The 57,671-nt window shown below is 43.1% G+C and carries 51 protein-coding genes, 1 pseudogene and 1 riboswitch (1 of these 53 running past the window's edge); of the genes and pseudogenes, 19 read left to right on the plus strand and 33 right to left on the minus strand.

Translation table 11 applies throughout. The features are described from left to right. A partial coding sequence (locus tag AACW75_RS15045) for an integrase core domain-containing protein (protein WP_237297456.1) occupies nucleotides 1-356 on the plus strand: 356 nt, incomplete at its 5' end. Between the two features lie 130 nt (nucleotides 357-486). Here AACW75_RS15045 and AACW75_RS15050 read toward each other — a convergent pair. Beyond that, a complete protein-coding gene (locus AACW75_RS15050; RefSeq protein WP_145569500.1) occupies nucleotides 487-2,049 on the minus strand; it encodes a methyl-accepting chemotaxis protein in 1,563 nt (520 codons plus the stop codon). Nucleotides 2,050-2,216: 167 nt separating this feature from the next. Then, the gene (locus AACW75_RS15055) at nucleotides 2,217-2,681 is read right to left on the minus strand and encodes an Lrp/AsnC family transcriptional regulator (protein ID WP_145569498.1); all 465 of its coding nucleotides are present in this window, start codon (nucleotides 2,679-2,681) and stop codon (nucleotides 2,217-2,219) included. A 153-nt stretch (nucleotides 2,682-2,834) separates the two neighbouring features. On the opposite strand from AACW75_RS15055, the gene AACW75_RS15060 reads away from it, so the two are divergent. From AACW75_RS15060 to AACW75_RS15070, 3 genes are all read left to right on the plus strand, one after another. Continuing rightward, nucleotides 2,835-3,800 (plus strand): hypothetical protein, encoded by a 966-nt coding sequence (locus AACW75_RS15060; RefSeq protein ID WP_145569496.1) that lies wholly within the window; start codon nucleotides 2,835-2,837, stop codon nucleotides 3,798-3,800. Between the two features lie 499 nt (nucleotides 3,801-4,299). Beyond that, entirely contained in the window at nucleotides 4,300-4,626 is a 327-nt protein-coding gene (locus AACW75_RS15065) for a hypothetical protein (protein WP_017074910.1), read from the plus strand. A 47-nt stretch (nucleotides 4,627-4,673) separates the two neighbouring features. Beyond that, entirely contained in the window at nucleotides 4,674-7,430 is a 2,757-nt protein-coding gene (locus tag AACW75_RS15070) for an immune inhibitor A domain-containing protein (RefSeq protein ID WP_145569495.1), read from the plus strand. A 277-nt stretch (nucleotides 7,431-7,707) separates the two neighbouring features. On the opposite strand, the gene AACW75_RS15075 is transcribed toward AACW75_RS15070, so the two are convergent. Next, nucleotides 7,708-8,883, minus strand: coding sequence for an MFS transporter (locus AACW75_RS15075; protein WP_145569493.1), 1,176 nt, complete (start codon nucleotides 8,881-8,883; stop codon nucleotides 7,708-7,710). 251 nt (nucleotides 8,884-9,134) lie between these two features. Between AACW75_RS15075 and AACW75_RS15080 the strand changes: the two genes are divergently transcribed. Continuing rightward, entirely contained in the window at nucleotides 9,135-10,025 is an 891-nt protein-coding gene (locus AACW75_RS15080; protein ID WP_145569518.1) for a LysR family transcriptional regulator, read from the plus strand. Between the two features lie 198 nt (nucleotides 10,026-10,223). Here AACW75_RS15080 and AACW75_RS15085 read toward each other — a convergent pair whose 3' ends face one another. From AACW75_RS15085 to AACW75_RS15100, 4 genes are all read right to left on the minus strand, one after another. Beyond that, nucleotides 10,224-15,167: an ATP-binding protein gene (locus AACW75_RS15085; protein WP_145569492.1), complete on the minus strand. Its 4,944-nt coding sequence runs from the start codon at nucleotides 15,165-15,167 to the stop codon at nucleotides 10,224-10,226. Then, nucleotides 15,160-16,185 (minus strand): HD-GYP domain-containing protein, encoded by a 1,026-nt coding sequence (locus tag AACW75_RS15090; RefSeq protein WP_004731591.1) that lies wholly within the window; start codon nucleotides 16,183-16,185, stop codon nucleotides 15,160-15,162. The genes AACW75_RS15085 and AACW75_RS15090 overlap by 8 nt, the downstream gene beginning before the upstream one ends. 224 nt (nucleotides 16,186-16,409) lie before the next feature. Beyond that, nucleotides 16,410-17,384, minus strand: coding sequence for a DHH family phosphoesterase (locus AACW75_RS15095; protein WP_145569490.1), 975 nt, complete (start codon nucleotides 17,382-17,384; stop codon nucleotides 16,410-16,412). 7 nt (nucleotides 17,385-17,391) lie between these two features. After that, the gene (locus tag AACW75_RS15100; protein ID WP_261378895.1) at nucleotides 17,392-17,526 is read right to left on the minus strand and encodes a hypothetical protein; all 135 of its coding nucleotides are present in this window, start codon (nucleotides 17,524-17,526) and stop codon (nucleotides 17,392-17,394) included. 249 nt (nucleotides 17,527-17,775) lie between these two features. Between AACW75_RS15100 and AACW75_RS15105 the strand changes: the two genes are divergently transcribed. The 6 genes from AACW75_RS15105 (at nucleotide 17,776) to AACW75_RS15130 (ending at nucleotide 23,823) form a co-directional block, all read left to right on the plus strand. After that, nucleotides 17,776-19,584 carry a caspase family protein gene (locus AACW75_RS15105; RefSeq protein ID WP_237297457.1) on the plus strand — a complete coding sequence of 603 codons (1,809 nt, stop codon included), beginning with the start codon at nucleotides 17,776-17,778 and terminating at the stop codon, nucleotides 19,582-19,584. Between the two features lie 67 nt (nucleotides 19,585-19,651). Continuing rightward, a complete protein-coding gene (locus AACW75_RS15110; protein ID WP_145569488.1) occupies nucleotides 19,652-20,314 on the plus strand; it encodes a hypothetical protein in 663 nt (220 codons plus the stop codon). Then, nucleotides 20,314-21,288 carry an LPP20 family lipoprotein gene (locus tag AACW75_RS15115; RefSeq protein WP_145569486.1) on the plus strand — a complete coding sequence of 325 codons (975 nt, stop codon included), beginning with the start codon at nucleotides 20,314-20,316 and terminating at the stop codon, nucleotides 21,286-21,288. The genes AACW75_RS15110 and AACW75_RS15115 overlap by 1 nt, the downstream gene beginning before the upstream one ends. A 21-nt stretch (nucleotides 21,289-21,309) precedes the next feature. Further along, nucleotides 21,310-22,533, plus strand: coding sequence for a murein transglycosylase domain-containing protein (locus AACW75_RS15120; protein WP_145569484.1), 1,224 nt, complete (start codon nucleotides 21,310-21,312; stop codon nucleotides 22,531-22,533). 9 nt (nucleotides 22,534-22,542) lie between these two features. Further along, the gene (locus AACW75_RS15125; protein WP_017102532.1) at nucleotides 22,543-22,995 is read left to right on the plus strand and encodes a hypothetical protein; all 453 of its coding nucleotides are present in this window, start codon (nucleotides 22,543-22,545) and stop codon (nucleotides 22,993-22,995) included. 9 nt (nucleotides 22,996-23,004) lie between these two features. Beyond that, nucleotides 23,005-23,823, plus strand: coding sequence for an ETEC_3214 domain-containing protein (locus AACW75_RS15130; RefSeq protein ID WP_170962357.1), 819 nt, complete (start codon nucleotides 23,005-23,007; stop codon nucleotides 23,821-23,823). A gap of 209 nt (nucleotides 23,824-24,032) precedes the next feature. On the opposite strand, the gene AACW75_RS15135 is transcribed toward AACW75_RS15130, so the two are convergent. The 4 genes from AACW75_RS15135 to AACW75_RS15150 form a co-directional block, all read right to left on the minus strand. Next, entirely contained in the window at nucleotides 24,033-24,797 is a 765-nt protein-coding gene (locus tag AACW75_RS15135) for an iron ABC transporter ATP-binding protein (RefSeq protein ID WP_145569481.1), read from the minus strand. 12 nt (nucleotides 24,798-24,809) lie between these two features. Continuing rightward, the gene (locus tag AACW75_RS15140; RefSeq protein WP_145569479.1) at nucleotides 24,810-25,760 is read right to left on the minus strand and encodes an iron chelate uptake ABC transporter family permease subunit; all 951 of its coding nucleotides are present in this window, start codon (nucleotides 25,758-25,760) and stop codon (nucleotides 24,810-24,812) included. Then, complete coding sequence (locus AACW75_RS15145; RefSeq protein ID WP_065681718.1) at nucleotides 25,753-26,706, minus strand: ABC transporter permease; 954 nt, start codon at nucleotides 26,704-26,706, stop codon at nucleotides 25,753-25,755. The genes AACW75_RS15140 and AACW75_RS15145 overlap by 8 nt, the downstream gene beginning before the upstream one ends. Nucleotides 26,707-26,805: 99 nt before the next feature. Next, a complete protein-coding gene (locus AACW75_RS15150) occupies nucleotides 26,806-27,738 on the minus strand; it encodes a siderophore ABC transporter substrate-binding protein (RefSeq protein ID WP_102567672.1) in 933 nt (310 codons plus the stop codon). Nucleotides 27,739-28,688: 950 nt separating this feature from the next. On the opposite strand from AACW75_RS15150, the gene AACW75_RS15155 reads away from it, so the two are divergent. Beyond that, nucleotides 28,689-28,898: a hypothetical protein gene (locus tag AACW75_RS15155; RefSeq protein ID WP_004731601.1), complete on the plus strand. Its 210-nt coding sequence runs from the start codon at nucleotides 28,689-28,691 to the stop codon at nucleotides 28,896-28,898. Between the two features lie 231 nt (nucleotides 28,899-29,129). Here the strand turns inward: AACW75_RS15155 and AACW75_RS15160 are convergent, their stop codons facing one another. Beyond that, nucleotides 29,130-29,723, minus strand: a complete 594-nt coding sequence (locus tag AACW75_RS15160; RefSeq protein WP_061021924.1) for a hypothetical protein — start codon at nucleotides 29,721-29,723, stop codon at nucleotides 29,130-29,132. Nucleotides 29,724-29,989: 266 nt separating this feature from the next. Between AACW75_RS15160 and AACW75_RS15165 the strand changes: the two genes are divergently transcribed. Beyond that, nucleotides 29,990-30,151 carry a hypothetical protein gene (locus AACW75_RS15165; protein ID WP_181257344.1) on the plus strand — a complete coding sequence of 54 codons (162 nt, stop codon included), beginning with the start codon at nucleotides 29,990-29,992 and terminating at the stop codon, nucleotides 30,149-30,151. 260 nt (nucleotides 30,152-30,411) lie between these two features. Then, nucleotides 30,412-30,951 (plus strand): DUF3332 domain-containing protein, encoded by a 540-nt coding sequence (locus AACW75_RS15170; protein ID WP_029222428.1) that lies wholly within the window; start codon nucleotides 30,412-30,414, stop codon nucleotides 30,949-30,951. A 145-nt stretch (nucleotides 30,952-31,096) separates the two neighbouring features. Here the strand turns inward: AACW75_RS15170 and AACW75_RS15175 are convergent, their stop codons facing one another. Genes AACW75_RS15175 through AACW75_RS15190 form a run of 4 tightly spaced genes read right to left on the minus strand, consistent with a single transcriptional unit; the run spans nucleotide 31,097 to nucleotide 35,010 of the window. Then, a complete protein-coding gene (locus AACW75_RS15175) occupies nucleotides 31,097-31,756 on the minus strand; it encodes a potassium channel family protein (RefSeq protein WP_004731606.1) in 660 nt (219 codons plus the stop codon). After that, complete coding sequence (locus AACW75_RS15180; RefSeq protein WP_145569477.1) at nucleotides 31,757-32,857, minus strand: AI-2E family transporter; 1,101 nt, start codon at nucleotides 32,855-32,857, stop codon at nucleotides 31,757-31,759. Between the two features lie 22 nt (nucleotides 32,858-32,879). Continuing rightward, nucleotides 32,880-33,899: a DUF2955 domain-containing protein gene (locus tag AACW75_RS15185; RefSeq protein ID WP_102451220.1), complete on the minus strand. Its 1,020-nt coding sequence runs from the start codon at nucleotides 33,897-33,899 to the stop codon at nucleotides 32,880-32,882. Continuing rightward, nucleotides 33,889-35,010, minus strand: a complete 1,122-nt coding sequence (locus AACW75_RS15190; RefSeq protein WP_108186261.1) for an HlyD family secretion protein — start codon at nucleotides 35,008-35,010, stop codon at nucleotides 33,889-33,891. Before AACW75_RS15190 ends, AACW75_RS15185 begins: the two co-directional genes overlap by 11 nt. A 159-nt stretch (nucleotides 35,011-35,169) precedes the next feature. On the opposite strand from AACW75_RS15190, the gene AACW75_RS15195 reads away from it, so the two are divergent. After that, a complete protein-coding gene (locus tag AACW75_RS15195; protein ID WP_017086385.1) occupies nucleotides 35,170-36,165 on the plus strand; it encodes an AraC family transcriptional regulator in 996 nt (331 codons plus the stop codon). Nucleotides 36,166-36,202: 37 nt separating this feature from the next. On the opposite strand, the gene AACW75_RS15200 is transcribed toward AACW75_RS15195, so the two are convergent. Both AACW75_RS15200 and AACW75_RS15205 read right to left on the minus strand, forming a co-directional pair. Further along, nucleotides 36,203-37,264: a sensor domain-containing diguanylate cyclase gene (locus AACW75_RS15200; RefSeq protein WP_145569476.1), complete on the minus strand. Its 1,062-nt coding sequence runs from the start codon at nucleotides 37,262-37,264 to the stop codon at nucleotides 36,203-36,205. A 181-nt stretch (nucleotides 37,265-37,445) separates the two neighbouring features. After that, nucleotides 37,446-38,450: pseudogene (locus AACW75_RS15205) on the minus strand (Solitary outer membrane autotransporter beta-barrel domain). Nucleotides 38,451-38,793: 343 nt separating this feature from the next. Here AACW75_RS15205 and AACW75_RS15210 point away from each other — a divergent pair. Next, nucleotides 38,794-39,261, plus strand: a complete 468-nt coding sequence (locus tag AACW75_RS15210; protein WP_065681710.1) for a hypothetical protein — start codon at nucleotides 38,794-38,796, stop codon at nucleotides 39,259-39,261. 96 nt (nucleotides 39,262-39,357) lie between these two features. Here the strand turns inward: AACW75_RS15210 and AACW75_RS15215 are convergent, their stop codons facing one another. From AACW75_RS15215 to AACW75_RS15235, 5 genes are all read right to left on the minus strand, one after another. Then, nucleotides 39,358-40,557, minus strand: a complete 1,200-nt coding sequence (locus tag AACW75_RS15215) for a carbohydrate porin (RefSeq protein ID WP_145569513.1) — start codon at nucleotides 40,555-40,557, stop codon at nucleotides 39,358-39,360. A 164-nt stretch (nucleotides 40,558-40,721) separates the two neighbouring features. Continuing rightward, nucleotides 40,722-41,387 (minus strand): DUF3299 domain-containing protein, encoded by a 666-nt coding sequence (locus AACW75_RS15220; protein WP_054542561.1) that lies wholly within the window; start codon nucleotides 41,385-41,387, stop codon nucleotides 40,722-40,724. Nucleotides 41,388-41,473: 86 nt separating this feature from the next. After that, nucleotides 41,474-42,850 carry a metal-dependent hydrolase family protein gene (locus AACW75_RS15225; RefSeq protein ID WP_004731623.1) on the minus strand — a complete coding sequence of 459 codons (1,377 nt, stop codon included), beginning with the start codon at nucleotides 42,848-42,850 and terminating at the stop codon, nucleotides 41,474-41,476. A gap of 357 nt (nucleotides 42,851-43,207) precedes the next feature. Beyond that, nucleotides 43,208-44,188: a helix-turn-helix domain-containing protein gene (locus AACW75_RS15230; RefSeq protein WP_102491580.1), complete on the minus strand. Its 981-nt coding sequence runs from the start codon at nucleotides 44,186-44,188 to the stop codon at nucleotides 43,208-43,210. Between the two features lie 180 nt (nucleotides 44,189-44,368). Continuing rightward, complete coding sequence (locus tag AACW75_RS15235) at nucleotides 44,369-44,797, minus strand: PACE efflux transporter (RefSeq protein WP_017077482.1); 429 nt, start codon at nucleotides 44,795-44,797, stop codon at nucleotides 44,369-44,371. A 138-nt stretch (nucleotides 44,798-44,935) separates the two neighbouring features. Between AACW75_RS15235 and AACW75_RS15240 the strand changes: the two genes are divergently transcribed. Beyond that, the gene (locus AACW75_RS15240) at nucleotides 44,936-45,838 is read left to right on the plus strand and encodes a LysR family transcriptional regulator (RefSeq protein ID WP_145569474.1); all 903 of its coding nucleotides are present in this window, start codon (nucleotides 44,936-44,938) and stop codon (nucleotides 45,836-45,838) included. Nucleotides 45,839-46,256: 418 nt separating this feature from the next. After that, nucleotides 46,257-46,601, plus strand: coding sequence for a thiamine-phosphate diphosphorylase (locus tag AACW75_RS15245; protein WP_108166466.1), 345 nt, complete (start codon nucleotides 46,257-46,259; stop codon nucleotides 46,599-46,601). Between the two features lie 128 nt (nucleotides 46,602-46,729). Here AACW75_RS15245 and thiE read toward each other — a convergent pair whose 3' ends face one another. Beyond that, nucleotides 46,730-47,347: a thiamine phosphate synthase gene (thiE, locus tag AACW75_RS15250; RefSeq protein ID WP_108112003.1), complete on the minus strand. Its 618-nt coding sequence runs from the start codon at nucleotides 47,345-47,347 to the stop codon at nucleotides 46,730-46,732. 262 nt (nucleotides 47,348-47,609) lie between these two features. On the opposite strand from thiE, the gene AACW75_RS15255 reads away from it, so the two are divergent. Further along, complete coding sequence (locus AACW75_RS15255) at nucleotides 47,610-49,553, plus strand: methyl-accepting chemotaxis protein (protein ID WP_102456570.1); 1,944 nt, start codon at nucleotides 47,610-47,612, stop codon at nucleotides 49,551-49,553. Between the two features lie 135 nt (nucleotides 49,554-49,688). Here the strand turns inward: AACW75_RS15255 and thiM are convergent, their stop codons facing one another. From thiM to AACW75_RS15300, 9 genes are all read right to left on the minus strand, one after another. Next, nucleotides 49,689-50,474, minus strand: a complete 786-nt coding sequence (gene thiM, locus AACW75_RS15260) for a hydroxyethylthiazole kinase (protein WP_102454479.1) — start codon at nucleotides 50,472-50,474, stop codon at nucleotides 49,689-49,691. Between the two features lie 29 nt (nucleotides 50,475-50,503). Then, nucleotides 50,504-51,184: a thiaminase II gene (gene tenA, locus AACW75_RS15265; protein ID WP_017109110.1), complete on the minus strand. Its 681-nt coding sequence runs from the start codon at nucleotides 51,182-51,184 to the stop codon at nucleotides 50,504-50,506. Nucleotides 51,185-51,192: 8 nt separating this feature from the next. Beyond that, on the minus strand, nucleotides 51,193-52,149 hold the full coding sequence (locus tag AACW75_RS15270; RefSeq protein WP_108086228.1) for an ABC transporter substrate-binding protein: 957 nt from the start codon (nucleotides 52,147-52,149) through the stop codon (nucleotides 51,193-51,195). A 46-nt stretch (nucleotides 52,150-52,195) separates the two neighbouring features. Then, entirely contained in the window at nucleotides 52,196-53,011 is an 816-nt protein-coding gene (locus tag AACW75_RS15275; RefSeq protein ID WP_145569473.1) for an ABC transporter permease, read from the minus strand. Continuing rightward, entirely contained in the window at nucleotides 53,004-53,783 is a 780-nt protein-coding gene (locus tag AACW75_RS15280) for an ABC transporter ATP-binding protein (protein WP_145569471.1), read from the minus strand. Before AACW75_RS15280 ends, AACW75_RS15275 begins: the two co-directional genes overlap by 8 nt. After that, on the minus strand, nucleotides 53,773-54,666 hold the full coding sequence (gene thiD, locus AACW75_RS15285; RefSeq protein WP_145569469.1) for a bifunctional hydroxymethylpyrimidine kinase/phosphomethylpyrimidine kinase: 894 nt from the start codon (nucleotides 54,664-54,666) through the stop codon (nucleotides 53,773-53,775). The genes AACW75_RS15280 and thiD overlap by 11 nt, the downstream gene beginning before the upstream one ends. A 96-nt stretch (nucleotides 54,667-54,762) precedes the next feature. Further along, nucleotides 54,763-54,874, minus strand: a riboswitch (TPP riboswitch). Between the two features lie 98 nt (nucleotides 54,875-54,972). Continuing rightward, nucleotides 54,973-55,890 (minus strand): DMT family transporter, encoded by a 918-nt coding sequence (locus AACW75_RS15290; protein WP_145569462.1) that lies wholly within the window; start codon nucleotides 55,888-55,890, stop codon nucleotides 54,973-54,975. Between the two features lie 85 nt (nucleotides 55,891-55,975). After that, the gene (locus AACW75_RS15295) at nucleotides 55,976-56,704 is read right to left on the minus strand and encodes a helix-turn-helix domain-containing protein (RefSeq protein WP_145569460.1); all 729 of its coding nucleotides are present in this window, start codon (nucleotides 56,702-56,704) and stop codon (nucleotides 55,976-55,978) included. A gap of 174 nt (nucleotides 56,705-56,878) precedes the next feature. Next, nucleotides 56,879-57,671 carry the 3' portion of a DUF4382 domain-containing protein gene (locus AACW75_RS15300; RefSeq protein ID WP_145569457.1) on the minus strand. 236 nt of this gene lie beyond the right edge of the window, so 793 of the gene's 1,029 nt are visible here — the last part of the coding sequence; the start codon falls outside the window, past its right edge; its stop codon occupies nucleotides 56,879-56,881.

Here is a 57,671-nt window from a genome sequence, read left to right on the forward strand (position 1 = left end):
AAGCGCTAGATATGGCTATTAAGGGACGTCAATATCATCGTTCGTGTATCCATCACTCTGATCGTGGTCTCCAGTATTGCTCAGGTGTTTATCAAGATAAGTTGAAAAGTAGCGGCATAAGCCCCTCCATGACAGACGGTTATGACTGCTATCAAAATGCATTAGCAGAGAGAGTAAATGGAATACTAAAACAAGAGTTCTTACTTGATAAGTGTAAAAACCTCGGAGAGCTTAAACAACTAGTAAAAGAGTCTATAAGTACCTATAACAACATGAGGCCGCACCTTAGTCTCAGAATGAAAACTCCAAATGAGGTGCATGAAAAAAGCCAACAGCTGACGCTGTTGACTTATTAGAAATACTGTCAACGTATTTTAGGACGAGACAGTCATTTGTCATTTGTCATTTGTCATTTGGGGCTCATAAAAAAGCCCTGCTAATTTCGCAAGGCTTTCTCTTATTTCTCACTCGGCTTAAATTTAACGGCTATTTCTCTTCGAAACGCTTCGCCAATTGATAGAACTCATTCACTTGTTCTTTTAGCTCAGTAGAGTGGTTTTTCACGGAATGCGTTGCCACTAAGTTTTGCTCGGCAGTAGACGCGATAGACTGCATGTGCAGGTTTACATCACTCGATAGCTGACGCTGTTTATGCGCGGAACTTTCGACAGACTGCATCAGCTCGTTCATTGATTGCATTAAAGTTTCGACTTCAGACAAGCGCTCTGCACTCACCTTCGCCACATCACCACACGCGTCGGTTTGCTCTCGATTGGCCAGGATATCCTTTTGCCAACCTTCAATCGTCGCTAACATGGTGTCGATACTCTCTTTGATCTGAACCGTAGCCTTTGACGTGCGACCCGATAACGCACGTACTTCGTCGGCAACCACAGCAAAACCACGACCTTGTTCACCCGCTCTCGCCGCTTCTATCGCTGCATTCAACGCTAGCAAGTTGGTTTGTTCGGCGATTCCACCAATCTCTTCCATTATCTTGCTGACGCTTTGCGCTTGGTCGCTCAATTGGTAAGTCGTTTGAGTCGCCTTTTCGGCCTGAGAAGCTAAGCTTTCTAAATTTCGATGGGTTTGATTAATGCTCTCTTTAGCGCCAGCACAAGTTTGCAAAGTCACATCAACAATCTGGTGTGCTTCTTCTGTACGAGAAAAGACCTCACTCGCGGTTGCTTCAACCTCTTCAGTTGCCTCACGCACTTGAAGAATGTCTTTTGTTTGTTGATCTAAGGCTTCTGAGACTTCAAATGACGTGGTATTCAGGTTATCGGCTAAGTCTTGGAGTGGCTTTGCAGAGTCGGTCATACGACCTAACACCGTACGAATTCGAGCAGACAGCAACTTCAAATGGAAATCAGCGATTGAGAACTTACTATTGCCTGAGTAAACAAGTCGGCTGACACTATCAAACTTCGATTGAAGCTTCTTCAACTGTAACGGTGTCTCAATCAGTTCTTGTCGGAAAAGCAATGCTAACGCAGATACCGGAAGCAGGCTTAACAGCCATTGTGATGCCTGCCCTACTTCCACTAGATTTGAGACTAGAGGAGCTGCGAGAGAACCCAATAACACGGCATAACGAACGCTATCACTGACCTGCAACGACCATTGGCGACCTGACTTCTCGGCTTTCAATAAGCCTTGATATGCTTTGTCGGCGATTTTAACCCATTCGTTCTTAGGCTTAACACGAACCGACTGATAACCACTCACCTTGCCGCTCTCATAGATTGGAGTGACGTACGCATCGACCCAGTAATATCCACCAGATTTAGTTTTGTTTTTTACGATACCGCGCCACGCTTTACCTTGCTTCAGGCTGACCCACATATCGGCAAAAGCGGCTTTAGGCATATCAGCATGCCTGACAACATTGTGGTGTTGTCCAAGCAACTCTTGTTGGCTGTATTCTGCGATGCGACAAAAAGCATCATTACTGTAAGTAATCACACCTTTAAGATCGGTAGTTGAGACAAGTTGTTCGTTTTCGCTTATAAGCGTTTCACGTGATTGAGAAGATGAACTGACAGTCATTTATACTAACTTTTGTTAATTATTATTTTAGCCGAGGAATATATACAATTATTAAAGTTATGACAAAATGTGAACATCACATTTTGTGTAAATGCCTGCTATTTATACAAATTTAAGCTAGATACTTCACAGAGTTCGAACTCACCCTCAAAATTTAACAAGCAAGATCACTCATCTAAATTGACGGCTGTACTGAATTTCACCGTTCTCATAGAGACAGAAGTGTGAAACTTACGAATATTTAAGTCTTTGCGCAGTACACGCTCAACAAAATCTTCATAGGCTTTAATGTCTTTTACAGTGACGATCAACATAAAGTCAAAACTGCCCGATATCTGATAGCACTGCGTGACCTCTGACGCCTTAGAAATAGATCGACGGAAAATCTGGTAGATGTCTCCACGGTCACGCTCCATTTCTACGGATACGACTAACGTCATCGTGTTGCCCATCAGTTCAGGGTTGATGATAGAAACATCACCTACAATTACACCTTCGGCTCTCAACCTTTTGACTCGCTTTAAGCAAGCGGGAGGCGATAACCCAACCCGTTCCGCGAGCTCCAGGTTTGGGATTCGGTTGTTCTCTTGCAGTTCAACCAAGATGCTTCTATCTATACGGTCAATTTCCATAATTTCTCAAAACCTTGATTAAGCGACTTATAATTTTCAATATTAAGCTAAATAAAAAATTGTAGATAACTTTTACGCACTACTTTGAAATTAAAATCACAACAATCTGAGTAAGATATCTCTAAACAACACAATAAAAATATGGTCGTCACAATGAAATTAGCCTATCAATTTTTTAAAGAACTCCTTAAAGAGATTATCGATGTAACCTCAACTCTTTTCCGAATCATGATTCCTATTATCTTAGTAATCAAGGTCATCGAAGAACTTGGAGGCATCGTCATTCTCAGTGAATGGTTAAGCCCTGTCATGGAAACCGTGGGTTTACCGAAAGAAATGGGATTGGTCTGGGCAACAACCATACTCACCAACATCTATGCGGGGCTAATCATCCTGATCAATTCAGATGTCCCTCTCACTGTTGCTCAAGCTTCTGTGTTGGGTAGCATGATGTTGCTCGCCCACTCATTGCCAATTGAAGGCGCAATAGCAAAGAAAGCAGGAGTAAGTTGGCTAGCCACACTTTCAGTAAGAGTTGGTGGAAGTTTAATCTTGGCCTGGTTACTGAACCTCAGCTATCAATACGGGGATTTACTCAACTATCCTGCCACGGTACTTTGGCAACCAGAAGTATCAGCGGACTCTAGCTACCTTGGTTGGGCTATCGAACAACTCAAGAGCTTCGCAGTTATCTTTATGGTGATTTCAGTGCTGTTATTTTTACTCAAGATATTAAAGCTTCTAGGCGTCGAAAAGCTCATGGCGATATTGTTGAAACCCTTCCTGAGGCTATTGGGCATAAGCAGAGACGCGACTAACCTAACCATTATTGGAATCACGCTTGGTCTTTCGTTTGGCGGCGGCTTATTGATCAATGAAGCTAAAAAGGGACATATCTCGGCGAGGGATGTATTCACAGCAATCATGCTGCTCAATCTACTCCACAGTTTGATTGAAGATACACTTTTGATCATGTTAATTGGGGCTGATTTTTACACCATATTTTGGGGAAGGTTAGTATTCTCAGTGCTGGTTATCGCCTTAATATCAAACGTCATTAAGCGCATGAATCCACGTACTTGTGAACGTTATTTTTATCGTGATGTCTCTCAGTCATAAGTAAATCGCCAACAAGAATAAAAGGAAAAGAGCTCAAGTACGGGCTCTTTTTTACGACTTGGTGCTCCTATCACCTCCGCTATTGTTAAATTTCACGCCCTTGAAACACTGAAAATTATTCTCAACACCCCAATTATTGATATTTAGAGTGAAAATAATTTCAGTATGTGTATTTACTAAACACTCAATTATTAAATGCAATTTTTAAACACAGATAATAAAACACGTATCTTATTATTTATCACCCCACACCCTGTATAAAGCGGTCTCAAGATAATAAACACTTACCAACCAATGTTATTAAAAATCCAAACTATCAGCTATTCATTCAACAAAACCCATTAAATAGCTGACAATAAAATAAATAACCATCCTTATTTGATATTAACTCTTAATGTTGAAACCGGAACGAATAATTGTTTGTGAAAATTAACCATTTGATTGGTTAATTTTATAAATATATTTTGTTACATAACCAAAACGGATGATTCTTATAACGATGTCTTACAAAACAATGACTTTAATGGTTCTATTTTTTTCCTCACTGTCACAGGCTTCCACTATCGAGAATGATGAACTGTTGCTGAAGTCATTGATTGAACGAGGCGTTATTTGTCCCAGCTTAACCTACGAGGACAATCAAGAAGCTTTACGTATCTATCTCAACGCGAAAAAAGTGAAGAGTACTCCGTTTGATTCAAAAAACGGAAAAGAGATAAAAGATACAAGCGAGCTATCAAATACAGACAAGATAACAAACAAGCATCAGGCAAATAAAACACCAAAAGAGTGTATTAAACCAAAATCGGATAACCGTTCCGAATAAGGCAAGTTGATATTGATATCGACATGGAAATATAAAAAGGAAATATAATGAAAATGATGAGAAAAACATTGCTGGCCTCAGCAATGCTTACTCTATTTAGCGTCAGTAGTTATGCCAAAACACCGATTGATTTAGGTGTGGTAAATGAAGACAAGCTAATTGAAATGCTAGTAAGACAAGGCTTAGTTGATCAAGATGCAACCGACGTTGCAAAACACGATGCTCTTGACCGTTACTTGAAAAATAAGATCAATTCCGGTTTTAAAGGCGATGCTCAATTCGGTAAAAAAGCGCTAGAACAACGAGCGAAAATACTGAAAGCCATCGAAAAAGGGTCTGGAGTTAAAAAAGCGAGCGTCTTTGCTTTGGAAGTCGGCACCAAGCGTACCGATAAAGTACTCGCTCTATTGGTCGATTTCCCTGATTTGAACTGGGATGACAACAGACTAACCGAAGAGCACACACAAATGCTCTACGAGAGCTACAACCCAGAACATTATCAAGAGTTGCTGTTTTCAAACTCTGGCTACACTGGGCCAAACGGCGAAAACTTAATCTCGATGCGTCAGTATTACCAAAGTGAATCGGGTGACAGTTACAGTGTTGCTGGCCAAGCTGCGGGTTGGTATCGCGCCTCTAAACCTGCGTCATTTTACGGTGGCAACTCCCCGACTACCGACAATGACCTCAACGCACAAGAATTGGTTCGTGAAGCGTTGAATCAACTGGCTCAAGATCCTAGTATCAACCTAGCCGATTACGATATCGAAGATCGTTACGATTACGACGGTGACGGAAACTTCCGCGAACCCGATGGTGTGATTGATCACCTAATGGTGTTCCACGCATCTGTTGGCGAAGAAGCCGGTGGTGGCGTATTAGGCCCTGATGCTATCTGGTCTCACCGATTCAACCTTGGTCGCACTCATGTGCTTGAAGGTACCTCTAGCTCTCTTCCTGACCGCTTTGGTGGCCAATACGCAGCATTTGATTACACAATTCAGCCGATTGATGCTGCAGCCGGGGTTTGTGCTCACGAATACGGCCACGATTTAGGCTTACCTGATGAGTACGATACTCAATACACAGGCAAGGGCGAACCGGTTTCTTACTGGTCAATCATGTCTTCGGGCAGTTGGGCTGGCCAAATTGGTGGTACACAACCAACGGCATTCAGCTCTTGGGCAAAACACTTCCTACAAAAATCGATTGGCGGTCGCTGGGTTAACGATGACCAAATCTCGATTGACGACCTAGAAGACAACCCGCAAGTTTATACGCTGTTCCAAACGACAGACAACAATCGTCCGAACATGATTAAAGTGGATCTTCCGGAGAAGCAGATCGAAGGTTTAAAACCCTTTGCTGGCGAGTACTCGTTCCACTCTCAAAAAGGCGATGATCTGAAAAACAGCATGACTCGCAAGTTGGTGATTCCAATTGGTGATTCTGCTCTGCTTTCGTTCAAAACTTGGTATGAGATTGAAAAAGACTACGACTTCGCTCGCGTGCTTGTGAATGGACAAGCAATAGCTGGCAACATCACCTCAATGGACGACCCATACAATACCGGTCTCGTCCCTGCTATTGGCGGCGAATCTGGCGGGTGGATTGACGCTGAGTTTGACGTTTCACAATGGGTAGGCCAAGAAGTAGAACTGTCATTTGAGTACATCACCGATGGTGGCTTAGCGATGGAAGGCTTCTATTTGGATAACCTCGTTGTGGTTGTTGATGGTGAAGTTACCGAAATAGACGATGGTGAAAGCAACTCTACCTTTGCCCTAAATGGCTACAAGCTGAGTAATGGTTTCCACCAAGCACAACACTACTATTTGCTGCAATGGCGCAGCCATACGGATGTTGATGAAGGTCTTGCGAACATCAAACGCATGGGCCAGATCATTTCATTCGAACCGGGTCTCATTATTTGGTACGTAGATGAATCCCTCACCGACAACTGGGTAGGTAAGCACCCTGGCGAAGGTTGGTTAGGTGTTGTGGATGCTGACCAAAATGCCATGGTGTGGGCGAATTCCGGAGAAGTCGCTCAAACTCGATTCCAAGTGCGTGACGCTGCATTCTCACTCAGTGATCAAGCGCCAATGCGTCTCGTCAACGGGGATAACGACGTACTAGAAGATATCAACTTAGTTGGAACGGCCAACTTCTCAGATGCAGAAGACTACACATCACCTCAAGCACCGGATTCAGGGCGTAAGTTAACAGAGTTTGGTCTTGAAGTTGAAATCCTCAACCAAAGTGAAAACAACGAATATGGTGTGGTGCGCTTATCTAAAGTAAGCCAACACAATGTTGCCCCGACTGCGAACTTTGAGATCAATGTTACAGGCCTGAACGTTTCCGCAAGTAACTTCAGTTCTGATCAAGACGGTGAGATCACCAGTTACCTATGGGACTTTGACAACGGTACAACAAGTAATGAAGTGGCACCAACTTGGTCTTACGAGCAAGCTGGTGAGTACACAGTAAGCTTGACCGTTGTGGACGACAAAGGCGCAACCGATTCATTTAGTGCTGTTGTGAACGTTGAATCTCCAAACGCCCTTCCAGAAGCGAGTGCGAAGTACATTCATTTGGGTCGTTGGGTAACCATGTGGTCAACGAGTTCAGACAGCGATGGTCGTATTGTTGATACCGAGTGGACACTTCCAAACGGCAAGGTGAAACGAGGTCGCACATACACTTCTATCTTCCCTTCATATGGTAAGCACGAGGTGACACTAAAAATAATTGATGACCAAGGCGGGGTTACAACAAAAATCATCAAGGTTGACCTGTAAGTCATCTTCAGTCTTAGGTCTAAAAGCATAGACATAAGAAATAACTACGCAAGTTCCACCACGCGTACTTACAACAAGCTTAAGTACTGTTGTCACAGGAGATAAGCCACGACAACAGTTTTAAGAAAACGTTATTATTTAAGCCATAAGCAAAGCCCTACCGAAATGGTAGGGCTTTTTATTTATGAGAATTTGAGGACGACCAAATTGTAACTCGGTTTGAACTAAAGGATAAATGGAGTTCCTTGAATCAACAATTCAGGAGCTCAACAAGCCATCACACAGGTTGTTTTTGAAGGCGTGATTTACGGGCGCTGAACGCGAACAAGATAATAACAGCTAACACGAAGGGTAATACGTAGATATTGAGGTTCTGCCACCCTGCGGTCGATTCTAGCCAACCAGAAAGCAATGCCGTAAAGGTGACACAACCGAAGACAATGAACTCATTGAATGCTTGAGCTTTGGCTTTATTCTGTGATTGGTAAGACTGACTAAACAAACCCGTGGCCGCAATAAACATAAAGTTCCACCCTACACCAAGCACAACCAAAGCGGCCCTAAAGTGCCAAATCGATACGCCATGGATATTGATAGCAATGCTCACCACAAATAACATACCACCCGCCAATATCATCATTCTTGAGCCGAACTTCTCGATGAGGGAACCCGTAAAGAACGCTGGTAAAAACATACCTAACACATGCCACTCAATTACGCCGGCAGCCTTGGTGAAATCAAAACCACAGCCGATCATCGCTAAAGGTGTTGCTGTCATCAGGATATTCATTACTGCGTAAGCAACCATGGCAGCAAACACAGCGACAATAAAGTTGGGTGCTTTCACTATCACACTTAAGGGATCGGCTTTTGGAGCCTGACTATTAAAAGAAACTTTAGGAAACTGAATCGTTTGTAAGATAATCAGAGCGAGGATATTTAAGCCAATTAACGAAGCGAACGCTCCAATGTACAAACCATCTTCTGACCACTGCTGGGACATAATCGCCAAATTTGGGCCCAGTACTGCAGCTAAAACGCCACCAGCCATTGAGATAGAAATTGCTCGATGACGAGCATTTTCGTCACACACTTCGATAGCAGCAAAGCGATAAAGCGTACCAAATCCGATACCTATCCCAAGTAAAAACGTGGCAAAACAAAACAGATAGAAATGTTGTTGAGACAATGCGTAAGTTGCAAGGCTAGCACCGGAAATACCCACCACATTACCAATGCTAAATCCTCTCTTTCGACCTAGCTTACCTGAAATTAAAGACGCAGGAATGGTGGCTGCCATCAAACCTAAAAACTGCAGCGCAACTGGCAAAGTAATCATACTGGCACTTGGCGCGATCTGTTTGCCTATCAAACCAATCACCGAGATCAACAATATGTTACCCGTCATCAGTAAGGCCTGACACAGTGAGAGCAGCCAAACATTTCTATTCATCTTCGTTCCTAAATATGAGCATAGTGGGTCAATAGACCAAATATTCAACAAAGTCGCAACACTTTGTTACTCGATAAATCAACTAACGCTCGTATCGGGGTATTAATCGCGTCGCGTTCGATTTGCATTAGGTAACCGCGATTTCAATGGAATCGTCTTTTAGAGTTGAAATTATCATTACTTCATAGAATAATAATTTTTCGTTATTTATACTTTTTGTTATTTATAATCTTGGGAATTTGGAAATGAGTATGATTAATCCGCTTTGGCTCAATACGTTTAAGACTTTGGTTGAAGTGGGTCATTTCACCCAAACAGCAGAAAAGTTGTACATGACGCAACCTGGAGTAAGTCAACATATCAAAAAGCTTGAGCAAGCTTGCGATTGTGACCTTTTGTCTAGAGAAAATAAGAGCTTCGAACTAACCGAGCAAGGTCGCATTATGTATCGCTATGCTCTTAAACTGGAAAAAGACCAAGAAGATCTTTTTGAATCTCTGAGTTTTGATAACCCTTATTCAGGGCAATGTAACCTTTCGTGCTCTGGGTCTTTATCTCTGCGTCTTTATCCAAAGCTTCTTGAATTGCAGCACCAACACCGTGAATTAAGCATTAACCTAGAAGCGGCCCCAAACAAAAAAATATTGAATGACTTACTTGAAGGCACAACCGATATCGGCATAGTGAGGCATTCTCCAAACGACAGTTATTACCAGAGCCAAGCCATCGGTAACGAAGCGTTGTGTTTAATCGTCCATCAAAGTCATGCTGATTTAGAGATAACGCCAGAAGTGCTGCATGACATTGGATTGATTGCGCATCCAGATTCTGCCCACTATCTGTCTTTGTATTTCGACTTATGCGGAGACAAAGATTTGGCGAACATCAACATCAACGAAATACCAAAGTCTGGTTATATCAATCAGCTTCACCAGATATTGCTGCCAGTATCAAAAGGATTAGGCTTTACGGTCTTGCCCGCCGGAGCCGTTGAGCACTTCCCAGGCAGAGATCAGCTGCACGTTGTACCACCGAAGGTAAAAGTAGAAGAGACGCTGTATTTGGTTCAGAAGAGGAACCGAAAACTGCCGCACCGATACGATACTGTCATTGACCTAATCAAACAAAACGTCAGCAATTAGGTTTTCTTATTGGCTTGTTTAGACCCTTTAACTACATTCGCCCTTTTAATTACATTGCACCTTTAAATACATTGGTCCCTTTAAACACATTGGCCCCTTTAAACACATTGCACCTTCAAAAACATTAAACCCTTTAACTACGATAGTTAAAGGGTTTAAGTTTTTGAGTGCTGATGTGAATTAATACCGATGATGTGATTATTGACAACTTCGAATTACGTCAGTTGCACGCTCGAAGTCATAGCCCTCCAACGCACGTTGCACCTCTTTAAGTTCGATAGAGTTTGGATACAGAACAAGTAACTCAGATGTATATTGCGCCGCTTCGTTATCATAGGCTTTGAGTAGCGCGAGTAACTGCACTCTTTGTTCCTCTGTCACCGTTGACGTCAAAGCACTTGAATCGACAATTTCTGTTGTATGTGATTTATCTAATTGGTCTTCAATCGCCTTAATGAGCTCAATTAAACCAAGCTTACCTCCTTGAAGATCGAACTCATGACACTCGTGCTCGTGGGCTTTCCTTTCTAAACCACCAAGTAAATCAGTTAATCGTAATCCGCCAATCGATGCGGCCATGCTTTTCAAGGTATGTAGATTCCGCTCTAGAACGATCCATTCATCTTGATCCAAACTCTCAAAGGCTTCAGCCATGATCTTTGGTGCACTACTGTCGAACTTTCTAAGCAGTTTATCTTGTAGTTCAATGTCAGATTGAGTGAGTTGGTCAAAACGCTGTTGCGAAAACACAGGAGAAGCGACAATATTGTCGAGGGTAAGATTGTCGAGGGTGAGATTGCCATCGATCTCAGCTGGACTCACCACTTGCTCCGTTAAAGGTGCCGTTTTTCCTTCGACCATAACCTCTGGCACGATGTACTTGATAAGCAAAGAGGTCGCTTTATCAATGATTATCGGCTTATCTAAGAAATCCGTTACCCCTGCGTCTCTTGCTCTCTGTTTTGCATCAGCGAATACATTGGCCGACATCGCAATGATAGGAACTTTCGTATCAAACTCTCTAATTTTTCGTGTCGCTTCGAAGCCATCCATAATCGGCATTTGAAGGTCCATAAAAATCATTTCGTAATCGTTAGTTTGAGCTAACGCCACAGCTTCTGCGCCATTTTCGGCTAGATCAGCATTCAATTTAGCACGACTAAAGTATGCCAGAGCTAAATCTTGGTTTAGCTCGTTGTCTTCAACCAACAACACCCTTTGCCCTTTAAACTCAATATGGTAATCCAGTTTAAGTTCTTGCGACTTAAAGTCCGCGAGTTCCTCTGTGTTCGACCGAGGTAACGTCAAAGGGAAAGAGAACTCACTGCCCTGTCCCAATATGCTCACTACTGAAATTTCACTGCCCATGGCTTGTACAAGCTTTTGACTGATATTAAGCCCTAAACCTGTGCCACCAAACCTACGCGTGGTGGTACTGTCTGCCTGGCTAAACGCTTGAAATAGTTTATGTCGGTTCTCTTCTGATATGCCTATCCCAGTATCCGAAACAATGATCTTCATGCTCACACTGTTCTCGTCAGATTTGACCCGTTCAACAGCTAAGGTTACTTGCCCGTGCTCTGTAAATTTAATGGCATTACCAATAAGGTTCAGGATTACCTGAAATAGCCTCAATGGGTCACCAAGCATTGGCGTCTCAAGTTCCGGTGCAATCGACATTGATAAATTCAGCTGCTTTTCGATTGCTTTCGACTCCATCAACTCAATCACATCTTTGAATGTCGTTACAGGATCAAATGGAATACTATCAATAACAAGTTGCCCTGCTTCTATCTTTGAAAAATCAAGAATATCGTTGATGATAGTTAATAATGAATGACCCGAACGATGCACTTTCTCAATATAATTTCGAGCAACCGGGTTAGATATTTCCCCAATCGCTAGATAAGATAAGCCAATAATCGCGTTCATCGGCGTTCTTATTTCATGGCTCATGTTAGCTAAGAATTCAGATTTGGCCTGGCTCGCCAAATCTGCTCTCTTTTTCTCTTCTTCTAGTTGTTCATTTAGGCGTTTCATTTCTGAAATATCAAAAGCCCAAAATAGAGTTGCGACTTCCCCATCAAGCTCGAGTAGGTAGTAACTAACAAGGGCGACAAAACGACTGCCATCAAATTTCCGAAGCACTAACTCCCTATTCACAACCTTACCGTTAAGACTCAGTTCTTTATACAAATCATCACGATCGGATAAAGTGTTATAAACGACTTCAACATCAATAGAAGAGAGATCTCTTCGTTCTACTCCAAAAAGGCGTTTCGCCGTATCATTCGCATAACGAACTTGTTCGTCGACAATAACACTCGCTGCTATCGGGGACGTGTTCAAAATGTTGTAAAGCTGATTTTGTGCTTTACGAAGTGCTTCGGTAGCGTTATTAGCAATAGTGATTTGCTTAGATAATTTCCTATTCCAAAATACAATCAACAACACTATCACCACGGAAAATACAGAGATGGTATAAACGAGTTGGTAATCAACTTTTTCAATTGCTTTAGGTGCCGCCCATTTAGCGGATATTTTTTGGTGGTCTTCTGCAGATATACTTCCTATTGCTTTGTTAACAATAGACAGTAATAACGGCTCTGATTTAATGACGTGTAAGGTCGGCGACAAAAAGAAATCCAATCGACCAATAATTCCGATACCTCGATAACCAAATGAATTGATCAAATAATTCAACACATCGACAGTATCAATAAATCCATCGAGCTCACCAGATTCAACTCGGTCTAACCCTTCTTTGGTGGATTCGACAAGATCCCATTCAATATTTGGGTAACTTTCAACAATGGCTTCGGTATTAGCACCACTGGCTAATATTCCAAGCTTCCAACCTTGAGCCTCTTTAAGCACAATACTATTTACATCACGTCTTGAAGCTATCGCAAGGCGGCTAGAAAATAGCGCTTTTGCTGGTTTTACACTTTCGCCTAGTGAGCGATTCTCAACCGCAGCTGACACTAAATGTACTCGTCGATGATCAACGAGGCGACGAGTTTCTTGCCAACTTTCAACGTCGACATGACTAAGGCGCAATCCGGTTTTTTGTTCAATTAACTTAAGGTAATCATCAATCATCCCTATATATTCATCCTTGTTTGACAAGGCTTCATAAGGTAATGAGTTTGGGTCGATACCTATCTTTAGTTCGGGATGGTCTTTGATCCATTGACGCTCTTTCTGACTTAGATTAAGAAGTTCACCAGTCAGGCTGTTCGATTGGTAAACATCAGAAATATAACGCTGAGCTCCTTCACCAAACGATTCAAATTGGTCAATCGAAGGGAAATACACATAATTACTCCCAACCGAATTGACATCAAAATAAAATGTCATGAAGCCCGCATTTATACTTCCTGTTTGCGTTTTATAACCAGCGCCTTTGGTAACAGATGATAATTCAGACGTATTCTTTTTACTCAGTGAAGAATCTAATACTTCGCCTAAATACCAAGATTCAATAGGTCTTTTATTATTATCCGCTTGAGCAGAAATAACCTTAAAGGTGTGCTCAGCATCGAATATATCAAAGATCTCAGGGAGTTCTTCGAAACGGTCATTCACAATAAAGTAAGCGGAGATTTGAGCGATAATATCGGCTTTTCTAAGTACAGAAGTAAGATCATTCTTAACTTGGGTTTCAAGTATCTGTTCAAACTCATCATCAGTTTGCTTTAAATATTTAATCGCTTCGTTAAAACTGTCTCTTAACTTGGGCGTTCTAAAATCAACATAAATTGGATAGTCGACTTTAAAATCTTCGTGTAGTTCGATTTCACGCATTTCAATGAAACGAGTATTTGTAACAAACCATCTTAATACCCGTTTTTCGACCATTAACAAGTCAACATTTTGTGCTCGTAGTTGAGAAAATGCAGACTCTAAGCTATCAATATCTTCAATTCGATCGATGCTCACCTTATCTTTAAGTAGTTCGACAGAATTTTTTATTGGTGATGTTTCATCGAATAACAAAGCACCTAAAGATAGGTTCTTGGCAGATTTGAGGTTCAAGTTACGTCTTTTTAACGAAACTGGCACGAACTCAACATCCATGACTTTGTCACTCAAAAAGTGCACTGAAGAGCCGTCAGCCTGTATCCCTGAGACAAACGATATCGAACTATTGTTATCGATGGCTTGTTTCGCAGCACTACGAGGTAACGTGACAACGTCACCCAGTCGATAGCCTATATTGTTTAGAGCCCTTTGCATAATGTCGTGTTCGATACCGACAGAAGTGCTATCCGGGTACATGTATGGTGGATTACCAAAACCAAACACCCCTTTAACTGGAGTCCGGTAGGGCGAGTCTTTTAACCAATGCGATAGAATCCGGTTTTTCTTCCCAATATCAAACGTTGCGATTTGTTGGTTTAACAAAGCAAGCAATTCGGTGTCCTTAGTTCGAACAACCATTGAAGCTTCTATGTATTTCCAGCGGTCGAGAACGTAATTGACCGCTAAACTGTATACACCACTCTTGTGAGCAAGATTTAATGTCGTAACGGGCTCGGCGAGCATCCCATCGACTGAACCATCTTCCAAAGCTCGAATAGCATCAATGGAAGTATCAAACTCAACCGCCTCAATAGAGCTAAGCTGCACACCAGAACGCTCCAAGTCGATACTTTCTCGCACCATGGCAATTCGCCTTTTTGCCTCTTGCTCTATTTTATTATTGAGATGATCTTCGGTAGGAAGAATGACGGCAATTTGATATGAAATATAGGGGTCGGTTTGAAGGAAGCGTCCTCCGGCACTTGGATCAAACTGTTGAAAAGGAAATACGTTTCCCTTTCCGTCTAACAGGGCTTGCTTTGCTTCAGAGTGAGAGTCCACGCTAATGAAATTAACTTTGACTTTAAATCGCTCTTCAAGATCATTAGCCCAGTCACGAATGATGCCATCAACTTTTCCATCGTCACCGATAAATGAGTAAGGATAATGGCTGGACAGCGCAATGAATGTCACTTCAAGTTTGGTATCTTGCCATCGGTTTGCTTCTTGATCGGGTGCCGTTTCTGCATTCACGCTTGTCACAAAACTCGTCAAGGCAATGAGCAAAAATAGGGATTTAACGTAACGACTAATCAGTACAACCCAACAATCACTCATCTCTAAATTTCTCTTTAATTGCTAGAATCTCAGGTAACTTTAGAAAAAACATATCGACGATAGTCGGATCAAAATGCTTGCCTTTCTGTTCTTCAAACAAGCTCAGTGCCTCATCGACACTCCAAGCCTTCTTATAAGGACGCTCTGCTGTCAGGGCATCAAATACGTCAGCAACGGCCGCAATTCGTCCAACCAATGGAATATCTTCGCCGGCTATCTGGTTTGGGTAACCACTGCCATCCCACTTTTCATGGTGATACTGCGCGACTTGAATGGCCATACGCATCAGTTTGGAGTCGCCCTGCCTACCAAGGATTTCAACACCGAACTCGACGTGTTTCTGCATGGTAGTCCATTCATCGGCATCCAATTTACCTGGCTTCAGTAACACACTGTCAGGAATGCCAATCTTGCCAATATCATGCATTGGTGCTGCATCACGCAAGGTCTCGGCATCTTCATCTGTCATGCCCAAAGCTTTGGCTAATATCTCGCAATAATGGCTCATGCGCATAACGTGCATGCCCGTCTCGTTATCTTTAAATTCAGCCGCTCTACCCAATATGTTGAGCGTTTCCAGTTTGCCGAGATTGATCTCTTGGGTTTTCTCTTTCACCTGACTAAACAACGCGCGTTGTTGGTCATAAAGAGCAATATGGGTTTTTACACGCTGAAGTGCGATTTCTGGGGTAATGGGTTTCGTTAAATAATCAACAGCACCTAAGGACAAGCCTTTTACTTCGGCTTCAGGACCAATCTTTGCGGTAACGAATATAATGGGGATATGCGCAGTATTTGGCTGGGCTTTTAATTGACGGCACACTTCGTAGCCATCGATGTCAGGCATCATGATATCAAGGAGAATAAGGTCTGGCTGCGGCACCATCTTCGCTATTTTGATACCGATAGTACCGTTAATCGCGACCTTAACTTGATAGGTATCTTTGAGGATTGCAGTTAACACATCTAAGTTACTTGGGGTGTCATCCACGACTAACACTATAGGTTTACGACTCATTGACACCTCGTATAAAAATCAAACAGTTATAAACATAGTGTAGATGGGTTTTCGTACCTCTCAACATGAAAATGACAAATGATTGTTAAAAATGAAGAGTAGATCTTCGAGTGACATCAAACTAACGGTTATCGAAGTATGACCAGTCAAAAATTCGGCATCCACCCTTTGAATGTGAACCAGATAAAAACCATCGATTAGTTTCAACAAACACTCGCTTAAAATCAACAGACAATCAACTGGGGACGAATTAGATCATAAACAAAACTTTGTTCATTAGAGTGATTAAATACTTGATTAACGACACCACCAGCCATATGCGAGTGTCCTCCACCAAAACCAACACCCGTATCATTCAGCGATCTCTTTATCACCTTAGCCATATCATTCTGGGGGCATTCAGAACGCAATGAAACGAATGTTCTCTCATGACTACGGGCACTCAATACAACAATATCTAGTTCATCAACTGTAAGTAGAAAGTCACCAAGCACTCCCAGCATATTTTTGGGGCACCCTTCTGGTAAGCTCCCAAATGCACAATTTCCGTCTTTCCTAATAGATTCAAACATGAAATCAAATAACTTCAATTCTTTATATTCGATTTGATTTCGACAAATACGATTTACCATATTCATATCGGCACAGCTTTGAAGTTGAAGTAGGGCTTTGATATCAGCTTTGTTCATTGCGCGGGTAAAATTTGCCGTATCGAACGTCAGCCCAACAAGTAGAGCCGTCGCTATGCGCTCGGGAATTGGAATATCGTAATGATTAAAGTACTCCACCATAATGGAAGCTGTTGCGCCATAGTTAGGTCGAATATCTGAAAACCAAACGAAACTGGGTGCTACAACCTGATGATGATCGATCACCCCTACTTCTATACCCGGTAAGTCGGTAACATTTTTTTCACCAATACAGCCATCCACAACAATGATTTTATCGTTGGGTTTTAGATCTAATCGGTGTGATTTAACGATCGGAATATCAAGCCACCCAATCAAATTGTGTAAAGAGACTCGGTCAATAAAGCCTTGATAGGTAATGAGGGGTTTAAAGCCCTTTTTCCTAAGTAAATAAGCGAGAGCAAAAGCGGAGCCCACCGCATCATGATCAGGAAAGTCATGGGCTTGAATGATGATTCGTTCACAGTCTTTTAGGCGCTCCAGAAAATCGTCAAATGAGAAAATAGACATATTCACCCTAACCTTTCAAATTTTCTATTGTATTAAGAACAATTTCAGTACCACCATCCAATTGACTCACAATCTCATCCCCATGTTTTATTCCAATAAAAACGCCGAGAGCAATTAAGAGAAGAGCAACAATTTTTAACATAAGAACACCACTATTTATAAGTAAAGCAAATCAGTTGAGCTCTAAAAGTAAGAACACCTAACTCCTAAGACTCTCAAATAGAACAAATTTAAGAAATACCTATTCCAAATTAAGCAAAACTTGCTCACATTTAACAAAGCAAAACTTGACTTATCTCTCACTTCAATTCATCTGCAGTTGAGTGATATTCAACTAAGTTATATGTTCTCGAGCTCATCTGACACAAACGCCATACGGAAGACTTATCTAATGACACGGAATAGAATTGTCACTGGTATGCTATTTGCGTTAGCACCAACTCTTAGTTTTGCTAACGCTGACAATCAATTTGAATTTTCACACTCTAAACCGGGAACTGTATGTTCATCTAATCCTGATATTTGGCTGCTTGGCGGCGAGCTGCAAGTTGATGCTCCCATTTCGCTGAATGGCGAAATCATCACTCGATACGGGCAAAAAAAAACAAGCAATCATATTGATCTATTTTCAGGGAAAGAGCCCTCTATCGAACAACAATACATGACGAATTCTATTGGATGTATACAGTCTGAAGACCCTATATCCCTAGTTGGCGCTGTCGCCTCCTTGTATGAGGTACAACACACCACATTGAGCAGCTCAGACATCCCACCACCAATTCGAGAACCTGATCTACCCAAAGCGCCAGAAATCGTAAAAGATCAATTTGAAACCAAAACTCAATTTGATCAACGTGTCGAAAAATTGCGAATAGAAAGACAACAACAGATAGCCGCTATACAACTTAAATACCGACAACAAGTAGAAGCTCGAAATGCCAAAATTAGAGTACTACAAGAAGGCGCAGATTCTCGAAAAGGCGATTTGAGCGTGCAGAAAACGCAACTCGTTGCTAAGGCTTTCAGAGATGTCATGGGTAAACCGGTTGTTACAACAAAAAGTTACGATGCTGAAAAGCAGCAAATGCACCTGTCGTTTAAAGCGTCAAATCAAAATTACCAACGAGATATTATCCTGAACGTGCCTCTAGAACAGGCTCGCGATATCTTCAATAACATTGATAAGCTTGACCTCGCACTCACCTACTCTTATGACGAGAATCAACTAGAGCTTGTGAATATAAAAGGCAAGTACGATGACGCTATGTTCTCTGGAGATGTGGCTGAGAGTAATTATCATCCCGAAGCTCTGAGTGTGGTTCTTAACAATGGTCCGAGTAGTGCGTCTACTCCAGGGCTAGAGATGCAAAACCCTAACTTGATCGATGCTTTTGAAGTCGATTCACGCCTCTCGGCAACGGATAACACTACCTCTGATGAATTGAAGCAACTACTCAATGGCTTTGTGCCTGTGGAAAGTAACTCATCCAACTGGTTCTTCAACCTATCTATCGAAGATTACGCAAATTCTGATCAAGTTGCCTTTGCACGCAGCAGTGGTGAAGTGATGTCTGACGTCGCGACAAAAGTTCTGGGGGTTCCTGAAAGGCACGTCTACGAACTCATTGACCGTGACGCAACCAGTGGTGCGATTAAAGATAAGTTACGTTTAATGTTAGACAACGTCGATGAAGGCGATACTGTTTACTTCTACTACAGTGGACACGGTATCCCTGCGATTCCCGATAATGATCCTTACATACTTCCGCAAGATAAGATCCCTGACTACATAACTGATGACGAGTTCTTCAAACTCGATAACCTCTACAAAACACTGTCTAGCAGCAAAGCAGGCAAGATAGTCGTTATGGTAGACAGTTGTTTCAGTGGAGCGACTGATGGTGTATCGGTCATCAAAGGGGTTGCCGCCTCTAGACTAGCTCCGAAAAAAGTCAGCATCGATCCTGAGCGCATGGTCGTGATCACCGCGGGGCGCGATAAAGAGTATTCCAATATGTACCAAGAAAAAGGTCATCGCCTGTTTAGTTATTACCTCATGAAGTCAATGATCGAGGGAAACAAGGATGTGAATACACTTTATCAAGATGTTTACGACAAAGTGAAATCTGCCTCTTTTGAGATGGGGGATTTAAAACGTCAACATCCAACAATTACTGGTAACCAGACTATGTCTCTTTAAGAGCATGCCACTTTTAAAACTATTTCAATTTACAACCTATTTGAAACATTGATTAAGGCTTATATCCATGTTTAAGAAAACACTTTTAGCAACATCCGCTCTTCTTATCTCATCAACAGCCTTCGCTGCGGATGTAGAGAACTCTAACCTAGATATCGCATTCCAAGGAGCTCACTTCCAAGGCGCTGGTAATCAAGTCACCATGCTGCGAGTTCCGGTTACCAACAAAGATACAGGAACAACTCAATTCTTTGACATGAGTGCAGAGTTCGCAGCGGACAAAAATGGCAACCTGGTATTTAAGAATATGAGTTCCATAAAATCAGTTGCCTTTACAAGTGCCAACCAACTAATTGCCGGACACTATCTAGACACTAACAATTGTAGTTGGTTCGTTGAAGGGCCATCAGTTACATCCAATGGAAGATCCAGTTGGAGCTTTTTTAAACCAGCCAATAATATTGGTTGTAAAAACTCTGATCAGCGTTCAGGTCAAGTACTAAGTGGACCGTTAGAAAAAAATCAACTAGCTATTACTCAATCGAATACCTACGAAAAGATTATTAAAACTTCAGAAGGAAACCTGAATTACGGTGTATATCGTGGAAGCTACGTTATGTCAGCAGTTCAAACAGGAAGAAGTATTGCAATTAATATCTATGATAAGTACGGACTAGATGGTAGTTGGACAATAATGCAAGCGCCAAACCCAGGTAAAAAAGAAGACTAATGAAAATAATAGCGCTAATCATCTCCCTGTCGAGTGCTTGTGCTTTCGCCTCCCCGTCTTGGTACGGGGAAGTGCCATTAGACTTAACCTTGAGTTATGGGTTTGGTAAAGGCAACACTTATCAACAAGCTAAAGACGCAGCCTATCATGATCTGGCTAAAGGTGTTGAAAACCGAATAGTCAGCAAGACCACCAGTACTAAAACCTTCGAAAATGGCGAGCTAAAAAAATCTGCGGCTTCACATAAAGAGTCCATATCCAATGTAGTTTTCCGAAACAACGTCACCATTATCAACAGTGAAAAATCGCAAAACCAATTTTATGTTCAAGTCCAATATGATCCAGAGTCATTTGCACAAAAGCTCTCTGCTTGGTTAAAGAAATCAAAATGTCACCGTGAATTACACCCATATTGGTCAACAACGACCATGCTACAAAATTGGGTGGAACAACATCAATGCTTACCGCATATAGATATCGAGCGGTTTGCTGGGGGCTGGATGCTCTCCAACAGTAGTGGCCAGTTAATACTACCGGAAGCAAAGTATAACCACCTATTTTTCAACTATTCAGATGAAAGTATAGATATTCACTCATCCAAGCGACGACTCAACGCTGGCGACCATTACTTTATTCAACTCAACTCAAATCAAGCGGGTTACCTTTCTTTGTTTCAAGTTTATGAAGATGGCAGTACCGGCGTGTTAGTTGAAAACCATCAAGTCACAGATAGCGACTCTATCGAGTTTCCAGATAGAAATAAGTATGACGGAATCGAAGCACTGCTCAACGATGGACAAGAGACATACGATACCAATATCGCATTGCTCTGCCCTACAAAAATTGATACCTCTCGATTTGAGCGATTGGATGAGTCGCGTTTATCAACAGACACCCCAGGGTTTGGATTGATCCTGAACTATTTCGAGCACTGTGATTTTGTCATGGAACGACTCTCGATAGAGAAAGGTTAATCCCTCGGTCAAGGAACAGATATGAAGAAAATAATTTGTCAGCTATCCCCTTTAGCAATACTGATCTCTAGTGGCTGGGCATCTGCTGATACGCTGCAACAAGCGTGTGAACTTTCAATTACCGAACAAAGTTGCCCTAGCGTCGAACATTTTGTCAATCAACCTTTTGAAGCTAAAGATGAGTTTGAAAAATACAAACTCTGCAGTGAAGCCCAATTTGATATTTACAAAGTGCAAAAGAACTGCGAATTCGATCAATATGTGGCGCAAGCTCAACAAGAGTTTAATAAGTTTAAAACCAAAGTTTCAGAGTCTTGGGATAATCCTACCTTTAGCGACCAATTTAAGTGGGTCAGCTACAGCCCCTCTCTACAAATAAAGCGTGAAGTTAACTTCGAGAAAAATACGATTCAAGTCACCACTATTGCAGGTGAAACAACCTCAATAGAAGAACTCAAAGAAGAGATCGTGCGTACATCTCAGCTGACCATTGGCGAAGCCCAACAAGCCGATGCTTATACCTCTGAACTGATTGAAGCAACAAATGTTGAGAAACTCAGTGACAAGACATTCTTACCCGTTTCCGAAACACCAAAGGTTCAGGCTCAAGAGTTAGACAAAGCTCTTGAAAATGTGGCCGTGACCAAAGCCAAAGACAGTAAAGGCAATACCGTTCTCAAAGCCGTTATTTCTTTTCCGCCAAGTTGGCTTAATCGTAAAGAACAACGCTTTTTTGATACCGTTGAAGTTTACGCAGAAAAATACAAACTTGAGCCTGAATTTATACTGTCTATCATCAAAACAGAAAGCGCTTTCGATCCTACAGCAACCTCACATATTCCTGCCTTTGGCCTGATGCAAATTGTCCCAAGTTCCGCAGGATTAGATGCGACAAACTTCCTATTTGGTGAACAACAGCTACTGAATAAAGAATACTTATTCGACCCCGAAAAAAACATTGAGGTCGGTACCGCTTATTTGCACTTACTGCGCTCTCGCTACTTCAAAGGCGTTACCAATGAAGAGAGCTTAAAGTACTGCATAACAGCGGCTTATAATGGAGGCATGGGCCCAATCTATCGTATTTTCGGAGGCAAACGCTCAGTTGCAATCAAGAATATTAACCAGCTTGAGCCACAACAAGTATTCCAAACTATCCAACAAAAGCACTCTGCTGCGGAAACTCGTAACTACTTGAAAAAAGTAAGTAAAACAGAAGTTAATTACGAAAAGAATATGATTTAAGGATAAAACATGAAAAAGACTCTAATTATCGCTGCAATTACTACATTGTCATTTCAAGCAGCTGCTAACTCCGAATTTCCTAGTTGGCGCATGAACCCACAATCTGATTTGCCTGAAGGCTTAATCGCAGGCGTTGCTTGTGTTGAAAGTATGGGAGACATGACGCTTGATATGGACATCGCTTCAATGGAGGCGAGAGCATCGCTAGCCGCATCTCTCGAAGCCATGGTGCAAAAAGAGCTCGATACAAATCGAACCTCGGAGAAAAAGAAGATTGTAACAGCAGATCGTAAGGACAATGTTGTGACTACAACCGTAACCGCTAAATCGACCACAAAACAACTGACCAACCAGCTAATGAAGTTTACCTGGGTAACAGAAAGCGTTTCTGTAGAAAAAGATGTCGAAGAATATTTATGTACCCGGGTGGTTGCACGAGCACCTCAAGTTGTTGCTGAATAAGGTTTTATCATGTCAGAACAGGCTCTACCTTCATCTGTTGATAAAACAGCACCAGAAGAAGACATGTCTTTAACTCAACAAGCTCCCAATGAAGATCAAAAAGATTTTCTTGAAATAATGAGAGAGAAGACACCAAACTCTATCCTTGCCATCATTGCGCTGATCATCGCAGGTGGTCAGTTCAACGATGCTATTGATATGGGAAGCAAAGGTTGGGACCTCTTAATTTCTAACTTTTCAGATGCTCCATCTAACGAGCGTCTTTCTAAAGTCTATATTCGTGCTTCCAGTGGCATTTTAGAAGAGACATTTGGCTCTCCGGTTTATACCAAGATGTCGAATGGTGAGGTACAGATAAAGTACTACAAAGACAGTAAGTTTATTCTTTCTGCAATAACATCCAACGACACAATAGATGCTTTTCTCATTTTCCCTAAACCGGGGTTTGTCGCTGATGTGAACTACCACGCAGGCAGCGCCACTTATTTGGAAACCAACTTCGTTAACTCGACAACAGAACATGCTGCCATATCCAATATTGCGCGTTCAGGTAATTATTACATTGAAGAAGCGGAAGGTGGTCGCTATGAACTGTTATACAGCTCTGTCGGTGGTTACAGCGAATATCTATCCGCTCTCTCTGGGCAACAACTCAAGTTACTCGCTGATTTTAATGACAAATTGATGATGGAAGAGAATACAAAAGATTCTATAACTAAACTACGTAGTGAAATCAGGCCAAACTTCTATGGGTATACGACGGTCGATTTAGAATCACTCGCCCCTGCAATCCTTACCAAGCTTGAATATGAATTGATCACTGATTAACAGCAGCGTTGGTCATTGATAATCGCTATCCAGAAATGTGTATATCTGATTCGGTTGGCTCTACGTACATTGATGAACTCATCAAGTTTGCTAAAACTGAACAAGTCTTAAAAATCGGCTATAAATAGAGACAAAAAGAGCTCCTCATAATGTAGGAGCTCTTTTCATTTCGGTAACTAGGGGTTTAAGCAGGCTAGAGACCCAGTAATCTAACGACCTGAATAATACATACAGATTCGAACGCCATCGAACTCACGAATCTCAAATGGGATCTCGTAGATAGACTCCATCACTGACTTTTCAACCACTTCAGAGATCTTACCCGACTTAACCACTTGGCCCTTCTTCATCGCGACAATGTTATCTGAGTAACAAGAAGCAAAGTTGATGTCGTGAATCACGATCACCACCGCTTTATTAAACTCATGCGCCAAGCGACGAAGCGTCTGCATGATTTCGACCGAGTGTTTAATATCAAGATTGTTCAGTGGTTCATCTAGGAACACATAATCTGTATCTTGCGCCACAACCATTGCGATGAACGCCATTTGACGCTGACCGCCACTGAGCTCATCAAGGTATTTGTTTTGAATATCGGTGATACCCAAGTGTTCTAACGCCGTATTGACGACTTTATGATCTTCGTCTTTCAAGCGACCCTGTGAATGCGGAAAACGACCAAAACAGACCAACTCACGAATCGTAAATCGCATATTGATGTTGTTTGATTGTCTTAACACGGCAAGGTGCTTGGCTAGCTCTTTGGTATCCCATTCAGCCAGTAATTTATCGCCGATAACGACCTCGCCCGCATCACTTTCGGTTAAGCGGCTCGCCATTGAAAGTAGCGTACTTTTACCAGCACCATTTGGGCCAATGATAGAAGTCACTTCTCCTTTAGGGAACATAGCACTAGCATCATCAACCACGAGTGACTTGCCATACTTCTTAGTTAAACCTGTTAATTTAATCACTACTTACTACCTTTACTGAATTCTGGTGCGTAACAACAAGAACATAAAATACAAACCACCGACCAAGTTAATGATCACACTCACTGTGGTTTCAAACGCCATTACTTTTTCGATAAACCATTGGCCTGAAAGCAATAGAACGACCGCTAACAAACTGCTTGCGATGATAAGCACACGATGTTGATAAGATTTGAATATCTGACGAGCTAAGCTCACGGTGATTAAACCAAAGAACAGCACTGGGCCAACCAAAGCAGTCGATACCGCGACCATCACTGACACAATCACCAAGGTAATCTGAGTCAGTCGTTTGGTGTTAACACCCAAGCTTGTTGCGTTATCAACACCAAGCCAAAGTACATCAAGCTTAGGCGCTAACAACCAAAGGCCAAGCAAGCTCAAACCTAATGGAATAAGGCTGAGGTAAACCAGTTCGCCTTTCACATTATTGAAGCTTGCGAACATCACATTCTGCAGCACCGCGAATTCATTGGGATCAATCAACATCGCAAGGAAGTTCGCTAAGCTCGAGAATACGCTGCCACACACGATGCCTATTAAAAGCAGTGTGAAAACGTTATTTCGCTTGCTCTTAAAGTAGAAATGGAACAAAGCAAACGAGAACAAGATCATCACAGTTACAGACATCGAAAAGTTTGCGATTGAATCAATCACCCAGAAACTGGTACTGCCAAACACAAACAGAAGTACCGTTTGAACCAGCATATACAAGCTATCAAAGCCCAAGATGGATGGGGTTAGAATTCGATTATTAGTAATGGTTTGGAACACCAATGACGATGCAGAAATCGCCACCGCCGCCAACACAATTGACAGTAGTTTAGGTAGTCGCAGAGACAAGAAGAACTCATAGTTATCCCACGTAAGTCCCTGCCCCACAAATACTGCCGCCATACACAAAGACGCGATGGCCAGAATCGCAATTTTTACTGAATCACGCATTCGACTTGTCTCTCATGATTAGGTAGATAAAAATCAAGCCACCAAAGATGCTGATTACCATCGAGATTGGAATCTCATAAGGGAAGATGACGATTCGAGCTAACAAGTCACAAGCCAATACCAAGATCACGCCCCAATAGGCTGTCCAAGGCAGAATCTTCTTCATGTTATCGCCCATCATCAGCGACACGATATTCGGCACGATAAGGCCAAGGAATGGGATAACACCGACGATCATCACTACAGAAGAGGCACAGATAGCGACCAATGCAACACCAATGAAGACGATCTTCTGGTAATTCAAGCCGATGTTTTTCGCAAAGCTCTCGCCAATACTCGCCGCACTGAACTGACTCGCGAAGTAGTAAGCCAACACACAAGCAGGCACTGCGAGGTAAAGAATTTCATAGCTGCCTTGCAACACACTCGCAAAGTTCGCCATTGTCCATGCCGACATGGTTTGTACTAAGTCGTACTTATAAGCAATAAAGGTTGTTAGAGACGAAACAACGTTGCCATACATGATGCCAATCAAAGGCACCAACACCGCATTCTTGAACTTCAGGTGTTGTAGAAAACGGACCAATAGCATGGTTCCGAGAACCGCAAACGCGAAAATGAAGCCTAAGTAGCTCCATTGCGCTGCATTGCCCAGAACCAGAATACCGACTATGTACCCAAGCATGGCGCAGTCAATGGTGCCCATAGTCGAAGGTGCGGCAAACTTGTTCTGCACGATCTGTTGCATGATCAAGCCAGCGACACTCAAGCCCGCACCGGCAAGCACAATCGCGAACAGTCGAGGGATTCGACTAATAACATAAATAGAGTTGGCGTGTTGGTTGCCATTGAAGAAATCGCTAAAACTGATCTCAGCGACTCCAATCATCAATGACATAACGCATAACACAACAAGAAATACAGCAGCGGCAATGGGTTTCAACATAGAAATAATACTAAAGGTAGGGCTCTTTGAGTCCGTATGAAAAGTGAAAAAGGGCTTATAAGAACGCTCTTATAAGCCCGAAAATCTGATGATTAGTAACTATTGAATCGTACGCTCAATATCACCCAACATTCTGTGAATCGCTGTCACGCCACCACCAGCCAAATACCAAGCACTTGAATCAAGGTAAACGATGTTGCCTTGCTGCGCTGCAGGTGTCGCCGCAACTAATGGGTTATCAAACAGCTGTTGTGCGCGACCTTCTGATTTGCCAATCGCTTTTTCGCGGTCAAGAACGTAAAGCACTTCAGGTTTTGCGTCAGCAATGTATTCGAACGAGATTAGGTTGCCGTGAGTCCCTTTAATTGGAGCGACTGTTGCACTCTTTGATTCCACGAAACCAAAGTCATCAAAGATGATTGAGAAACGGCTGCCTTTGTTGAACATCGCAATGTTGTTGCCGTTGTTCATTAGCATCATTGCTGAAGTTTCGTCAGACGCTACTTTGTCGTTTACCGCAGTAATAGAAGCTTGAGTCTCTTTAATGATCGCTTCTACTTCAGCTTGCTTACCAAAGATGTCACCTAGCGCACGCCAGTTTTGCTGAGCATCAGCCCAGTATTTATCACCTTCAATAGAGAACATGACCGTTGGAGCGATTTGTGCCAGCTTGTCGTAAACCTTAAGCATGCGATTTTCCGCGATAATGATGTCAGGCTTCAACATGTAGATAGCTTCAAAATCAGGTTCACTCAATGATCCTGTATTTGCAGTCGTTTCTTTGTACGAAGCTAGGTAATCGGGCAGCAAGCTATGGGGCGCACCAACTGGCTGTACACCAATTTGATCAAGCACATCCAAGCTACCAAAGCCAAGTACCACAACGCGCTGTGGTACTTCAGTAAACTGCGCCGTGCCCTTTACGTGTTCAATGGTCACGGTTTTCGCTTGAGCGGTCATCAGTAATGATGATGCAAGAACGATGGCAAGCCCGCTTAACAACTGGCGAACTGAATTGATTGTTTTCTTCATGTTTCTTCCTTTGCCATTGATACTAACCACCACTCATGACAATGAAAGTCACATTACTCATAGGCGAGTATGGGGCGTACACAACGGCTAAATAACGATAATTTAAAGTCTGTCATTGCTTTGATAACAAACCCGTAACGCAAGTGAGAACTATTATCAATTATATTTGCGTTAAACTGGCGACACAACAACTTTATTATTCAGAAATGTAAAAGTGAGTATTCATATTTTGCGTAGCCAGGAGACATACTAGGGATCAGAAATAACAAAAAGACGCGGAGAGGAAAATGATCATCAATCTGAAGAATAAACTGATGGGGAAAAGTGCTCGAAAACCCTGTAATTACAACGCTAAACTCCAGAATCACAACGCTAAATCTCAGAGTCACGAATTGAAATTTACAATGTAAAGATTATATATAACAGAGACTTAATCATCACTAAATTAACTGAACAAATAAAACCACTAATGACAAAGAACACAAAGCGGTGCAAAGCCAAACATCGGTCAGGTATCATGGTGAATTATCGGTCCTTCGCTCATTTAACTCTCAACAAGCGACGGCAAATCAATCAAAAATATTTTTAAATTTAATTAAAAATAGAGTTGCAATTCAAAAAACTAGGCGTATAGTGCGCCACTTGGCTCTAATCTATAGAGCTGTTAATGCTAAAGTAAGTCCAAGTTCCTCAAAGACAGTTCTCGATTTCCTCGTTACACCATCTCTGCGTCAGCTTTCACCTAGATAGTCATTCAATAGCTTTTAAATTCGATCCTCACTACCGATCTATCGTCATTCGCTCTTTTGCTAGCGAAGTCAAAATAGATCGATCACTTAAATATAAATGTAATAAACACAAGGCACAGTTATGTCACGCAGAACAACACGACAAACCCATTGGTACCAACTATCACGCGACAAATCAGTCAATAAACTAAAAGGTAATAAATGCTCAAGATTAAAATAGACTTACACAAAGAAGAAATTTCATGGGTCACAGAGATTCGACAGCTCAATAGCGATATACTCCACCGCCACATATTGCCCAAGCTACAACATCACAGTTATCTCATCGATTTTGAATTTAATGAACGAGAAAGCATCGGAACTATTGTTTCAGGCAACGGAAACACCCTAGGACATTTCACACTCCTATAGCATTTCCCAAAGACTACAAAAAGAAACACCGTTTAGTCCCAAAGATGTAAAAGATGTCACCCTCAATTCGCTCTAGCAGAACAAAATAGAGTAGAAGTAAAACAGAACAGAAACCTAGCCCTTTTTGCATTTCACACGCGGCTAACGCTAGCTAGGTTATCGTACTTCTATTGAAACCAACTTATATCAAACTCTGAATCACCAATGAGTCATTATCATTGCATTCACGGACTAATAAGTTAACGGCATCGACCTTAACTTCTGATCAAGAGTATATAAGTGTTCTGCAGCTTGCATGTGTTGAGGGTAATCACTGAATTTCTCACGATTCTCCTCATTCATCTTACATGTCTCATCCACCAGCATTAATTTCCAATACAGCTTTGTTGTATGCAGCATCGCCAGTAAAGGTTTGAATACCTCTTTTTCATAAGCTTGAATCAATTCTTCAATCAACTCATCACGTTCGTCTTCACTTGCGATTGAACCATTGGTTGCCGACAACACTTTTTGATACTTCAGATTTTGTTGCAGCTTATCCATGACCGTTTGGTTTTCTTCCGCTAGCTCAACAAGTTTCGACTTAATGATATTTACCCAATTGGCTTGGCTCAGTACCGTGTCATCAACACTGGTAAAGTCTTCTCGTATCTGTCGCTCCACGTCTTTTTGAGCTTTCTTTAAAACGGCGCGCACCTTTTGAAAAGGCAGCTGATATTCCTTACTTAGATCGATAATCAGTTTATGAAAACCACCATTTGGAAGGTGTAAGTTTTCCTTAAACGTCGCCATTGCAGCTTCTTGCTGATCGGTAAGGTGAGTCATTCTGTTTCCTATTCTTTATCACTTATGGTGCTGAGCCCGCGATCATACCACTATATAACCTCGTTTTTTCGGTAACTTGATAGGTTACATCTAGGTACGTACTTAATTTCTCTCAACACGTTATCTTTTGGCTAGTTTTCACACTACTTGGCATTAAATGGTAAGTTTCTATCAATGAATATTCGTACATTAGTCGCACAGGGTATATCGCCAGACAGGAGTCATTACTTACATATGAAAGACAACCGCGAGAAATGAGAAACCATATGACCTATTCAGAATACAAAGAATCCGATCTGCATAAGTGCGTTAGCGTTGGTGCAGAAGCAACGGTATCAATCGCCAAGTTTACCGTTAAAGCCACTACCCTTTTATTTCGATTTGTCCGCTGGCTTGTCGTATCGGCCTATTCATATGTGATGAAGTAATTCTGTATTGGAGTCGTTGTTTTCATTACGACTTATCCAAATACTCAAAAGCGCGCCCTATTAGGTCGCGCTTTTTTTATGCTCCGATTTTTGTAGCCAGCTTTTCTATGTCCGTTTTTTCTAGATCTAACTTGTGATGCTCAAAGTACATAACCAATTTTCTATCGTCAGTGGCGTTAAATGGTAAAACCATGAATCGAATAAAAACCATACTACACCTGTTCCAACAAAACAGACTTCTAACTTATACAGGTACTAAAATGAAAAAGATTGCACTTAAAATTGTAGGACTAACGGTTTTGGCTTCTGCGCTAACTGGTTGTATCGGCAGCAACGCCGTAACAGGGAAAGTGATGAAATTTAACGTTGAAGTTGTCGATAACCGCTATGCTCGTGCAGGTGTAAACTTCTTATTAGCGCCTGTGTACGGTATTACAACCGCAGCCGACTATGTCGTATTCAACTCACTTGAATTTTGGACAGGTAAAAACCCAATCAGTGGCTCGCCACACGTATTTGATACAAAAACAGATACACACTTCGAAGTGAACGACGACCTAGACCCAAGCCTGAAAGAAGCACCTGTGGGGCCAATTTCAAACAATCGCACCATTGAAACGGGTGAGATGATTAAGATTGACGAAAACACGGTTCAAATGGACATCGTCTATACCTCTGGTGAAACGGCAACTCTGACAGGTATCAAAGAGGGTCAAAACGTTAGCTATTACATGGATGGTCAACTTGTGTCACAAACGACCATCGCTGAATTAGAGAAGATACAAGGCACTGAAGCTTAAGGTTTGTAGCTCACACTAAGGCATTAGATTCGTAGCCCATAGGGAGTTCAATCTCAAAGCTAGGTTTGACTTTAAAAAGCGTAAAAAAGAACAAGCCCGGCAATTGCCGGGCTTGTTTGTATATGATCTATTATTTGTATCCGCTCTATTGGGATTGAGACTGTGTAAGCCGAATACTCACCAAACTTGCCACCATTATGGCCAAGTAAAAACTGCCGATAATGGATTCCATAAACACAAAAAACTGAGCAATAGGCAATGCTGGTGATATGTCACCATAGCCAACCGTAGTCAACGTGATAAAGCTAAAGTACATCGCATTAAACAAATTGGTTAGCCAGATTTGCTCTTCTAATCCATTAAAGGCGTTCGGAAATATTTCTAAAATCAACAAGTAGATGGTCGACCAAGCAAATCCCAACAACAAGTAAATACAGATTGACCCAATAATGTGATTGGGCGTCACCGTTTTGGCTTTCATCACCTGTTTCAACGCCGAGTAAATGTGTGAAAACAAGAACACAGCCAACGCTGATAGCGTCACTATCGACAGGTTATAGCCTTCCAAAAACGAAAACACACCAGACACTAGCGCCGTAATCAATAACAGCCCATACCAAGAGCGATACAAAGCTCGCTCTTTATGGATACCAACAATTGAACTCGCCAGAGTAATGATGATGAGAAATAGTATTGTTTTCTGGCCTTGCGGATAAAACTGCTGCATCACCGCGCAACCAAAAAACAACACCAACAGTGCATAGAATAAGAAGTAGAAGTTGTCGTCTTTAGAGACTGGCTTCATCTATTTTTCCTCTGCCTCTGCTGGTTTTTTCTCAGTTTCTTGTTGGTTTTTCTCTTCAAGCCCAAGCCACGCCATCATCAGCTCATAGCTTAAACTCAGTATCACAGCACCAACAAACAGACCAACAATTCCCGACATTGCCATTCCGCCCAGTGCGCCGAGTAAAATAACCAACATTGGAATGTGAGAACCACGGCTCAGTAGTACTGGCTTCAAGATAGCGTCACTGCCGCTCACCAAAATACACCACACTAAGAACAAGCTCGCCGCCAGTGTCGATCCAACACTGAACATGTAAATAATGGCAGGTAACAAAGCAAGAATCGGCGGCAACTGAATAATAGCGACCAGTAACACCGCTAGCGCCCACAATGCCGCGGCCGGAACACCCGCGATAACCAAACCAATTGCCGACATGATAGATTGAATAACAGCAACACCAATCACACCTTGCACAACGCTGCGCACAGTCGATTTAGATAACTGCACGAGCTCTACGCCTTTGCCATCCGTTAAACGAACCACTAAGTGAGTCACACCGGTTTGACATTTGTCGGCGTTACTCATGAACGCACCTGCAATGATGGTTGAGATAATAAATTGGACAAAACCACCGCCCAATGAGCCTAAGATCGATGCCATTTTAGAAGCAAATACCTTAAGTTCGTCTGCATACGTGATAAACACGCCCTCTATATTCGAAGAAGCATGGACCAAGGCGGCATAGACTCTTTCGCCAACTAATGGGATATCTTGCAAGGACTCTTTGGGTTTCGGCAGAGACAAGGTTCCGTCCTGTAGCCCTGTCATTAGGTCCGAAGCGCTAGTGTAAATACCGGAAGAGAGCGCAACTAAAGGAATGAGCAGTAACAGTACTCCGATAAAGCTCAGTAACGCGCTGGCTTTTCCTTTCGACATTCCCGTCTTATTTGAAATGGCGACAGCAACTGGATAGAGCGCAGTCGCAATGATCGCCCCCCAAATAACCAATAGAATGAATGGGCGCAAAATCGAGAAACACCAATACACGAGCATGGCAATTGCTGCGATCTTGATGGCAGCGTCTATTGCCTGTTTTGAAAAATCATCGGTTAACTTCATGAGACGTCCTTGTAAGACATAATTAAGGCTGATTTTGTAGGAACTTCCAATTCCGAGTTTCTAGGAATAAAGAAGCCAAAATCATATATATACCAATTAACACTAATTGGAATATGCGTATAAGAGTGTTGCTATCGATGTCGCCTGAGCTCATCAAAGTGCTACCGACAAGTACTAACAACGTACTAAATGCAGTGGCGAAAATCGGCGCTTTTTCGGGAACCGTATAGATCTTCTTGGCGATCACAATAGCGACCAAGCCTATGAATAAAGAGTAGAAGATAATATTAGGAACAATCGAAAGGATTGAAAAAGCCGCTATCGCGAGCAATCCCCCGATACCATTACTTATCACTAGAAAAGCACTCAACTTTATCGACTTCTCTGACGTAATCATCAACGATAACAGCGCAATGAACATCATTGTCAATAAAGCTTCAGATATTTGAAAGATAAAGAAAAAACATACCACTGGATAGGAGATAATCATCGCCCTAAAGGCTGCATACCAACGCTGTTTCTTTTCGAGTGGCGCAGCAGCGAAGCCTGAGAACTCCGATTTAGGCTCAGGGAAAAATACATGCACTAACGCAAATATCATCACTGAAACCACCCCAGAAGTTGCTAAGCCAGATGCCAGCATTACCGAAACGCCAGGGTTATCAATCGCCATGAATGGCAACATCAAGACAGCAATCAACAATATGGTGGCGAAAAGGTTCCATTTAGGGTCGACAAACAAGTAGTAACCCCAAAGCATCATTAACCCCACTAAAATCAGCAATGGGATTGGGTAATGGGTAATTCCTCGCGACAGCAATAAACCTAACCCCATCGTCACCACAACGGCCAAAAGCAATTCGTAGACCGTTTCCTTATGGAGGTTTGGTTTATCAATTAAGAACTTAGCAGTGAACACTGGCGCCACAAACGCAAGTGGCCAGTTTATCCACGCCGCCAAGAAAACAGCCAACGTGACCCCGACAGTAAATCGCAGGATACGTTGCTGTGTTTGTTGGTCAAGAATCGGCTTATCGGACATAAGACAATACGCTAATCAGACGAATCCATACTTTGCCTATCGCGTTGAACACAAAGTTATCGCCGCTATAAACAATCACATCCGCTTGGCCACCCACTCGGAGCATGCCTGTCACTTCTTCATTATCAAATTCAATGGTGATAGGAAGCATCTGTGTTTGGCGCAACCAACCCGTTTGTTGGCTAGCTTGCGCAAGCTTACCTGCTTGATCATTTTGCCCCCAATCAACACCCCAATCGATACTACTTACGCGCCCTTTTACCACTTTGCCCGGTGCGAAATCCAATGCCACTTCAACTTCATCACCGACCGTTACATTACCTAGGCTGTTCTCTCGATAATAAGCTTCAATCCAAATATCTTCGGTTGAAACAAAGGTCATGATTGCTTGCCCTGCCGATGCATAAAACCCTTCAGACAGGCTAAAGTTAGAAACACCACCTTGTGTCGGCGCGGTTATCACGGTGCGCTCTAGGTTCAATTGAGCTTGTTCAAGTGCCAGCAACGCCGCTTTCACTTGGCTATTTTCTTGGCCTTCTTTGCCCATTTGTTGCTTCGCACCTTCAAGATCAGCCTCTGCATTCACAACAGCTGCTCGAGAGGTCGCTAATGCTGCTCGCGCTTTATCTGCATCTGATTTAGAAACCACACCTTTGTCTGCCATCTCTAAGACACGCTTGGCTTGCAGTTTGGTGTTTTGTCTTTCAACAATCGCTGAAGTGAGTTTCGCTTGAGCTGAAGCAATGCTCGCGGTTTGAGCACCGACATTTTGGCCTGCAATCTCTAAATTTTGCTCGGCTTGTTGTACTGCTATTTGGTAATCAGACTCATCTAAAATGGCTAACTTGTCGCCTTGATTAACCAGTTGGTTAGGTTGAACCAGTATATCGAGTACTTTACCCGACACCTCTGGCTTGATTGGAACGATATAACCTTTTACACGAGCATTATCAGTAATAGGGATGATTCGGTCTGAAATGACACTGAAGATCAACATGAATGCAACAAACAACAATAGGTAATTTGTGACCTTTCTTACTTTGTCTTTTCCATTTTCTTGCTGGCCAACTTCTTCATTGGCTTCTTGACTATTCCCTTTGGTTTCTGACATGGGACTCCCTTCTAGATAACTAACATCAACAAAATTAATACTTTAAAAATAAACCCAGCGATGGAAAACTCAAGTAAATAGGGTTAGATTTAGTAAACAAAACGTTGCAAATGATATGCACGTCTAATAATGCAACAATATATACAGGATTGTATTCCAATGACCACTAGTCACTACCAAGTCCCGGTAATTCAAACGAACTACGCTAAAATTCTGGTTCAGGTTTTTTCTGACTATGGTCTTGATTTACATCTGTTGCTGAAAGATTCCGGTTTACCACCCGACCTTATCGAATCAGAAAGTGATTTTGTGCCATCGGAATCCATTAAGCGTTTGATTTATCTTACATCGGCACAACTCGGCGTATCTCGGTTCACCGATATTCTTGGACTCGCATTTCGACGTCGAATCATCCCAAATGTCTTGCATCAATTTACCGAATTCGAAACCATTGGTGATGCACTAAAACAGATCAATTCAATCTTTGCCTACGACTCCCCAGGCAGCAAAGTCGAGTTTATTCAAGAACACGGTCAGAGCTGGTTTTGCCGTACTGCCCCGGAAGACAATTCCCCTATGTTTCAATGGGGAGAAGCTTTTGCGATTACATATATCATTGAATTAATAACCATTTTATCCCAATCACCATGGTTACCTAATAAGGTGCGTCTGCAAGGACATGACATCGATGTCGTCAAAACACTGGTGCCAAGTAGCTGCCAACTGTTTGTTGATCAATCGTCGACGGCTGTACTTATTCCTGAAGAAATATTACAACTCCCAATTCGCCTAACCTCTAAAGAACTCAGTGCTAAACCGACACTTATTGAGTGGCATACCAGCTTTACCGATAGCGTTTATGAGCTTCTAAAGCCGTACATGAAAGAACAAGATCTCTCTCTTGAAGAAGCCGCTGAGCTACTCAACTTTTCGGTGCGAACGTTCCAACGCAAACTCAAGAACGAAAACACCACTTATCGAAAAATCAAAGAGAACCTGATGTTTTCGGTAGCTTGCGAACTGATGGAAGAGGGTCACACGCTGACCTACATCTCTAGCCAGCTCGGTTACACCAACATCTCGCATTTTTCTCGTGCGTTTAAGCGTGTGTCTGGTCTTACTCCGAAGATTTACCAACGCTCAATCTCGGCTTAGATACCACTCTCACCGATTAGCTAAGTGTGACCAACTCTTAGCCAAGGGCAATAGGTGTCGCGCAGCCTGGGCTAGAGCTACACACTCTATTTCGTCCGTTACCTTTAGCGCGGTAAAGTGCCTTATCTGCACTGCGATAGGTCGCTTCGGCTTGCGACTGTATTTCAGACACACCACTGCTTACGGTCAGGTTCAATGTTGTCCCTTTGGCAATCACTTCTTTCAATCGATACATCGCCTCAAACGCTTCTGCCAAGTTAGTTTCTGGCATTAAGATAGCGAACTCCTCGCCGCCTACTCGCGCGACGATGTCGGTGTCTCGACTGTTATTTCGCAACAGTTCAGCGACCTCTTTCAGCGCTGAATCACCTTGGTCATGACCATAATTATCATTGATGGCCTTGAAATGATCTAAATCGATCAACGCCAAACAGGAATGCGTGTAACCATAACGCTCCGCTAAGTTTGAATAATGGTTAAGATCTTTATCAAAACGGCGGCGGTTCCAGCACCCTGTGAGAGAATCTGTGTCCACCAACATTCTTAATCGACGTTCTAATACTTTGCGTCGACTAATATCGGTAAAGGTCACCACATATTTATTATTGTGCGACAGTATTTCAGCTAACTTTTCGACAACCACATTCACAGTAAAATGTTCACCAAGTCGACTGACTCCACTCAACTCACCCTTCCATCTCTGGTTTTCCTTGAGTGAGCGAGTAATGGTCGATATTAAACTGCTGTTATTCATAAAACAGAGATCAGAAATCGGGCGAGACTCGACTTGATTAAAGGCATAACCTGAAACCCGAGAGAACTGTTGATTCACTTGTATGACCCTTAATTGACTATCGAGGATGATAAAACCAGCGACGCCATCAATGATCGCTTCAGACAAGCTATTCTTGCTTTGAGCCATTTCATGTCGATATAGGCGTGCAGTAATGAGGGTGCTGAGCAAAAACAACGCGCACACAGAAAAAGCCATGACTGCCGAAGAAGCCATACTCAATAACCACAAGCTAACTGCCATATTAAGGGCAAGTGTAGACACCACGTATAGCGGCATTTTTCGGTCAAAACTTAACTTATTCATAGTCTGCTCTAGTGATGGGCGAATGACTATGATGGCTAAATTTTCACTAAGATATTTACCATTTTACGACACATACAAATTCAAATTACATATCGAACATTAAGCGCATAGGCTTATGCTAACTATTGATCAGAAGAAACGAGTTGTTTAATAGAAAGAGCTAGTTATTAATCGGGAACAACTAATTATTGAGTAAGAACAACAGGCTACCACCGCTCAACGAGCTGCCATAATTGAAGTTAATTCCAATTCCGAAGTTGTCAAAAAAGTAAGAGTCATAAGGCACATCAAATACTAATCCTGCCCCAAATTCATAGTAATAGTGCGTATCTAAAGGAGCCGTCAAATCACCCGCGACATCGATTCTTGTTAAGTTATAGTGGATTTGAGGGTTATTCAGCGACCAAGCATCGAGCGCTACATTTTGCCTAAACTCGAGTTCATTAATGAATCGCATCCCTTCTGGGTTACCGATATCGCCATCGTTCGCTTCGCCCCAGCCTGTTCCATAAAAGTAACGAACTCTTGAAGACACATTCCAACTGCCCCACTCCTTTGGTTGCAAGTATTGAAGTTTGACTGAAGGTTCTGCAACAAGCGCCCATGCTGATGTATTCAACGCGTAACCGTCTAGCTGAGATTGAAATGCTTGAGAGTAGCTGTTGTTGTATTCGTATTTATTGCGGTAATAGAGCAAGTGAGTGCCTAATCCATAGGCGATAGACCAATGCTGGTTTAAATGGTTTTGCCCTCCAAAAAAGCCATACAGGCCCAATACCGAGTCTTCATTTGGGTTAACACGACGGTCAGGAGTCACATCTGATGAGATCTCAATATTCTGTTCAGAAAGCGCATAAGACCCTCGCACAGACCAAATAAGGTCGAAGTCAGGGTCATCCGTTTTAATCACGGAAGAGTAAGGGATGGAGCCCACACTCACTTGGCTTCAAGTATCGATGGTTTTATCTGAGCCAAAACCACTGTCGTTTAAATTGATAAACGAATTAGGATCAAAATCCACAAAGCCAATTGAAATAGCATCGCTGTCAGTCAACGCAATTGACACAGAAAATATCTTCTCTAAGCGGTTCTGAATCAATTCATTGGATGCATAGGCCGAGGAAGAACTGAGGCCCATTAAGAGCAGAATAATAGAACGGGGATAGTGCGATAGGGGTGAAAGCATTAAGTTGACTCCATTCAAACTTATGCTTCAAGTGTAATTGGTAACTTAACTAATTCAATCAGAGAGTTAACGGTGTGGTTGATACTGCTCTCAGTTCCAACTGCAAGAGCGTTGCTAAATCGATGGCCCCCCAAAGTTCTTCTACGTCTTGGATTCTAAAATGAATAATCATATGTGCCTCTGTCTAAATTGGAGTCTTATCTTGGATCATTCTTAAAACCCTTACTTACCATAATGCGCCAAACTGACTTTAAGACTTGTTTCGCATATAAAACAATAAGCGTTTGAAAATTATAGGATTAACTCCTAAGTTTTTTATAACCCTTTACTCAGGAAGAAGTAGATGAGCAATATAGAAAAAGTATACGGATTTAATACGCCCCAACGACTATTTGTCGGATACACGCTTGCGGTACTCGTCGATTTAACCGTTCTTAATTTTTTTGATGAATACTGGGACTTCGTCAATATCGAGTCTTTCACCATCTCATTTTCAGCTGCGATTCTGCTCCAGCTATTGCTCAAATTGTCTATCGGTTTAGAACATAAGCTGGCTGATTACTTCAAATCTAAACCGGGGACTGCGCCTAAGATTTATCGTGGTTTATCCAGTTACGTCATCTTAGTAGGTTCTAAGTTTGTAATGCTGGAAGCCATCAATATCTTGTTTGGCGACAAGGTAGATTTCACAGGCCCTTGGAATGGTGTGGTGGCGTTTTTCGCTGTGGTATTCACTATTTTGGTCGCAGAGATTATTGTCTCAAAGATCTACTTCGCACTCGATGACACGCCCAAAGCTGAAAAAGCATAGCAGCTTTTGATACAGACCTAAGACAAAAAAAGTGAGCCAAACAGGTTCACTTTTTACATCTATTCTTTACGTTTCAGCGATTAACAAACAGAGAAGTTAGATAAAGACTCTCGCTCTAACACCAAACACCCAAGCGCTACTTTCATTGGAGAACGCAGGATCTTTAATGTATTGAATATCAGGTGTCACTTGGATGAAATCGTTGAGTTGCATGTTGTAGTAAATTTCAGCCGTCCATTGCTCTGTATTACCACTTATTGCTTTCGCATCAGCTGCAAAAGAATCACCATTCACTTCTGCCCAATTAAGTGCCACGCCTAAATTGTTGGTTGGTTTTCCTAATCCAAAGTAACCCATACCAACAGAAATCGATTTATCGTAAAGGGCAACGTCCCCTTCAGAGAAACCACCACGTACAAACGGCATAACTTGATCATTCATGAACTGACTCCATGAGAAGTTAACGCCCGAGCCACCTTCCGCAGCAAGGCTATTACTGTGGCGAGTATCGTCACCAAAGTCCCAGAACGTCACATGGAAGTTATCGGTATAAATCAGTTCTTGTGAAGCCGTCCAACCTAATTCAAGTGTTGTAAAGTAAGACGCATCACTACCAAAAGCGCTATCAAAGCCATCAAAAATATCATCTGACTGACCATTTGCATCAGCGATACCACCGACCACATAAAAGTTTTCGCCTAGCATATGACCGGCAGAAAGGGCCAATACACCGTCATCCGGTAAGCCCATCGCACCTGAGCCTGTCGAGAATGCCAAGTTAGTAAAGCCAGACCACGGGCTTGCTAGAGCGTAAACATCCGCATAGTTCGTTACATCCTGCCAACCGACAACAATAGTGCCTTTGCCATCGTTGATTTTTTGCTTCCAATTTAAGTCCGTAACACGGAACCCTTGGTCACTGTATGCAGGGCCAATTGCACCGACATAACCAAGAGGGCCGAATGAATAGTCTTTTGGCGCAGTATCACCATAAGCATGCCTATGTTCCACCTTCCAAACCAGGCTACCTGAGTTCTGTGTGCCCTTTCCCAATAGATGCCATGAACCGTATAATCGTGCCACACCCGACGATGCATCAACGCTATCGCCGCCAACCCCATCCCCAGAGGTCAGCCCCAAAGCAAAGTAATCTGCACCAAATGTAAAACCATCTTCAGCTAATGACTCCCTCCAAGATTTCTTTTGTGCTTTCTGCTCTGCAATTGTATTTTCAACAGAATCTGGGCCTTCAAAGTTAGCGCCGTAAACAACGCCGCTCATTGGGCTAGCCGCCATCACAATAGCCATACTTATTTTAGAGAATCTTGAGTTCATCATGTCACCAGTGCTTTTTAAGTTAGTTTTATTCTATTCATTACTCACATTGAAAATTGTCATTTGATGACACTGAGTGATTTAGATACTTCCAACAATAGATTGTATTCAACTAGACGCACTAGCTAGGGTTGATACTGTTCTATACCGTCCGCTTTCATAGCATAGACCGACTGCACGTTGGCTGCGCCGTCAGAGTAATTCACATTTTCTTTCGATTGGTGCCCTGTTAACTGCCCCTCAACCCAAACCGGTGTCATTAAACTCACCAATTCAATGCCTTGCGGGTAGTCTATCAACACCAGTTGATTCGCTGGAGGTGGTGGAGTGTGGATACAGGCTCCAGCAGAAGGTACTAAAAAGAACTTGGTCACCTTAGTGCCATCCATTTCAATCGGCGTGATGTAACCAGGGATACGATGTTTACTACCTACCACTTCAGTATTGGGTTTCGAACCCAACGCTTCTCGTTGCTTCATAATCTGTTCGCGAGCTACAAATAACGCTTCAACATCGACGTTTTGTTTTCTCAACCTCTCTGTCACTTCAACGATTTCTTGCGTTGCTTCGTCACTTGCCACAAAACCGTCTTTAGACTGAGCCTCTTTAAAGCGAGCAATAGTCGCCATGTCAAACATCTGATTTCTATCTAACTTTTGAAATGGATCCTCCATTAACTCCATATTCGGAACTAACTCATCCCAGTACGTCACTTTTATTTCACTAGCCAATGATGAAAATGACAAACAACAGAACATCAAAAATGAGCATATTGATTTTAAATCAACCATCAAAATCTACTCCAACCAAACACAAAAAAAAGGAAGTAGGTAGAGGAAAAGCTCCCCTACCAAATGATTAAAAATCGAATCGGAAATTACATTTCGTTGCGGTATACAACGCCATCTTTCATTACCAATTTGATAGTGTCGATGGTCTTGTATTCAGGATCAGCGTCAAACCATTCCGGAGTCGCGCCTATCACTGCCATGTCTTCCAATGGGTTACCATCAATCAATAAGATATCTGCAACCGCTCCATTTTCAATAACGCCTAATTTCCCTTGTGTGGTGCCTCTAGGGCCTGACATCGCCAACATCTCACCAGCCGTTGAAGTCATTTGTTTCAATACTTCAAAGTTGCTGCCGAAAGCTTGTGTGCGCCAGTAAATTTCGTAACGACGAGCTCGCTCTGCATCGGAATCTGCTCCTACATAGTCAGAGGCGAAAACGACCTTCACATTGTTTTCTAACAATCGTTTACCGTAATCACCGTATTCTTCTTGAAGTTGGGCGACCATTGGCAATTTCTCAGCTGGCATTAACGGGTTTTTCGCTAAATCTGGCGATAATCCCCACATTTGAGGAACAACATATCCGCCTTCTTTGGCAATTCTCTTCATCGTTTCATCATTAATAAAGAACCCATGTTCAAAGCTTTTAACGCCACAATCCAATAATCGATTTACCGATCGATCGTTAAAAGTGTGTGCCGCGACATAGGTATTCCAATCTTTAGCGGCTTCAACAATCGCACATGTCTCATCAACCGAGTATTGAGTCGTATCTATTGGGTCAAATCGAGATGAACCACCGCCACCAGCCATGATCTTGATTTGAGTCGCGCCATTTCGTAGGTTCAATCGTGTCGCTTTCAACACTTCTGGTACGCCATCGGCAACCGCACCAATACCCATTCGTTCGAAGTTGGAAATGTCACCTACAGAATTCGGTGTAAAACCTGGGTCACTTCGATCTCGGAAATCACCATGACCAGAGGTTTGAGAAATAAACGCACCAGAAGGGTAAATACGTGGGCCGACAACGTTACCCGCCTCAATTTCACGAGTTAGACCAAAGGCTGGACCGCCCATATCACGAACAGTGGTAAAACCATCATCTAAGTAGCGCTTAGCCACTTGAGTCGCATGAATTGAAATGTCAGTGAGGTCTTTATTAGTTTCGATGTCACCAAAATTATAGTTAATCATGACGTGAGCATGGCCATCGATCAGACCCGGCATTAACGTTTTGCCTTCGCCGTCAATCACTACAGCATCACCAGCCTCTATCGGGCTCGCAGAGATTTGTTTGATAAGATTATCTTCGACTAATACATGATGGTCTTCGTACAATTTGTTTTCAGTGCCATTGAATACATCGACGTTAGTAAATAGCGTTGATGCGGCATTTGCAGAAAGAGCAAATGAACACGAAAGAGCAACAACAGAGAGTTTTAAGCCTGCATTTTTCATTTATACACCTTGATTCCGTTTATGAGTGGAGTCCACTTCCCATAACGATTCCGTAACTACTAATGAGTGTCATGAGGTTTCAAAGGTGTTTTTGTCAGCCGTGATAATCACAAAAATCTAATCAAAATTCCGGGAAAAAATCGAGGCAAAAACAACTCATCAACATTCAATAACTTAGTAGTGATACTGCCAGTGTTCAAGGTTGATAAATGGCCATTTGGTGACAATAAATAATTATGCGTTCAGGCTCCGGTTTCTGCTTAATAGCTGGAGTTTTTACTTATTGGCTAGAGTTTCGCTGCGGAGCTATTATTGCCGAAGCTCTTACTGGTAGCTTGGTACTGTTGCTTACCGACGTTAGCTGTACTCTTTTCGGTACTGTCTTGGCGTCATGTTCATCTGTCGTTTAAAGGCTCGGGTAAAGTGGGAAGAATCGGAATAGCCCATTTTCGCACCTACTTGCGTGATCGATAGATCTGACTGCTTAAGCAATTCTAAAACCTGCTCAAGAACCATCTCTTCAATCAAGGTTTTGTAGACCACCCCTTCACTTTCCAATCGACGCTGGATCGTTCTGACATGAATATTCAGAATCTCAGAAGCTAAGCTAATTGGGAGTTTCCCCATCGTGAGATAAGGTTTAATAACAAGCTTAAAAGCGCTCAGGAATGAGCTAGGTAAAGGCTTAGTGAGATCTGGTACTTGAGCAATTTTGGGTAAAACAATCGGTGCAAGCATGATATCTTCAGGGATCTCAAAGGCAGTGACCGGCCTATGCGTATAAAACTGAGCACTGCCCATTTGTGGTAGAGATTGAAAGCATTCGAGATCGCCATTCTGAATGCCAACCTCAGACGGCTTCCAACGACCTTGCGTTAATACTGAAAGTAGCTCGTTGATGAAAATAACAGAGAACAGTTCAGCGAACTTAAACCAAGGTGCGTTAGTAAATGGCTTCTCGCGAACCAACCACCACTTGCCTCCGGATTGCTTGGTATAGACATTCGCACCATTGGATACGAGCTTCAACTGCTCACCAAATTGGTCTAGCGCGTTTTTCAATGAATCCTGCTGGCTTAGCTTAGCCACAAACCTTGGCACATAGGTTTGCTTGCAAAAACTCCACATAAACAGCGAAAACTCTTCTCTCGACGCAGATTCCCCCATAATCTTGACCACGTTCTTAACCGTTGTCTCAGGGAGATAATCGTAATGGTCATTACTGGTGAGAATATCATTAGGGATTTGGGCACTGCGTAGTAAGGTGTAGATTTCACCATCAATATGTTTGAACAGTTCCGCGAACAATTCGACTTCTTTCTTATCGACAACTGTCATTATCTGAGGGGTATTTGGCATCCTTTCCCTTATCTATTCGTTCACGAACTCAAATTATCACCTTTTTTAAGATAGCAGAACAAACGCCGCGTTACCTAGACCTACTAACAGGATGTCTCCGTCAAAATAACGAATAAACAAACGGTTAGTAGCCAAACTCGTGTTTACTGACTTGGTCGATTACTGAACGGCTAAGTCCGCTCTGCGTACCCAGAATGCTCGTATATGATCATAAATCAGATTAAACACAAATGCGTAAATTGTAATAAAAATGGTCACGCCGATATCCATTAAAAATGCCTGCCAAATCCCCACGTCAAGTAAGTAAGCCATCACTGGGATCGTCGCCACCAGCAAGCCTGCCTCAAATAGCACGACATGAAAAACACGTAACTTGAGCGAACGCTTTGATTTTTCACCCGTGAAGTAGCGATCAAAAATGCGGTTGAAACAGTAGTTCCAAATCATGGCGATGGTCGCAACAACTATCATGGTTCCTGATAACGCATTCACATCATGATCAGTAAATATCGCTAAGCCTATAATTGATAGTGTTACGGCCAATACTTCAAATAACACAGAGTGAAACACTCTTTCTAACGTACTCATACATTCCTCTAAATAATCTATTACGTGTTGGATTGGTCGAGATTATGTCACCTGAAATAATAAGAGAAAGTTAACAGCCATCACGAATAGTGATAGCCTAGGAGTTATTACCCCCTTTGGTATTGAGCGAGAGATAACATGTACAGTTTTGAGCAATTAAAAGTCTTCGTCACTGTGTGTGAAAGTGGCTCTTTCTCTGCCGCCGCTCGCAAACTGAAACGCGCTCAGTCTGGAGTCAGCCAGTCGATCGCCAACCTAGAAATTGCCATCGACCAAGAGCTGTTTAACCGAGAGAAAAACATCCCCGTTTTAACCAGCACAGGTAAAGCGTTATTGCCTGTGGCTAAGTCGATCCTTGACCAGCAAAAGTACTTCGACCAAAAAGTAGAATCGCTGACCCAAGAAGATGAGCACGAACTGATCATTGCGGTTGATGAAAGCATCATAGATAAGAACTTCATTAAGATAATCAGCTCACTAGCAGATCAATTCCCGATCACACACTTCGATATTATTACGGCCTCAACCTTCGATGTGGAAGACCTCGTAAGACGCGGCAAAGCGCAGATTGGCATCATCTATGCGGATGGTGAACTTAAAGTGGATATGGACTTCTTCTTACTGGGCCAAGCCCGCTTTCTTACAGTTAGCTCCGCCACTCACGAACTCAGCCAAATGTCGGTAGTACAAGACTCAGATCTAAAGCGTTATCGCCAATGTGTGCATCGCAGTTCAAAGCAGCGCGAACTGTGGTTCACCTACGGTATTAGCTCGATGCTTTGGTATGCCAACAACCACAAAACGATCATCGATCTCGTTGAACAGAACGTAGGGTGGGCAAATGTGCCTGAAATGATGGTGCTGGAAGGGATTCAGAAAGGCGATCTCGTAGCACTGCCAGTGGCACACGAGCATGGTGGTTGGATTACTCCAGTGGGTTGCTTAGTGTCTCGCAGTCATATCAATGGCCCAGTGTTAACAAGTTTACTTGAAAAACTAAAAGGCCACTCATTAGAGAACAATCAGTGGCAAGCCAACTAATCTCCCCCAATTCTTGAGTTCAGCCTATTTCAGCAACTGAATCCTAAATCAATGACGGTGGTGTTTTCTCTAGCACTACCTCATTTCTCCTTATCTTGCCGATAAATATCTTTGTCGTGTGGATAAAACACCTTAGTTGATGTCCAAAAGTGACCTAACTACACTGCGATCCCAACGGGTGTGTCTTATCAAACTGATATCGACAAAACCAAATCGCTCTTTAACACCACTGACCCAACTTCAAATCTCCCAAATAAGTGCCCCTGCCCTGCAACCACTTGTGAAAGCTTCAAATAGATCACTTTTGAATATTGATTCGCACCCAGTTTATGAGCCCTCTTTGAGTGCTTTTTTATATCTAAATGAACCTTTTGGAAAATTTGTCGTGAACGTTTTAAGAAATATTTGCCCTGAGAAAATGGGCAAAGAGCGTAACAAACGAGAGTATGATTTACGCGTACTTAATTGTGTCAGTGAAAGCGAATATGAATCGCGTATGGCGGTTTGGAATAGCCTAACTTTGGCTGCTACTCCGTCTGTTTCAGAAACAAAAGGCTTCATCGATGAGGCTTTCAACAAACTTCAGCAAGACTTGAAAGAAGCCAGCCGCGAGTTATCGATTAACTACACAGACTTCATTGCAATGGCGCATGAAGAGCTCAACTATATTAAGGTGTTTGTTGCTGATAAGACCGCACAATACGGTTGGTATGCCGCGATCGTTATTATGATCATCGGTACTGTTGCTTTATGCGCTCAGTAAACCAAACTGTGTATTAAATAAATTGTCTTAAAAGCTCAAGCGATAGGCCAATTTAGCCTTTCTATTAGCCTGTTCTTTAACTAGAAAACAAATGGTTAACCTCATTTGTTTTCTAGTCTATAACCCCTTCACTCTCCCATCAGAGACAACAGATCCCGCGTCGCTTGTTTTGGATCTTCAGCGTTACATATCGCAGACACCAAAGCCAACCCATGAATACCTGTCTTGACCAACTGCGGAATGTTCGACTCGTTAATTCCACCGATACCCACAATCGGCAACTTCGTTGTCTCCAAAGCTATTTGAATGCCTTCATAACCCCAATGTTTCTTAAGATTTGTCTTAGTCGGTGTGGCAAAAAGCGCACTGAGGCCAATGTAATCGATCGGCAAGCTATCGGCATCTTGTAGCTGCTGTTCAGTTTCAATCGATAGCCCAAGAATCTTATCCGGACCAATCAACTGACGTGCTAACTCTGCAGGCATATCCGATTGCCCTAAGTGCAAACCATCGGCGTCGACAGCCAATGCAACGTCCACTCGGTCATTGATGATCAGCGGAACACCTGAGCCAACCAAAATCGACTTTACGGCTTGTGCTCGTTCAATGAAGGCTCTTACATCCCCATGTTTCTCTCTTACTTGAACCATAGTGACGCCACCAGCGACCGCTTGTTCAACCACAAACTTAAGCGTTTCTAAATCTTGCTGGTCATCCGTTACTAAATAGAGCTTATAAGGGTTCATATCGTACCTTTGGAGTCGATGTCTAAAATTGGCGTTATACTATTTTACCGACAAATCACATCATGTGCATGGAAGTTAATACTAAATTAGCTCAATTACACACGCACCATCGAATACGCAACTCGTTGAAAGCATGCCGAAAAACCTGAAATTTTTAACGAAAGCGTTACTTATTACACAAAGTATTCACTTCAAGCATGCCCAGAACGCTGTTTTATGAAATACTCCAAGGTGAAGGAATCAGGTAAATATAGGGATAGTTATGCGCCACCTTTCTATAGCGCTCAAGATCAAGCTGGGTTATGCCATCTGCTTGCTCTTTTTCGTCATTTCAGGCTTTGTGAGTTACAAAGGTATCCAAACCTTGTCGAACGGCTTTAGCCAATACAGTGAGCTCAGCCAAAAAGCGACATTATCAAGCAACATTCAAGTGCACTTTCTTCAGATGCGTTTAGCTTCTGAACGTTACTTAGAGTCATTGGATGAACAGTACGAAACGAATTATCAATCAAGCAAACTTGCGATTGATGAACTGCTCAACAACTTAATCCAATCCACCACCAAAACCGATAGCCTAGCTAGCCTGCAATTAGTGCAAGACAGTGTGGCGGCGTTTGATGTGGCTTATGGTTCAATGAAACAGAGTGAGCTTCTCATAGACCAACTGGTCAACGTTGAGATGGTCCAACGAGAAACCAACGCACTGAAAGCTGCTCAGAGCTTGTTGTATGAGTCTTACAATAACAATGATCCAAACGCGAGCTTATACGCGGGCATGTTGATGGAGAATTTCCTCGCAGCCAAGATCACTGTACTGAGTTACTCAAACAACAACGACCTCAAAACCTATGAGGCTGGTAAAGATATCTTTGAATACGCGCTACCAGGTATTGAAGGCGACATTGAATCTCTTAAATCATCCCCTTACCAAAGTGAACTGATTGAAGATTTCTCTAACCAGCGCGAAGCGTATGCAAAAGGCTTTGAGCAAGTTCATCAACAAATGATCGAGAACACGCAAAGAACTGCGACTCTTGCCTCGATTGGTGACAGCTTGGCTATCGCGGTAGCCGATGCTCAAAGTATTCTAGAGCAACAGAAACAAGCATTAACGCCAGAACTGCAAGCCAGTGAAAAACGTTCAGTTCAAATCATCTTCTTGCTAACGGGTGTGGCTTTGGTGATTGGCATGACGAGCGCTGTGTTGGTGACTCGTTCTATTACCAAAGGCATCGCACAGGTTAAACAGATCACCAATGAGCTTTCTCAGGGTAACCTGAATGTTGAAGTGAACATCGAGAGCAAGAACGAGATCGGTGAACTGCTGACCAACATGGAGATCACCATTGAATCTCTGCGCGATATTGTTGGTCAAGTGAACCGCTCTAGCGTGCGTATTGGTGAGATGTCGGAGTCGCTGAATCAAGTGACCAATAACAGCTCGACCAACGCAACACAATTGAACAGTGAAATGATCAATATCTCTTCTGCCGTTGATCAATTGGCTTCAAGCACATCAGAAATTGCTGCAAGTGCTAACCACGCCTCTCAAGTTGCCAACCAAGCAACCGAGAATGTGGCGATGGGGCTCAAAGAAGTCGACAAAACACTGCACGAGATTGGCAGCGCCGATGAAAGCATGCAGGTCAGCAGCCAAAAAGTGACTGACCTACACAAAGAGTCGATGAACATTGGTGCCATTCTTGAAGTAATTAAAGGCGTTTCTGAACAAACCAACCTACTGGCATTGAACGCTGCCATTGAAGCCGCACGTGCGGGTGAGCAAGGCCGTGGGTTTGCCGTGGTAGCCGATGAAGTGAGAACGCTAGCTAAGCGTACTCAAGATTCTGCGAGCCAGATTGACGAACTCATCACCTCGTTACAGCGTGGCGCTAAAGATGCGTTAGAGTCGATCAAAGAGAGCCACAGCACGGTTTCAGATGCTTCGACTCAGGCACAACAAGCCTCTCAGAACCTGCATGTGATTAACCAACACATCCAAGATTTGAATCAGGCCAACAGCCAGATCGCAGTATCTGTCGACGAGCAAGATTGTCTGACCAAATCATTGGGTGAGAATGCACAAGGTGCAAACACCATCGCACAAAGTAACCAAGAGTCAGTCAGCAGCATTTCTGGTGCCGCGAGTGACTTAACCGAGGTTGCTCATCATCTAGAGAGCCAAGTAAATCGATTTAGAACCTAGCTGACTTTAAGTCTCTGTTATTTCGAGCCTCGTTTATTGAAAATATGGCGAACACGGTTTATATAATAAGAAAGCCCCCAGCACATTCGTGTTGGGGGCTTTTTAGTGAGCTAAATACTTATAGCCAGATTGAGGCTACTGAATCTTTAAACGTTGAATCAGTGTTTCTTCATCTAGTTGATACAGCTCATCGAGTAAGTTCATCTGCAAGCTACCCGGGCCGCGTGAGCTCTCAGCTGCGATTTCACCAACCACACCCAACACCGCTGCGGCAGCCAAGCCACTGTCATCACCGACTGCAGCGAAAGCTCCCGTTAATGCAGTAAGAGTACAACCCATGCCCGTCACATACGGCATCATTGGATGTCCGTTGTTTAACGTCACAACACTGTCTTTAGTGACAACGTAATCTGTCTCACCAGAAATAACCACATTCGCACCGTATTCAGCCACTAAGCATTGCGCAGCACCTACCGCAGCATCACTGCTATCCAGCGCATCAACGCCTTTGCTCTGTGCTTGCTCACCCGCTAGCGCAATGATCTCAGACGCGTTGCCACGAATGATTAGCTTATCCGCTAAGCGTGCAATTTCTCGAGAAGTCTCGGTACGCAGTGTACTTGCGCCACAACCCACAGGGTCAAGAACCACAACCTTGTTGTTCGCGTTCGCTTGCTCAACAGCAAAGCGCATTCTTGGCGTCCAAACACTGTCTAACGTGCCAATGTTAATCACAAGCGCGCCAGAGAAAGACATCATCTCAGCCAGTTCTTGCTGCGAGTGCGCCATGATAGGCGAAGCGCCAATCGCTAATAACGCATTGGCCGTATTGTTCATCACGACGTAGTTGGTGATGTTCACCACCAGTGGCTTTTGCTCTCGTACTGCGCGCAACGATTGGATGATTTGTTCAGTTAGCATGGGGAAATCCTTATTCGTGAAAGTCGCTTTTAAGCCGCTGTTGAATCATTAAGAGCGTTCAGCCCTTGCTGCCAAAAAGCCACTTCCATACGCGTTGCCGTTTTAAAAATATGAACGATGTTTTGACCGCGCTCGCTGTTGATATCAATTTCAGCAAGCAGCTGATTGAAGTATTCTGCGCCCGTTGCCACGCCAGATTGGAACTCTTCTCCGCCGTAAAGCTGAAGCCAGCTCGCGTATGGGTTGCCTTCTAAAACAGTATCGCTGCTTTCTAATAACGCTTTACCGATCACAGCGTAACCAATGGAACACGGAGCCAGTGCCGCATATAAGTCGACAAGATCACCCGTCATGCCTGCATCCAGAACGTAGCGCGTGTAAGCAACTGTACCGAAATCTTCCGGCTCATTTTCTAGGTCAGATTCGGTTAAACCCCACTGACCACAGTAAGTCACGTGGTGAGAGATTTCAGAATCTAGCAGGGCATGAACACTTGGCAGTGCACGACGCATGTCAGCCAGTGTTTTTGCCTTGTAAATCGCTAATGCATAAGCGCGGGCATACTGCTTCAAGAACAAAAAATCTTGCTTCAGATAATGAAGGAAACACGGCTGAGCGAGCGTGCCGTTTGCCAGCGTTTTAACAAAATCATGCTCGGTGTAGTCTTGCCAATCTTGTTGACAGGCTTGGATTAAGTCTTGGTATTTCATGAGATTCCTTAGTCAAAAGTCGGTACGTAGTCAGCGGCTTTTGGTAGTGATTTGATAATGCCTTTGTCGAACATGAACTGTGCGTAATCGTCGTAACGTTTTAGATCAACCGCTGAAGGGCGAAGTGCAAAACGAGTCAGTGTGTCGTTCCATGCGCGTTGATTAAGCTCGTTGTTCAACGTATCTGGTGAATACGCAACAAACTCGCTCCATGACTCTTGTGGGTGGTTCACGATGTAAGTTGTTGCTTGCTCCAATGCTTTGTTGAACGCTTTGATCGCTTCATCATCGTGCTGCTTTGCGTTCGCAACAAAGATAAGCTCATCGTAAGCTGGCACACCGTGCTCTTCTGGGAAGAATGCTTTGGCTTTAAAGCCTTCAAGGGCTAGCTGGTTAGTTTCGAAGTTACGTAGGCCACCCCAGATTGCATCTACCTTGCCTGATGCCAATGAAGACGACAGTGCCCAACCGACATTGATGGTTTGCACGTCTGTAAACGCAACATTTTCTTGAGCTAGCATGGTGCCGATGGTCGCTTCTTCGTTACCCGCAATCGCAATACCGATCTTCTTGCCTTTCAGATCCGCTAATGAATCGTTCTTGCCGTTATCCAGTACCATTAATGTGTTTAGTGGCGTCGCGATAAGGGTTGATGCACGAACTAAAGGAAGACCCGCTGCCACATCCATGGTTAAACTTGGTTGGTAAGTTACCGCTAAATCAACCTTACCTGCTGCAACCAATTTTGCTGGCGTGCTTGGATCGGCTGGTTCTTGAATTTCAATGTCTAAGCCTTGGTCAGCAAAGTAGCCACGCTCTTGAGCGATCACAATCGGGCCATGATTCGGGTTCACAAACCAATCCAACATCAGCGTCAGTTTTTTTTGTTCAGAGTCCGCTAGAACATGACCTGAAACTAGCGAAGCAAGCAGTGCCACTGCACCTATCAATTTGGTATTTTTCATAGTTAACCTTTCCTTTTGAATATTATTCTTATGTTGAGCGAAGCCATCATTGGTTTTCCCAAGGGATAGCTTTTTTGAGTAACTTGTCTGTGATGAAGTAGAGCGAGATAGACAGCACCGCCAAGATGAACAAGGCAGCAAACATCTCATCAATGATCATTCGCGCGTTGGCCTGTAGCATTAGATAACCCAGCCCTTCACTCGAACCCACCCACTCCCCGACGACCGCGCCAATTGGGGCAATCACCACAGCCACACGAATGCCAGACGCTAATGTTGGCAGCGCAGCAGGCAGTTGGATATAACGCAGCAATTGCCATTTCGATGCGCCTATCGTTTTGGCAAGATCGAGATAACCTGTCGGTGTATTACGTAGGCCGTCGTAACAACAAGTGGTCACGGGGAAGAAGATAATGATCGCCGCCATCACCACTTTTGACGCGATGCCATAACCAAGCCACAGCATCAATACTGGCGCAATCGCAAACACAGGAATCGCTTGGCTAGCGATTAAGATAGGCAACAACCAGCGTTTCAGCGGTTCGAACATCAACATCTGCAGGGCGAAAAATAGCCCCATCGACAAACCAAGTAGCAAGCCAAGTAAGATCTCTTGCGCAGTCACCCATGTATGTTTGAGTAACACATCGTAACGTTCGATTAGCTTAATAAAGACTTCAGCAGGCGCTGGCAGAATGAAGCTCGGCATCTCGAAGATAACCACCACCATTTGCCATAAACCGAGAATCACAGCACTGCTGATCAGCAAACGCATAACGGGATTCATCTGACGAGAGCGCTTAGTTGTGATCTGTGTGTTAGTTGAACGAGCCACAGCTTCGCTTCGCGTTAGATCATTCATAATCACGCTCCAACTGATCTAAGATCGCTTGTTGTAACTCAGCGCATTCACCATCTAACACTCTTGGTGTGGCCGTGTTTGGCACAGATAAAGGCTGAGCATTCGCAGGTGTGCCTTGCAACACATACAAATTATCCGCCAAGCGCACCGCTTCTTGTGGATCATGGGTGATCAACACAACGGTTTTATCTCTTAACAGCTCACACGCTAAACTTTGTAGTTTGTGTCTTGTTACCGCATCCAGCGCAGAGAACGGTTCATCCATCAGCACCACTGGCTTGTCTTGCATTAAGGTGCGTGCCAAAGCAACACGCTGGCGCATACCACCAGACAATTGATCCGGCATAGTAGACGCGTGATCAGCCAAACCAACCGCAGCTAACAACTCTAGTGCTTGGTTGGTTTGAGCTTGTTTATGGGATGCTCGGCTTTGATGCTTGTCTGCGGGATTTTGAAAACGATGACTCAGGCAAACATTGTCGATGACCGATAGCCATGGCAGTAACAAATCTTGCTGCGCCATGTAAGCGATGCGATCTGTTAAAGGCAATTCATCAGACGTTGCCAATGTGCCCTGCCACACAACCTTATCGTCCAGTAAGCCTGCCAGATAACGCAATACCGTAGTTTTTCCGCAGCCACTTCGACCTAGCAATACCGTCCACTTACCTGCGTTTAAGCTAAGCGACAATCCCGATAAGGTTGCATGCTCGCTGTCTCGGTAACGTAACGTCGCGTTGCTGAGTTGAACGCCAACCGTATTAACGGACATTACCGTGTCCAGCGAAGAAGTGATTTACCGGGCCATGACCTTGGCCAACTTGCAACTCATCAGCATGAGCAATCGCCCGAGAAATGTATTGTTTGCCTAGGTCAACAGCTTCTGCCAGCGTGTTGCCCTGAGCCAAGAAAGAAGCAATGGCAGATGAAAGCGTACAGCCAGTGCCGTGGGTGTTTTTAGTCGGGAAACGCTTCGCGCTAATCAATGCAGACGTCGTCGGGAGAATCAGAAGATCGTTACTGTTTTCGTCCTTCTCCAAGTGGCCACCTTTCAAGAGAACAGCTTTAGCACCTAGTGCGCGTAAATCTTCAATCATGCCCTGCATTTCGGCTTCGCTTTCAGGGACAGCTTTGCCTGTAAGTGCAGCGCCTTCTGGCAAGTTAGGAGTAATGATGTCTGCCAGCGGAATCAGCTCTTGTTTTAGCGTCGTAATTGCCGAGTTTTCTAACAGCAGATCACCACTTGTCGCGACCATCACAGGGTCAATCACTAAGTGTTTAGGTTGGTACTGCTTAATTTTGTTAGCGACGACTTTGATGATCTGAGAATCGGCCAACATGCCGACTTTTACGGCCACGATATTCAGATCCGTAAAAACCGCATCTAACTGGCTAGCGACATGGTCGAGTGGAATAGGAAAAATGGCGGAAACGCCTTGAGTGTTCTGGGAAGTGATAGCGGTAATTACCGAACAAGCGAAACTACCTGTAGCAGACATAGCTTTAATATCAGCTTGAATACCGGCACCGCCGCCACTGTCTGAGCCAGCGATCGTCAATACAATCGGAGTGTTCGTTCGAATCGAATCATCAGCAGAGTGCTGTGAAACTGAGGCTTTTGGCGTTAAATCTTTTGAAATAGAACTGTGTGTCATTGTCGCTCCTACTATCTTACAAGACGCAGGAGAACGAACACCGATCGAAGGAGAAGTCGCATTAGGCTCATGAAAGTTTTCATGGGTGCAGACGTAGATCGAGTGCTTATAGTTCCCTACGCCAGTGTTAACTGAATCAGGTTCAACGGGTCTCGACTAACGATCTCAGCAAACACCAAATAAGGTATATGCCCCCCGACTATTGATAGCGATAGTAACAGCACTCTCACAACTGAGATACTGATTTTATTCAATTATAAGAATTACGCATGAATAAATTTCAATTAGGCTCAACAAAACAAATACTTATAACGTTCCTTTAGATGGCTTCGACTGTATCAACAAGCACAGCACAATCAGAAACATACCTAACCAACCTATAAAAGGAATCAGCTCACCGACAACGCAGACCGCAAGCACCGCTGCGACTACTGGTTCAAACAGAGTCAGCAGATTGGCGCTACTCGCGGTCACGTGGCGTAAACCAAAACTGAACGCGATATAGCCCAAGCATTGTGGAATTAACGTCAGATAACTGATGACTAATACGTTAATCTGCGAGGAAAACAGGTTATCACCAGTAAACCAGAGCGTTGGCAGCAACAACATCGCACCGAGGCCAAAAATACTGCCCATCGCCGCTTGTGACTCAATGTCCTTGTCTATCAGTGCTTTTGTCGCCCAAGAATAAATGGCGTAACACAACCCAGCGACCAGACCTAAAGCAATACCTAACAGCTTGAGATCATCACCGGATTCATTCGTCGATGAAGATTCTGAAAACACCAACAACCCAATACCTACCACACCAATCGAAAAGCTAGTGAGCCAACGTTTGTTGATATTATTGTTTTTGCTAATCAGACACTCTAACAATGCAGAAAAGAAAGGTGCGGTTGCAATCGAAACCACGGTACCAATCGCCACGCCTGATAATTTCATTGAAGAATAGAAAGCTAAAGGATAGATCGCCAAAGCCAAAGCGCTCACTGCCAACAGCTTCTTGTTCTGCAAAAGTTTATCGAAGGCGAGGAGGATTTTTCGATACGCCAAGCCCGCTTGCATTAGGCCACCGACGCCCATAGAGAAAGCACCAATCGCTAATGGGCTTAGATCAGGCGCAAAGCTTGCCGCGGTGCCTGTCGTGCCCCATAAAATAGAAGCAAACAAAATGGCTAAAGTGCCCGTTTGGAATTCATTAACGCGATTGATGGCAAGATTCATTTCTATTACCCAATTTTCAGTTCTGAAATAGATAATAGTGAAGATTGATAAAAATTAGTTTGCCGAAAGGACGCTATTGTTGTTTCTAAAGACTCTCTTTCATTGAGCCTAGAAACGCCCTTGGGGACATGCCAAAGTGCTGAGAGAAGCGACGACTGAAAGCAGAAACATCACTATATCCCACATTTTCAGCAATCAACTGAACCGGTAAATCGGTGTGGGTTAACAAGGCTTGGGCTTTCTCCATGCGATATCGAGTGATGTATTTAAGCGCACTGATCCCCAGGCACTCTTTAAATCGTTTCTTAAACTGAGTGGGGCTCAAACAGGCCGTTTCTGCCAGCTGTGAGATAGAGAGTGGCTGAGCATAATTATCCGCAATGAGCCTTTGCACCGCACGAATACGTGGGTCGATGCTCTTGCTCACTTGTTGTTGCTCTAACAGCAATGAAAACACATCCAAGATTGATGACTCAATGCCACTATCGACCTGATATTCCAACTGCTTCTCAACAAACAGCAAGAAGCTCATCAAAGGTGGCGTTATCGTGAAAACCGAGAGCTCATGTTCTAACAAGTGCTGCGGCAACTCTGCCATATCTGCGACAATAAACCGCGCGGCTTCATCCGCCTTAAACGCATGCGCTGTGGTTACCGGAATTACGACACATTCGCCCACGGCCACTTTGCCGACATACCCCACCATCTCGATATTGATACTGCCTTGGATCGGCAATACCAATTGATGATGGTCATCATGGGCATGAGTATTAAATTGCTTGGTGTAAGATCGAATGCTTAAGCTAGATTTCATGAGCAACGCCGGAGTACATTTCGCTAGGTTCAAGTAAGAGATACAACGTTACATTATCACTTCCCTAGAGTCACACTCAATGCACATCAAATTCATGCTAGCTAAGTGACATGATCAAAAACGGCCTCCAAATAAGAGGCCGTATTTATTCGAATGCTAAATCACGTCAAAGATTTAAAACGATACTTGGTTATCCTGACCAACCACTACCTGAACACTATTTTGAACATCATAGATTTCAAAACCATCAGCAACCGGATCAGCATTGTCTTCATCACTGTCGTACTGCGCAGTACAGGTATAACCCAATGAGTAAGTACCTGGGTCAATGAAGCCCAGAGAGAACTCATAGTTGGTCTGTGCTTCATTCATTGCCACTGACGCTGAAGTGATCGGTTTCACTTCATCACTGCCGCCAATCGGAGCCATGTCAGCTTGTTCAACATTACCTTCATACAAGTACACCGACTGAACAAAGGTATTATCGGTTGTAAGCCTACAAGCATCAAAGGTTTGCTTCGCAACAGTGCCTTCAATGCTTCCTGTCTCAACCGTATTGATAAGGCTTACAGACGTTCTTTGAATAGTGTAATCAGGGAAAGTCGAACTGTTCTTTAGGCCGCGTCGAAGATCGAACTCGACAACAAAATCGTTACTTTGCTGGTTCACACTAAATGAGTTATTAAAGTAAAGTACGCCAGCGTTGTCTTCTTTACCCACACCTTGCGGGCACGCGCCTTCACCTTTCACTGTTAACTCACGAGTCATATCATCGTTTTCTATCACGTAAGATGGAGCTGTTGGATGATCGCCGTCATTTGCGAACACACACAACTTATAACTGCCTACCGGAATGACCTCATTTTCAATCAAAGGAAGCGCCTCGCTACCTTGGTAATCCAACAAATTCACACTTAATGGAATCGGATCCTCACCATCTGGCAATGGATCGCCATTTTCATCAACG

The organism is Vibrio sp. L3-7, assembly GCF_963898195.1.
GTDB lineage: Bacteria > Pseudomonadota > Gammaproteobacteria > Enterobacterales > Vibrionaceae > Vibrio > Vibrio echinoideorum.

Bases quoted from the DNA above. Each gene is read 5' to 3' on its own strand.
- thiD (WP_145569469.1), bottom strand. From the start codon at position 54,666: ATGACACACAGTTCTATTTCAAAAGATTTAACGCCAAAAGCCTCAGTT.
- AACW75_RS15185 (WP_102451220.1), bottom strand. From the start codon at position 33,899: ATGTCCGATAAGCCGATTCTTGACCAACAAACACAGCAACGTATCCTG.
- AACW75_RS15275 (WP_145569473.1), bottom strand. From the start codon at position 53,011: ATGAATGATCTAACGCGAAGCGAAGCTGTGGCTCGTTCAACTAACACA.
- AACW75_RS15130 (WP_170962357.1), top strand. From the start codon at position 23,005: ATGTCAGAACAGGCTCTACCTTCATCTGTTGATAAAACAGCACCAGAA.
- AACW75_RS15280 (WP_145569471.1), bottom strand. From the start codon at position 53,783: ATGTCCGTTAATACGGTTGGCGTTCAACTCAGCAACGCGACGTTACGT.
- AACW75_RS15190 (WP_108186261.1), bottom strand. From the start codon at position 35,010: ATGTCAGAAACCAAAGGGAATAGTCAAGAAGCCAATGAAGAAGTTGGC.
- AACW75_RS15165 (WP_181257344.1), top strand. From the start codon at position 29,990: ATGACCTATTCAGAATACAAAGAATCCGATCTGCATAAGTGCGTTAGC.
- AACW75_RS15220 (WP_054542561.1), bottom strand. From the start codon at position 41,387: ATGGTTGATTTAAAATCAATATGCTCATTTTTGATGTTCTGTTGTTTG.
- AACW75_RS15060 (WP_145569496.1), top strand. From the start codon at position 2,835: ATGAAATTAGCCTATCAATTTTTTAAAGAACTCCTTAAAGAGATTATC.
- AACW75_RS15140 (WP_145569479.1), bottom strand. From the start codon at position 25,760: ATGCGTGATTCAGTAAAAATTGCGATTCTGGCCATCGCGTCTTTGTGT.
- AACW75_RS15240 (WP_145569474.1), top strand. From the start codon at position 44,936: ATGTACAGTTTTGAGCAATTAAAAGTCTTCGTCACTGTGTGTGAAAGT.
- AACW75_RS15090 (WP_004731591.1), bottom strand. From the start codon at position 16,185: ATGAGTCGTAAACCTATAGTGTTAGTCGTGGATGACACCCCAAGTAAC.
- AACW75_RS15075 (WP_145569493.1), bottom strand. From the start codon at position 8,883: ATGAATAGAAATGTTTGGCTGCTCTCACTGTGTCAGGCCTTACTGATG.
- AACW75_RS15175 (WP_004731606.1), bottom strand. From the start codon at position 31,756: ATGAAGCCAGTCTCTAAAGACGACAACTTCTACTTCTTATTCTATGCA.
- AACW75_RS15230 (WP_102491580.1), bottom strand. From the start codon at position 44,188: ATGACAGTTGTCGATAAGAAAGAAGTCGAATTGTTCGCGGAACTGTTC.
- AACW75_RS15160 (WP_061021924.1), bottom strand. From the start codon at position 29,723: ATGACTCACCTTACCGATCAGCAAGAAGCTGCAATGGCGACGTTTAAG.
- AACW75_RS15215 (WP_145569513.1), bottom strand. From the start codon at position 40,557: ATGGCGGCTAGCCCAATGAGCGGCGTTGTTTACGGCGCTAACTTTGAA.
- AACW75_RS15115 (WP_145569486.1), top strand. From the start codon at position 20,314: ATGAAAATAATAGCGCTAATCATCTCCCTGTCGAGTGCTTGTGCTTTC.
- AACW75_RS15225 (WP_004731623.1), bottom strand. From the start codon at position 42,850: ATGAAAAATGCAGGCTTAAAACTCTCTGTTGTTGCTCTTTCGTGTTCA.
- AACW75_RS15100 (WP_261378895.1), bottom strand. From the start codon at position 17,526: ATGTTAAAAATTGTTGCTCTTCTCTTAATTGCTCTCGGCGTTTTTATT.
- thiE (WP_108112003.1), bottom strand. From the start codon at position 47,347: ATGAACCCTTATAAGCTCTATTTAGTAACGGATGACCAGCAAGATTTA.
- AACW75_RS15095 (WP_145569490.1), bottom strand. From the start codon at position 17,384: ATGTCTATTTTCTCATTTGACGATTTTCTGGAGCGCCTAAAAGACTGT.
- AACW75_RS15170 (WP_029222428.1), top strand. From the start codon at position 30,412: ATGAAAAAGATTGCACTTAAAATTGTAGGACTAACGGTTTTGGCTTCT.
- AACW75_RS15290 (WP_145569462.1), bottom strand. From the start codon at position 55,890: ATGAATCTTGCCATCAATCGCGTTAATGAATTCCAAACGGGCACTTTA.
- AACW75_RS15195 (WP_017086385.1), top strand. From the start codon at position 35,170: ATGACCACTAGTCACTACCAAGTCCCGGTAATTCAAACGAACTACGCT.
- AACW75_RS15295 (WP_145569460.1), bottom strand. From the start codon at position 56,704: ATGAAATCTAGCTTAAGCATTCGATCTTACACCAAGCAATTTAATACT.
- AACW75_RS15180 (WP_145569477.1), bottom strand. From the start codon at position 32,857: ATGAAGTTAACCGATGATTTTTCAAAACAGGCAATAGACGCTGCCATC.
- AACW75_RS15105 (WP_237297457.1), top strand. From the start codon at position 17,776: ATGACACGGAATAGAATTGTCACTGGTATGCTATTTGCGTTAGCACCA.
- AACW75_RS15120 (WP_145569484.1), top strand. From the start codon at position 21,310: ATGAAGAAAATAATTTGTCAGCTATCCCCTTTAGCAATACTGATCTCT.
- AACW75_RS15110 (WP_145569488.1), top strand. From the start codon at position 19,652: ATGTTTAAGAAAACACTTTTAGCAACATCCGCTCTTCTTATCTCATCA.
- AACW75_RS15270 (WP_108086228.1), bottom strand. From the start codon at position 52,149: ATGAAAAATACCAAATTGATAGGTGCAGTGGCACTGCTTGCTTCGCTA.
- tenA (WP_017109110.1), bottom strand. From the start codon at position 51,184: ATGAAATACCAAGACTTAATCCAAGCCTGTCAACAAGATTGGCAAGAC.
- AACW75_RS15085 (WP_145569492.1), bottom strand. From the start codon at position 15,167: ATGAGTGATTGTTGGGTTGTACTGATTAGTCGTTACGTTAAATCCCTA.
- thiM (WP_102454479.1), bottom strand. From the start codon at position 50,474: ATGCTAACTGAACAAATCATCCAATCGTTGCGCGCAGTACGAGAGCAA.
- AACW75_RS15235 (WP_017077482.1), bottom strand. From the start codon at position 44,797: ATGAGTACGTTAGAAAGAGTGTTTCACTCTGTGTTATTTGAAGTATTG.
- AACW75_RS15055 (WP_145569498.1), bottom strand. From the start codon at position 2,681: ATGGAAATTGACCGTATAGATAGAAGCATCTTGGTTGAACTGCAAGAG.
- AACW75_RS15080 (WP_145569518.1), top strand. From the start codon at position 9,135: ATGATTAATCCGCTTTGGCTCAATACGTTTAAGACTTTGGTTGAAGTG.
- AACW75_RS15125 (WP_017102532.1), top strand. From the start codon at position 22,543: ATGAAAAAGACTCTAATTATCGCTGCAATTACTACATTGTCATTTCAA.
- AACW75_RS15050 (WP_145569500.1), bottom strand. From the start codon at position 2,049: ATGACTGTCAGTTCATCTTCTCAATCACGTGAAACGCTTATAAGCGAA.
- AACW75_RS15065 (WP_017074910.1), top strand. From the start codon at position 4,300: ATGTCTTACAAAACAATGACTTTAATGGTTCTATTTTTTTCCTCACTG.
- AACW75_RS15150 (WP_102567672.1), bottom strand. From the start codon at position 27,738: ATGAAGAAAACAATCAATTCAGTTCGCCAGTTGTTAAGCGGGCTTGCC.
- AACW75_RS15255 (WP_102456570.1), top strand. From the start codon at position 47,610: ATGCGCCACCTTTCTATAGCGCTCAAGATCAAGCTGGGTTATGCCATC.
- AACW75_RS15070 (WP_145569495.1), top strand. From the start codon at position 4,674: ATGAAAATGATGAGAAAAACATTGCTGGCCTCAGCAATGCTTACTCTA.
- AACW75_RS15200 (WP_145569476.1), bottom strand. From the start codon at position 37,264: ATGAATAAGTTAAGTTTTGACCGAAAAATGCCGCTATACGTGGTGTCT.
- AACW75_RS15210 (WP_065681710.1), top strand. From the start codon at position 38,794: ATGAGCAATATAGAAAAAGTATACGGATTTAATACGCCCCAACGACTA.
- AACW75_RS15245 (WP_108166466.1), top strand. From the start codon at position 46,257: ATGGGCAAAGAGCGTAACAAACGAGAGTATGATTTACGCGTACTTAAT.
- AACW75_RS15155 (WP_004731601.1), top strand. From the start codon at position 28,689: ATGCTCAAGATTAAAATAGACTTACACAAAGAAGAAATTTCATGGGTC.
- AACW75_RS15145 (WP_065681718.1), bottom strand. From the start codon at position 26,706: ATGTTGAAACCCATTGCCGCTGCTGTATTTCTTGTTGTGTTATGCGTT.